At 73.2% G+C, this 56058-nt stretch carries 52 protein-coding genes (2 of these 52 running past the window's edge); 23 read left to right on the plus strand and 29 right to left on the minus strand.

Going from position 1 to position 56058, the window contains the following annotated elements; translation table 11 throughout:
* On the plus strand, positions 1–267 hold the final stretch of the coding sequence (locus ACWEGE_RS14265; protein WP_449660868.1) for a PP2C family protein-serine/threonine phosphatase. The gene continues 1131 nt to the left of window position 1, outside the view; only the last 267 of its 1398 coding nucleotides appear in the window; the start codon falls outside the window, past its left edge; its stop codon occupies positions 265–267.
* Between the two features lie 13 nt (positions 268–280).
* Here ACWEGE_RS14265 and ACWEGE_RS14270 read toward each other — a convergent pair whose 3' ends face one another.
* The gene (locus ACWEGE_RS14270; protein ID WP_449660869.1) at positions 281–676 is read right to left on the minus strand and encodes an STAS domain-containing protein; all 396 of its coding nucleotides are present in this window, start codon (positions 674–676) and stop codon (positions 281–283) included.
* 114 nt (positions 677–790) lie between these two features.
* Positions 791–1567: an ANTAR domain-containing protein gene (locus ACWEGE_RS14275; protein WP_449660870.1), complete on the minus strand. Its 777-nt coding sequence runs from the start codon at positions 1565–1567 to the stop codon at positions 791–793.
* 514 nt (positions 1568–2081) lie between these two features.
* Between ACWEGE_RS14275 and ACWEGE_RS14280 the strand changes: the two genes are divergently transcribed.
* Entirely contained in the window at positions 2082–3023 is a 942-nt protein-coding gene (locus ACWEGE_RS14280; RefSeq protein WP_449660871.1) for a PfkB family carbohydrate kinase, read from the plus strand.
* A 3-nt stretch (positions 3024–3026) separates the two neighbouring features.
* Here the strand turns inward: ACWEGE_RS14280 and ligD (ACWEGE_RS14285) are convergent, their stop codons facing one another.
* Genes ligD (ACWEGE_RS14285) through ACWEGE_RS14305 form a run of 5 tightly spaced genes read right to left on the minus strand, consistent with a single transcriptional unit; the run spans position 3027 to position 5749 of the window.
* Positions 3027–4604, minus strand: coding sequence for a non-homologous end-joining DNA ligase (gene ligD / locus ACWEGE_RS14285; RefSeq protein WP_449660872.1), 1578 nt, complete (start codon positions 4602–4604; stop codon positions 3027–3029).
* A gap of 17 nt (positions 4605–4621) precedes the next feature.
* Complete coding sequence (locus ACWEGE_RS14290) at positions 4622–4756, minus strand: hypothetical protein (protein ID WP_449660873.1); 135 nt, start codon at positions 4754–4756, stop codon at positions 4622–4624.
* A complete protein-coding gene (locus tag ACWEGE_RS14295; RefSeq protein ID WP_449660874.1) occupies positions 4753–5313 on the minus strand; it encodes a hemerythrin domain-containing protein in 561 nt (186 codons plus the stop codon). Before ACWEGE_RS14295 ends, ACWEGE_RS14290 begins: the two co-directional genes overlap by 4 nt.
* Positions 5314–5372: 59 nt before the next feature.
* Positions 5373–5549 (minus strand): hypothetical protein, encoded by a 177-nt coding sequence (locus tag ACWEGE_RS14300; protein ID WP_449660875.1) that lies wholly within the window; start codon positions 5547–5549, stop codon positions 5373–5375.
* The gene (locus ACWEGE_RS14305; protein ID WP_449660876.1) at positions 5549–5749 is read right to left on the minus strand and encodes a hypothetical protein; all 201 of its coding nucleotides are present in this window, start codon (positions 5747–5749) and stop codon (positions 5549–5551) included. The genes ACWEGE_RS14300 and ACWEGE_RS14305 overlap by 1 nt, the downstream gene beginning before the upstream one ends.
* A 171-nt stretch (positions 5750–5920) precedes the next feature.
* Between ACWEGE_RS14305 and ACWEGE_RS14310 the strand changes: the two genes are divergently transcribed.
* Positions 5921–6715, plus strand: a complete 795-nt coding sequence (locus ACWEGE_RS14310; RefSeq protein ID WP_449660877.1) for a class I SAM-dependent methyltransferase — start codon at positions 5921–5923, stop codon at positions 6713–6715.
* Here ACWEGE_RS14310 and ACWEGE_RS14315 read toward each other — a convergent pair.
* The 5 genes from ACWEGE_RS14315 to ACWEGE_RS14335 are packed head-to-tail and all read right to left on the minus strand — an operon-like array spanning position 6699 to position 12513.
* A complete protein-coding gene (locus tag ACWEGE_RS14315; protein ID WP_449660878.1) occupies positions 6699–7091 on the minus strand; it encodes a hypothetical protein in 393 nt (130 codons plus the stop codon). The genes ACWEGE_RS14310 and ACWEGE_RS14315 overlap by 17 nt on opposite strands.
* Positions 7092–7099: 8 nt before the next feature.
* Complete coding sequence (locus ACWEGE_RS14320) at positions 7100–10303, minus strand: WXG100 family type VII secretion target (RefSeq protein ID WP_449660879.1); 3204 nt, start codon at positions 10301–10303, stop codon at positions 7100–7102.
* Positions 10303–10620 (minus strand): hypothetical protein, encoded by a 318-nt coding sequence (locus ACWEGE_RS14325; RefSeq protein ID WP_449660880.1) that lies wholly within the window; start codon positions 10618–10620, stop codon positions 10303–10305. The genes ACWEGE_RS14320 and ACWEGE_RS14325 overlap by 1 nt, the downstream gene beginning before the upstream one ends.
* Positions 10617–10892, minus strand: coding sequence for an acyl carrier protein (locus ACWEGE_RS14330; RefSeq protein WP_449660881.1), 276 nt, complete (start codon positions 10890–10892; stop codon positions 10617–10619). Before ACWEGE_RS14330 ends, ACWEGE_RS14325 begins: the two co-directional genes overlap by 4 nt.
* Positions 10873–12513 (minus strand): fatty acyl-AMP ligase, encoded by a 1641-nt coding sequence (locus tag ACWEGE_RS14335; protein ID WP_449660882.1) that lies wholly within the window; start codon positions 12511–12513, stop codon positions 10873–10875. Before ACWEGE_RS14335 ends, ACWEGE_RS14330 begins: the two co-directional genes overlap by 20 nt.
* A gap of 69 nt (positions 12514–12582) precedes the next feature.
* On the opposite strand from ACWEGE_RS14335, the gene ACWEGE_RS14340 reads away from it, so the two are divergent.
* Entirely contained in the window at positions 12583–13062 is a 480-nt protein-coding gene (locus ACWEGE_RS14340) for a DUF2087 domain-containing protein (RefSeq protein WP_449660883.1), read from the plus strand.
* Here ACWEGE_RS14340 and ACWEGE_RS14345 read toward each other — a convergent pair.
* Both ACWEGE_RS14345 and ACWEGE_RS14350 read right to left on the minus strand, forming a co-directional pair.
* Positions 13026–13994 carry a sigma-70 family RNA polymerase sigma factor gene (locus tag ACWEGE_RS14345; protein ID WP_449660884.1) on the minus strand — a complete coding sequence of 323 codons (969 nt, stop codon included), beginning with the start codon at positions 13992–13994 and terminating at the stop codon, positions 13026–13028. The genes ACWEGE_RS14340 and ACWEGE_RS14345 overlap by 37 nt on opposite strands.
* Before the next feature lie 76 nt (positions 13995–14070).
* Positions 14071–14586, minus strand: a complete 516-nt coding sequence (locus ACWEGE_RS14350) for a bifunctional nuclease family protein (RefSeq protein WP_449660885.1) — start codon at positions 14584–14586, stop codon at positions 14071–14073.
* Positions 14587–14750: 164 nt separating this feature from the next.
* Between ACWEGE_RS14350 and ACWEGE_RS14355 the strand changes: the two genes are divergently transcribed.
* Complete coding sequence (locus tag ACWEGE_RS14355; RefSeq protein WP_449660886.1) at positions 14751–15224, plus strand: SRPBCC family protein; 474 nt, start codon at positions 14751–14753, stop codon at positions 15222–15224.
* 58 nt (positions 15225–15282) lie between these two features.
* Positions 15283–16716 (plus strand): MFS transporter, encoded by a 1434-nt coding sequence (locus ACWEGE_RS14360; RefSeq protein ID WP_449660887.1) that lies wholly within the window; start codon positions 15283–15285, stop codon positions 16714–16716.
* Here ACWEGE_RS14360 and pdxR read toward each other — a convergent pair.
* Positions 16644–18056 (minus strand): MocR-like pyridoxine biosynthesis transcription factor PdxR, encoded by a 1413-nt coding sequence (gene pdxR / locus ACWEGE_RS14365; RefSeq protein WP_449660888.1) that lies wholly within the window; start codon positions 18054–18056, stop codon positions 16644–16646. The two genes, ACWEGE_RS14360 and pdxR, sit on opposite strands and share 73 nt — an antisense overlap.
* A gap of 81 nt (positions 18057–18137) precedes the next feature.
* Here pdxR and ACWEGE_RS14370 point away from each other — a divergent pair, with 81 nt between their 5' ends.
* Positions 18138–19355: an MFS transporter gene (locus ACWEGE_RS14370; RefSeq protein ID WP_449660889.1), complete on the plus strand. Its 1218-nt coding sequence runs from the start codon at positions 18138–18140 to the stop codon at positions 19353–19355.
* A gap of 15 nt (positions 19356–19370) precedes the next feature.
* Here ACWEGE_RS14370 and ACWEGE_RS14375 read toward each other — a convergent pair whose 3' ends face one another.
* From ACWEGE_RS14375 to ACWEGE_RS14385, 3 genes are all read right to left on the minus strand, one after another.
* Positions 19371–20186, minus strand: a complete 816-nt coding sequence (locus tag ACWEGE_RS14375) for a hypothetical protein (RefSeq protein ID WP_449660890.1) — start codon at positions 20184–20186, stop codon at positions 19371–19373.
* Positions 20187–20253: 67 nt separating this feature from the next.
* Complete coding sequence (locus ACWEGE_RS14380) at positions 20254–21759, minus strand: CehA/McbA family metallohydrolase (RefSeq protein ID WP_449660891.1); 1506 nt, start codon at positions 21757–21759, stop codon at positions 20254–20256.
* Between the two features lie 67 nt (positions 21760–21826).
* Positions 21827–22141: a hypothetical protein gene (locus ACWEGE_RS14385; RefSeq protein ID WP_449660892.1), complete on the minus strand. Its 315-nt coding sequence runs from the start codon at positions 22139–22141 to the stop codon at positions 21827–21829.
* Positions 22142–22355: 214 nt separating this feature from the next.
* Between ACWEGE_RS14385 and ACWEGE_RS14390 the strand changes: the two genes are divergently transcribed.
* From ACWEGE_RS14390 to ACWEGE_RS14410, 5 genes are all read left to right on the plus strand, one after another.
* Positions 22356–23726 carry a hypothetical protein gene (locus ACWEGE_RS14390; protein ID WP_449660893.1) on the plus strand — a complete coding sequence of 457 codons (1371 nt, stop codon included), beginning with the start codon at positions 22356–22358 and terminating at the stop codon, positions 23724–23726.
* 89 nt (positions 23727–23815) lie between these two features.
* Positions 23816–25447: a DUF6345 domain-containing protein gene (locus ACWEGE_RS14395; RefSeq protein ID WP_449660894.1), complete on the plus strand. Its 1632-nt coding sequence runs from the start codon at positions 23816–23818 to the stop codon at positions 25445–25447.
* A 147-nt stretch (positions 25448–25594) separates the two neighbouring features.
* On the plus strand, positions 25595–25834 hold the full coding sequence (locus tag ACWEGE_RS14400; RefSeq protein WP_354816737.1) for a hypothetical protein: 240 nt from the start codon (positions 25595–25597) through the stop codon (positions 25832–25834).
* 247 nt (positions 25835–26081) lie between these two features.
* Positions 26082–31550 carry an ATP-binding protein gene (locus ACWEGE_RS14405; protein WP_449660895.1) on the plus strand — a complete coding sequence of 1823 codons (5469 nt, stop codon included), beginning with the start codon at positions 26082–26084 and terminating at the stop codon, positions 31548–31550.
* Between the two features lie 189 nt (positions 31551–31739).
* Complete coding sequence (locus ACWEGE_RS14410) at positions 31740–33059, plus strand: M14 family zinc carboxypeptidase (RefSeq protein ID WP_449660896.1); 1320 nt, start codon at positions 31740–31742, stop codon at positions 33057–33059.
* A 1-nt stretch (position 33060) separates the two neighbouring features.
* Here the strand turns inward: ACWEGE_RS14410 and ACWEGE_RS14415 are convergent, their stop codons facing one another.
* The 3 genes from ACWEGE_RS14415 to ACWEGE_RS14425 form a co-directional block, all read right to left on the minus strand.
* Entirely contained in the window at positions 33061–34092 is a 1032-nt protein-coding gene (locus ACWEGE_RS14415; protein WP_449660897.1) for a class I SAM-dependent methyltransferase, read from the minus strand.
* A 106-nt stretch (positions 34093–34198) separates the two neighbouring features.
* Positions 34199–35209 (minus strand): PadR family transcriptional regulator, encoded by a 1011-nt coding sequence (locus ACWEGE_RS14420; RefSeq protein WP_449660898.1) that lies wholly within the window; start codon positions 35207–35209, stop codon positions 34199–34201.
* Positions 35210–35384: 175 nt separating this feature from the next.
* Positions 35385–36284 carry a LysR family transcriptional regulator gene (locus ACWEGE_RS14425; RefSeq protein WP_449660899.1) on the minus strand — a complete coding sequence of 300 codons (900 nt, stop codon included), beginning with the start codon at positions 36282–36284 and terminating at the stop codon, positions 35385–35387.
* Between the two features lie 70 nt (positions 36285–36354).
* On the opposite strand from ACWEGE_RS14425, the gene ACWEGE_RS14430 reads away from it, so the two are divergent.
* Together ACWEGE_RS14430 and ACWEGE_RS14435 are read left to right on the plus strand one after the other, a co-directional pair.
* Positions 36355–37323, plus strand: coding sequence for a YeiH family protein (locus ACWEGE_RS14430; protein ID WP_449660900.1), 969 nt, complete (start codon positions 36355–36357; stop codon positions 37321–37323).
* Between the two features lie 114 nt (positions 37324–37437).
* Complete coding sequence (locus tag ACWEGE_RS14435; RefSeq protein ID WP_449660901.1) at positions 37438–38931, plus strand: sialidase family protein; 1494 nt, start codon at positions 37438–37440, stop codon at positions 38929–38931.
* Between the two features lie 65 nt (positions 38932–38996).
* Here ACWEGE_RS14435 and ACWEGE_RS14440 read toward each other — a convergent pair whose 3' ends face one another.
* Positions 38997–39605: an MmpS family transport accessory protein gene (locus tag ACWEGE_RS14440; RefSeq protein WP_449660902.1), complete on the minus strand. Its 609-nt coding sequence runs from the start codon at positions 39603–39605 to the stop codon at positions 38997–38999.
* Between the two features lie 168 nt (positions 39606–39773).
* Between ACWEGE_RS14440 and ACWEGE_RS14445 the strand changes: the two genes are divergently transcribed.
* The 3 genes from ACWEGE_RS14445 to ACWEGE_RS14455 are packed head-to-tail and all read left to right on the plus strand — an operon-like array spanning position 39774 to position 43645.
* On the plus strand, positions 39774–40973 hold the full coding sequence (locus ACWEGE_RS14445) for a sensor histidine kinase (protein WP_449660903.1): 1200 nt from the start codon (positions 39774–39776) through the stop codon (positions 40971–40973).
* Between the two features lie 9 nt (positions 40974–40982).
* Complete coding sequence (locus tag ACWEGE_RS14450) at positions 40983–41642, plus strand: response regulator transcription factor (protein ID WP_449660904.1); 660 nt, start codon at positions 40983–40985, stop codon at positions 41640–41642.
* 23 nt (positions 41643–41665) lie between these two features.
* On the plus strand, positions 41666–43645 hold the full coding sequence (locus tag ACWEGE_RS14455) for a hypothetical protein (protein ID WP_449660905.1): 1980 nt from the start codon (positions 41666–41668) through the stop codon (positions 43643–43645).
* 9 nt (positions 43646–43654) lie between these two features.
* Here the strand turns inward: ACWEGE_RS14455 and ACWEGE_RS14460 are convergent, their stop codons facing one another.
* The 3 genes from ACWEGE_RS14460 to ACWEGE_RS14470 form a co-directional block, all read right to left on the minus strand.
* Positions 43655–44926 carry an MFS transporter gene (locus ACWEGE_RS14460; RefSeq protein WP_449660906.1) on the minus strand — a complete coding sequence of 424 codons (1272 nt, stop codon included), beginning with the start codon at positions 44924–44926 and terminating at the stop codon, positions 43655–43657.
* A gap of 79 nt (positions 44927–45005) precedes the next feature.
* Complete coding sequence (locus tag ACWEGE_RS14465; RefSeq protein ID WP_449660907.1) at positions 45006–45512, minus strand: flavodoxin domain-containing protein; 507 nt, start codon at positions 45510–45512, stop codon at positions 45006–45008.
* Positions 45513–45602: 90 nt separating this feature from the next.
* Positions 45603–46736, minus strand: coding sequence for a nitric oxide synthase oxygenase (locus ACWEGE_RS14470; RefSeq protein ID WP_449660956.1), 1134 nt, complete (start codon positions 46734–46736; stop codon positions 45603–45605).
* A 454-nt stretch (positions 46737–47190) separates the two neighbouring features.
* Between ACWEGE_RS14470 and ACWEGE_RS14475 the strand changes: the two genes are divergently transcribed.
* Positions 47191–48216 carry a CobW family GTP-binding protein gene (locus tag ACWEGE_RS14475; RefSeq protein ID WP_449660908.1) on the plus strand — a complete coding sequence of 342 codons (1026 nt, stop codon included), beginning with the start codon at positions 47191–47193 and terminating at the stop codon, positions 48214–48216.
* Between the two features lie 68 nt (positions 48217–48284).
* Positions 48285–48539 (plus strand): hypothetical protein, encoded by a 255-nt coding sequence (locus ACWEGE_RS14480; RefSeq protein ID WP_449660909.1) that lies wholly within the window; start codon positions 48285–48287, stop codon positions 48537–48539.
* Here ACWEGE_RS14480 and ACWEGE_RS14485 read toward each other — a convergent pair.
* Positions 48536–49096, minus strand: coding sequence for a TetR/AcrR family transcriptional regulator (locus ACWEGE_RS14485; protein ID WP_449660910.1), 561 nt, complete (start codon positions 49094–49096; stop codon positions 48536–48538). The two genes, ACWEGE_RS14480 and ACWEGE_RS14485, sit on opposite strands and share 4 nt — an antisense overlap.
* A 92-nt stretch (positions 49097–49188) precedes the next feature.
* On the opposite strand from ACWEGE_RS14485, the gene ACWEGE_RS14490 reads away from it, so the two are divergent.
* The gene (locus tag ACWEGE_RS14490) at positions 49189–50319 is read left to right on the plus strand and encodes an MFS transporter (RefSeq protein ID WP_449660911.1); all 1131 of its coding nucleotides are present in this window, start codon (positions 49189–49191) and stop codon (positions 50317–50319) included.
* On the opposite strand, the gene ligD (ACWEGE_RS14495) is transcribed toward ACWEGE_RS14490, so the two are convergent.
* Both ligD (ACWEGE_RS14495) and ACWEGE_RS14500 read right to left on the minus strand, forming a co-directional pair.
* Positions 50320–51324: a non-homologous end-joining DNA ligase gene (ligD, locus tag ACWEGE_RS14495; RefSeq protein ID WP_449660912.1), complete on the minus strand. Its 1005-nt coding sequence runs from the start codon at positions 51322–51324 to the stop codon at positions 50320–50322.
* Positions 51321–52439 (minus strand): ATP-dependent DNA ligase, encoded by a 1119-nt coding sequence (locus ACWEGE_RS14500; RefSeq protein ID WP_449660913.1) that lies wholly within the window; start codon positions 52437–52439, stop codon positions 51321–51323. Before ACWEGE_RS14500 ends, ligD (ACWEGE_RS14495) begins: the two co-directional genes overlap by 4 nt.
* A 55-nt stretch (positions 52440–52494) precedes the next feature.
* Here ACWEGE_RS14500 and ACWEGE_RS14505 point away from each other — a divergent pair, with 55 nt between their 5' ends.
* Together ACWEGE_RS14505 and ACWEGE_RS14510 are read left to right on the plus strand one after the other, a co-directional pair.
* Positions 52495–53001 carry a DinB family protein gene (locus tag ACWEGE_RS14505; RefSeq protein ID WP_449660914.1) on the plus strand — a complete coding sequence of 169 codons (507 nt, stop codon included), beginning with the start codon at positions 52495–52497 and terminating at the stop codon, positions 52999–53001.
* Positions 53001–53924 (plus strand): squalene cyclase, encoded by a 924-nt coding sequence (locus ACWEGE_RS14510; RefSeq protein ID WP_449660915.1) that lies wholly within the window; start codon positions 53001–53003, stop codon positions 53922–53924. Before ACWEGE_RS14505 ends, ACWEGE_RS14510 begins: the two co-directional genes overlap by 1 nt.
* On the opposite strand, the gene ACWEGE_RS14515 is transcribed toward ACWEGE_RS14510, so the two are convergent.
* Positions 53921–55081 carry a DUF1015 family protein gene (locus ACWEGE_RS14515; RefSeq protein ID WP_449660916.1) on the minus strand — a complete coding sequence of 387 codons (1161 nt, stop codon included), beginning with the start codon at positions 55079–55081 and terminating at the stop codon, positions 53921–53923. The genes ACWEGE_RS14510 and ACWEGE_RS14515 overlap by 4 nt on opposite strands.
* 121 nt (positions 55082–55202) lie before the next feature.
* Here ACWEGE_RS14515 and ACWEGE_RS14520 point away from each other — a divergent pair, with 121 nt between their 5' ends.
* Positions 55203–56058 carry the 5' portion of an MDR family MFS transporter gene (locus ACWEGE_RS14520; RefSeq protein WP_449660957.1) on the plus strand. The gene runs 653 nt beyond the window's last position, so the window shows 856 of its 1509 coding nt (coding positions 1–856); it begins with the start codon at positions 55203–55205; its stop codon lies off the right edge, out of view.

Here is a 56058-nt window from a genome sequence, read left to right on the forward strand (position 1 = left end):
TTCGCCTCGGCCGGCCCGCCGCCGGTGACGGAGTTCCGGCTCGCCTCCGGCGACCTGCTCGCGCTGTGCTCGCAAGGGGTCGCCGGAACCGCGGACGGCACCGGGGAGCCGTTCGGCCGGGACCGGCTGGCCGGGCACCTCGGCCGGGACGCGGGCGAGCTGCCGTCGGAGATCGCTCGCCGGCTCACCCGCGCGGTCTTCGCCCACGGCGGCGGCGAGTTCCGGCAGGACGCGGGGGTGCTGATCGCCCGGTGGACCTCCGGCTGAAGCCACCGGCCCGTCAGCAGGCGGTGTGGTGCACCTCGGCCGCCAGCAGCTCCCGCAGCGCGTCGGACAAGGACGCGAACATGGGCACGACCGCGGCCAACCCGGTGATCCGGAACAGGCGCGCCAGCGTCCGGCTGTTTGCCACCACCCCGAACCGCCGTCCCGCGGCACCGGCCCGCTCGGCGGCCGCGGCCAGGGCACGGGCGCCGGCCAGGCCGACGAACGCCACCTGCGTGAGGTCCACCACGGTTGTCCCCGGTGGCGCCGCACCCAGCTCGCGCTCGAGGATCGGCAGGGTCAGCGCGTCGATTTCGCCGGCGAGGGTGAGCACGAGGAAACCGGGGCGGTACTCCGTCCGGCGCGCGACCAGCGGCGCGGACCGGGTGGGGACCGGAAAGGCAGGGGACACGGGTTCGGTTGGCCTTCCGCGCCGGCGCGGGGCCGGCGACGCAGTGACGTGATCAACGGCGTGATCAAGGACGGGGTCTTGATACCCAAACGCCCGATCCGGAAACGCTCTCCTTCAGGGCGAGACGTTCGTGAAGGCCGACCAGAGCCGTTCCGCGGCACGGTGGGCCGGGGCGCCCGGCCGGATCTCGCGCATGCCCTCCGCCGGGGTCGCCACCTGGCCGCCAAGGTGCTCGACGAGGGCCACGGCCAGCTCGCGGACCTTGACGTTGAACTCCTGGCTGGCGCGGCGCAGCGTCTGCCAGGCCTCCTCCGGCGGACACCGCCGGACCGCCATGATGGCGCCCTTCGCCTGCTCGATGGCGGCGCGGGAGGCCAGCAGGTCCAGCATCTGGTCGGGGTCGCCCGCGGTGGCGGTCTCGGCGACCACCAGGGTCATCTCGGTGAGTTTCGCGTACCGCCGCAGCACGGCGAGGGTCTCCTCGTCCGGGGCGCGGTCGAGCGTGACCGACAGCACGAAAGCGCCGTCCTCGTCCCAGAACCCGGGCAGCGCGGCGGCGCCGCGGATCGCCTCGACCGCCGGGCCGCCGTCGAACACCGTCTCGCGGAGCAGGTCCGGCCAGCGCTCGTCGCCGAAGAGGCGATCCGTGACGACCGGCTCGCCGGTGGTGTCCGCGACGAGGACCGGGCCGCCGTGCGCCAGCTGGGCGGGGACCAGCTGCCGGCCGACGCCCGCGGCGGCCAGCACCCGCAGCGGCCGGTCGCCGCGGCTGACGGTCAGCGCCGCGCCGAGCCAGCCCGGCAGTTCGCCGGAGATGCGCTCGAGCAGCGCCTGCAGCAGTTCGGCCAGCGGTCTCCAGCGATCCGCCGCGTTCACGAGTGTCTCGGTCACCGTTCCTCCACCGGTCTTGGTCCCCTTGATTTACCGCACGCCGCGGTGCTTCGCCTCCGACGACGCACCGGTTTGTGGGACCGGCCACGCGGAAGGGCCAACCGGGTGGGCCGTCCGGGCGAACCCGATCACCCGGCCGCGCTCGGCAGCGGTCGAGGAGCTCCTGCTCCCGCACCACCGGCGGGGAGAGGGTCCGGTAGCAGACGTCGTCGAAGAGGACGGTGAGCTTGTCCTCCTCGACGGTCATCACGACCCCGCGCGCGGCGGGTCCTCGGCCGCCCGGCCCGCCGCTTCGAGCGCCCGGCCGACGACGGCGGTGTCCGTCCCCGCGGCGGTGAGGGCGAACCGGCCGTCCGGCCCGGCGCAGCTCGGCCACCGTCCCGTCGCTCATGGCGGCAGGGCCACCCAGTCCGCGCCCGGCAAGCACCGACCCGAACGAGCGGTTTACCCCGCGGCGCGTCGGGGGTAGCCGAACGGTGAGCCGAGGAGGCGCCATGACCCACTGGTGGTCCCGATGATGTTCAGCGAAGTCGTCGTCGCCGGGCAGATCGCCCGCGACCTGGTGATCGAGGTCCCGGACGCGCCCGGCGCGGACTCGTCGGCGCCCGTGCGGCACCGGCAGGAGCTGCTCGGCGGGAAGGGCGCGAACCAGGCCGTGGCGCTGGCCCAGCTCGGGCTGCCGGTTTCGCTGATCGGCGTCGTCGGCGCGGACCGCACCGGGGACTCGCTGCTCGCGCAGGCCCGGGCCGACCGGATCGGCACCACGCACGTGGTCCGCCGGGCGGGCACCGAGACCGCGCTGCTGGTCGACGTCGTCGACGACCACGGGCGCCGCCGCTACCTCGAGCACGTCCCGGAGGGGACGCTGCTCACCGAAAACGACGTCTTCGCCGCGTCCGCGCCGATCTCGGCCGCCGCGTCCCTCATCGTGCAGCTGCAGCAGCCCGCGCCGGTGGCCCTGCTCGCGGCCCGGCTGGCCCACACGGCGGGCACCCGGGTCGTGCTCGACGGGGCGCCGGAATCCGACACCCTGACCGACGACCTGCTCGCCCTCGCCGACGTCGTGCGCGCCGACGGCCCCGAAGCCGAGCTCCTCACCGGACGGGCGGTGGACGACGTCGGCTCGGCCGCCCGCGCGGCGACCGAGCTCCGGCGGCGCGGCCCCGCGCTGGTCGTGCTGGAGGTTTCCGGGCAGGGCAACCTGTTCGCCGGGCCGGAGGGCACCTGGTTCGTGCCGGACGTCGAGACCGACGTCGTCGACCCCACCGGCGCCGGTGACGCGCTCGTCGCCACCCTGACCGCGGCGCTGACCCGCCGCCGCCCGCTGGCGGCGGCGGCGAGCCTGGCCGTCGCGGCCGCCGCGGCGACGACCGGGCACGCGGGCGGGCGCCCACGGCTGTCCCGCGCGGAACTCGACCGGCTCCAGCCGCGCGAGCTGGAAACCGTCCAGGCCTGAGGGCTACAGGCCGGGCAGCCGCTGCCGGAGCCCCAGGAGCGCCGAGAACGGGTCACCGCGCTCGGCCAGGCGGTCCGGGACGTCCCGGACCGTCCACCGGTCCGGCGCGAGCCGCGGGTCGTCCAGCTCGTCCCACTCCAGCGGCACCGAGACCGGCGCTCCGGGCCGCGGACGGACGCTGTAGGGCGCGACGAGCGTCTTGTTCAGCACGTTCTGCGTGTAGTCGAGCCGGGCGCGGCCGCGGCGCTTGTCCTTCGTCCAGGCCCAGCTGACCAGGTCGGGCAGCACCCGCCCGATCGTCTTCGACACCGTCTCGGCCCACGCGCGGGTCTCCTCGAAGGTGCAGTGCGGCGCGATCGGCACCCACACCTGGACGCCGCGCTGCCCGGTCACCTTGGGCCGCCCGGTGAGGCCGAGGTGCTCGAGCGCGGTGCGGTGCAGCCGCGCCAGGTCCAGGACCTCCTCGAACGTCGTCTCCGGGCCAGGGTCGATGTCGAACAGCACCCACGTCGGGTGGTCGACGTCGGCGGCGCGGGAGGTCCAGGCGTGCAGCTCCAGCGCGCCGTAGTTGGCCAGCCAGGCCAGCGTCGCGACGCTGTCGGCCACGGCGTACCGCCGGCTCTCCCCCGGCCCGGCGCGTTCGTTGTCCCAGGTGGTCAGCCAGTCCGGCGCGTGCCGCGGGAGTTCCTTCTGCCAGAAGCCGGGCTCGGTGACCCCCTGCGGGAACCGGTGGGTGTTCAGCGGGCGGCCGGCCAGGTACGGCAGCATCGCCGGGCCGACGGTGACGTAGTACCGGATGAGGTCGCGCTTGGTGACCGGCTCCCCGCCCCGGGCCGCGGGGAAGAGCACCTTGTCCAGGTTGGTCAGGGCCAGCTCGCGGCCCGCGACCGACCACCGGCCCTTGGCGCCCAGTGCGTCGAGCGCGGCCAGCTCGTCCTCGGTGGGGGCTTGCCAGCCGCCGACGGGCTCCTCCGCCTCCGCGGCCGGGCGGTCCCCGTGCCAGAGGGCGTCGGGCGCGGAGGCCACCTCCTCGTTGGTGCGGCCGCTCTTCACCGAGCGCGGGTGGTCTTCGGCGTCCCAGCCGGGCTGTGCGTGCTCGTCCTGCTTGTGCAGGAGGAACCACTGGTCCTTCTCGCCGCGGCCGGTGCGGACGAGGACGAACCGCCCGGCCAGCTTCTCGCCTTCGAGGTCGAAGTGCAGCGTCCCGGCCTCGATCGCGCGCGCCGGATCGGGCTCGACCGGCCGCCAGACGCCGCGGTCCCAGACGATGACGTCCCCGCCGCCGTACTCGCCGCGCGGGATGACACCCTCGAACCCGGCGTACTCGATCGGGTGATCTTCGACGTGCACGGCCAGCCGGCGGGCCTTCGGGTCCAGCGTGGGTCCCTTCGGCACCGCCCAGCTGACCAGCACGCCGTCGAGCTCGAGGCGGAAGTCGTAGTGCAGCCGGCGCGCGCGGTGCCGCTGCACCACGAACCGGTGACCGTCCGGGCCGGCGGCCCCGCCGGCCGGTTCCGCGGTGCGGTCGAAGTCGCGCATCTGCTGGTAGCGCCGCAGTTTGCGGCCCGGGTCCGCGGCCATGGTCCGGGTGTACTCCCTCAGTCCGGTGCCGACCAGGGCGGGTTCTTCTTCGCGAGCTCCTCGTACTCGGCGACCTCCTGCGGGGTCGGGTCGAGGCCCGCCTCCTCGGCGAATTCCTCCGGATCGGTGACGTCGTCCGCGGGCTCGGTCACGCTCGGCCTCCCAGCGCGCCGCGGATGAGGTCGCGCGCCCGGTCCACGATCGCCGCGGGCGGCCCCAGCAGCAGGTTCGCCTTCGCGCTCTCGACGCCGGGGTGCGGCCGGGTCGGCGCGGCCGCTTCGGCCACCTTGGCGGTGGCGGCCATCGCCCGCAGCCGCTCCGGCGGGCGGTGCGCCCGCAGCAGCGGGAACTCCTCGCGCTCTTCGTGCTCGGCGTGCGCGAGAACGTCTTCGCGCAGCTGGACGAGCAGGGTGTCGAAGCCGTCGGCCTCCGGGCCCATCTTCTGCAGCGTGGTCAGCAGTTCCTTGGCCCGGTGCTCCTCGCCCAGCCGGGCGTCGACGATCGGCCCCGCCGCCGCCTCCAGGTCGCGGATCTCCGGGTGCACGACCAGTTCCTCCGCCGTCTCGTGCACGGCCAGCAGCCGCACGAGGTCGTGGAACAGGTCCCGCCGCCGGTCGCCGTCCGCGGTTTCCAGCGCGGCGAACAGCTCGCGGATTTCGCGGTGCTGGCGCTGCAGCAGTTCGATGACGTCCTCTTCGTGCGCCGCCATGGACGGCTCCCTCCTGGCTCGGTGCTCGGTGGGAAGCGGCATTCCCCGTCCCGGACGGGTTACTCCTCGCGGCGAGCGACAGTGAGCCACAGCCCACCGAGGGCGGCGACGGCGAGACCGGTCACGGCCCACCACGACCCCCAGCCGAAGAAGGCGACGACGAGCCCGACGGCAAGCAGGACACCCCCGCCGACCGAGGCGGTGTCGTCACGGCCGGACCCGGCGGCGAAGGCCATCAGCCCACCCGCCCGTCGACGGCGGCCACCACGAGCGCGGCGCACCGGGCCACGGTCACGCCTCTTTCCTTGGCCATGGCGACCAGGGCGGCCTGCGCGGCCGGCCGGCTGAGTCCTTGCGCGGCAAGGACGTCCAGCGCCAGACCGACGACATCGCTGACGGGCGGGGTGACGGGTGGGGTGGCGGTGCGCACGGGCATCGGAAGACCTCCGGCTCATTCGGCGGCGAAACGAACGCGACCGGGTACCCCGCCGCGCCGGGTTTCACACCCTTCACCGAACCCGTCCGGGTGGTGCCCGTTCAACTCCCGGCGAGCCCTTTGCGAGCGCGCCGCCGGCCGGCCACGTCTCCGAGTCCCTACGCTCGGGACGTGACCGACGCGTGGGAATGGGACCCGTCCCTCTATTCGGGCAGCGCGCGCTACTACGCGCAGGGCCGCGTGGCGTATCCCGCCGAGCTCGCCACGGCCTTCGCCGCCGAACTCGGGCTGGACGGATCGGGACGGCTGCTCGACGTCGGCTGCGGCCCCGGATCGTTGACGCTGCCGCTGGCCGGCTCGTTCGCGGAGGCAGTCGGGCTGGACGCCGACGCCGACATGCTCGCCGAGGCGAGCCGGTACGCGGCCGAGGCGGGGATCGGGAACTGCCGGTGGGTGCACCGGCGCGCCGAGGAACTGCCCGCCGGGCTGGGCCGGTTCCGGCTGGTCACCTTCGCCCAGTCGTTCCACTGGTTCGACCGGCCCCGCGTCGCCGCCGCGGTGCGCGGCATGCTGACGCCGAACGGGGTCTGCGCCCACGTGCACGCGTCGACGCACGAGATCGTCCACCCCGCGATCCCGGAGCTGGTCCGCGCGTACCTCGGCCCGGTGCGGCGCGCGGGACGCGGTTCGCTGCCGGACGGCACCGCCGGCGGCGAGGCGGAGATCTACCGCGCGGCGGGCTTCCGGGGCCCCCGGCGGTTCGAGGTGCCGGGGCGGGTCGTGACCCGCACCGTCGACGAGGTCGTCGCCGGGGTGTTTTCGCTGTCGAGCTCGGCACCGCACCTGTTCGGCGCGCGGCGCGCCGAATTCGCAGCCGAGCTGCGGCGGCGGCTGGCCCCGGCGGAAACGTTCACCGTGCGGCTGCCCGAGCTCGCCGTCGACCTGTGGTTCACCACGGGTTGTTGAAGTCCTCGTCGTCCTCGACGGCGGCGCGGGGACGCCGGGCGGCGCGCGGCTCGTCCCGCCCGGGCCGCGACAGCGTAGCTCCCCCTGCCGGCCCCGGCGCCGGTTCGAACCCGCCCGGGCCGGGATACGCCTCCGCGTCGAAGGCGGAGGCCGGTTCCGCGTGCGACCGGTCGGTGCTCCAGCCGGACTTGGTCTTGCGCTGGGCCATCTCGCGGACGTGCTGGACGTACCGCTCGGCCGCCTGGACCTGCTTGGTCATGTACTCCTGCGACCGGGCCTTGATCTCCTCGCCCTGCTGCTCCCGCAGGGCACGGCGATCGGCCTGTTCGCGCACGAGGCCGTCGAGCTCGGCCTTCATCCCGGCGATGTCGGTCATGCGTCCTCCTACCACTTCCGGGCGGACGGCGGCTCTTCGTCGTCGAGGGAGCCGATGATCCGCCGCCCGGGCTCACCGAGGTTGTCGAAGACGGCGCCTTCGATGCGGTAGGCGGGGGAACGGCGTTCGGTGTCGCCGCCACCACCGCCGTGGGCGCCGCCCATGGCGCCCATGCCGGGCATGCCCCCCATCGACGAGCCTGCCGTGCCGGTGGCCCCGGGCGCCCCGGCCGCCGACGCGAACGCAGGCTGCGGCTGAGCGGGGCCGACGCCGGCGCCGGTGTGGGCACCGCCGGAGACGGGCGTGTCGCCGAGCCCGGCGGCGGCCGGGTCGAAGCCCGCGCCGGAGAAGCCGGGTCCGCCGTGCGAGCCGCCGCCGATGCCGGCGGGGTGGGCGCCACCGCCACCGCCGCCGTGCGAACCGCCGCCCTCGGGCGAGCCCGGGGCGCCGTGCGAGCCGCCGCTGTGGTCCGAGCCGCCGTGGTCGGAGCCGCCGCCGTGATCCGAGCCGCCGTGGTCGGAGCCGCCGCCGTGGTGGGAGCCGTCCGGCGAGGTCGGGTCGCCGAAGTCACCGGCGTGGCGCGAGCCGTCCCCGCCGGGCGACGCGAGGTCCTCGAGGGTTCCCCGGTGGGTGGGCAGGTCGTCGAGCCGTTTCTCGGGCGTGTCGCCGAGCGCCCGGTCCGGCTTGTCCTCCTCGCCCAGGGTGTAGGTCGTCGGGGTGCCCTTGCCGTCGTCGACGGTCACCGTCGTCGGGCCGTCCGGGCCGTCGGGGCGCTCCGCGGTGATCTCGAGGTCGCCGTCGCGGATGTGGATCTTGCCGTCCGGGCCGGGGCGGTAGGTGTCCGTGTCCGTCCCTTGTGGACCGTCGGTGGGCTTGCCGTCGGACCAGTCGAGCTTGAAGTCCTTCGGGTCGCCCGGTCCGTCGCCGACCTTGATGTCCATCTTGCCGTCGTGGTCCGGCTCGGTCATCTCGAAGGTCTTGTCGCCCTGCTTGACCTTCAGGGTGTCCCGGTCGTCGTCGACGGGCTTGCCGTCCTCGCCGAGCAGGCCGTCGGGCTTGCCGCCGGGATCGGTCTCGATGCCCGGGCCGCCGAACTCCTTCAGCGCGTCCGCGGCCTCCTTCTTCGCTTCCTCGGCGGCCTGTTCGGCCTCGGCCTTGCCGTCTTCCCCGGAACCCGGACCCGAGCCCGACCCCGAGCCGGAACCCCCGCCCAGGCCGCCCGCGCCGTCACCGGAATCGGTCTGGATGCCCGGACCGCTGAACTCCTTCAAGGCGTCGGCGGCCTTCTTCTTGGCCGCCTCGGCCGCCGCGGCGGCGGCGTCCTGGCCGCTGTCGGACGGCGGCGGCACCGAAGAGGGTGCCGTGCTGTCGGATCCCGGACCCGAGCCACCGCCGGCGCCCGAGCCGGAACCCCCGCCCAGGCCGCCCGCGCCGTCACCGGAGTCGGTCTGGATGCCCGGACCGCTGAACTCCTTCAGCGCTTCGGCGGCCTTCTGCTTCGCCGCCTCGGCCTCCTGGGCCGCCCGCTGCTTGGCTTCTTCCGCCGCGGCCGCGCCGTCGTCCTGGCCGCCCGGCGAGCCGGAGCCGCCACCGGAACCCCCGCCCACGGAGCCACCGCCGGAGCCCCCGGACCCGTCCGGGATCGGCGGCACCGAGCCGCCACCGCCGGCACCCGAGCCGCCGCCCGAACCCGAACCGTCACCGGACCCCGCGCCGCTGGGCAGATCGATCCCGGAACCGCCACCGGTCCCCGAGCCGCCGCCCGGCGCACCGGACCCCGAACCGGTCTCCGGGATCGGCGGCACCGAGCCGCCACCGCCGCCGGCGCCCGAGCCCGAGCCCGAACCGCCACCGGACCCGCCCGAGCCTGCCCCGGCACCCGAGCCACCGCCGGACCCGCCCGAGCCGGCTCCGGCACCGGAACCACCCGGCCCGCCGCCGGCCCCGCCGGTCGTCCCCGGGCCGCCGCCACCGGGGCCACCGCCCGTGCCACCGGTCGTGGCGCCGGGCCCGCCCGGGCCGCCGGCCCCGGCCGTCGAAGCGCCCTCGAACTCGTTGCGGATCCCGCCCATCACCTTGTCGAGCGCGTCGTACGCCTGGTCGACGAGGTCCTTCGTGTCCTTGCAGGTCTTCGCGAACCCCTGGTACAGCCGGTCCCACATGTCGGGGTTGAACTGGTTCTGCACCCACTGCTTGGCCAGGTCCTGGCCGTGCTTCTTGATCTCGTCGCCGTCACAGCAGCCCTGGTCGTTGAGCGTCTTGACCAGGTTCGTGCCGAAGTTGAGGTCCATCCAGCCCGCGATCTGGGCCAGGTCCTTCTCGTTGCCGTGCTCGCCGTTGGCGACGGCGACGACCTTCTGCGCCATCGTGTAGTCGGCCTTGCCGACCAGGTCGGTGTACATCCCGATGACGGCGTCGGCCTTGCCCTTGCACAGCTGGAACACCGTGGTGGCGGTGTTCAGCGTCGCTTCGCTCGCGTTGCCGAGCGTCTGCGACAGCTTGGCGGCCTTCGGCTGGATCTTGTCGTTGTAGTTGTCCGACGCGGCGTCGGCACCCGCGCCGCTCCAGCTCTGGTACAGGGTGCTCAGCTGCGAGCCGGTGTCCTGCAGCGTCCGGTCGACCGTCTCCGAACCGCGCTTGAAGTGCCCGGCGTCGGCGACGAAGTCCGCGAAGCTGATCCCGCGCTGCTCGTCGAACGGCGCGCGGATGTCCTTGTCGAGGTCGAGCGCGCGGGTGTTGCCGCGGCAGTCGGCCGGGATCTTCGCCAGCAGGGACCCGAAGGTCTCGAACAGCTTGAGCGCGGGCGCGGCGGCGTCGAAGATCTCGTCGGAGGTCTTGGTCCCGCTGCCGCTGCCGCCGCTGCTGTCGGCGGCGGGCGGCTTGGTTTCGTCGAGCTTCTTCTTGCCGTCGTCGACGGCCTTCTTCTCCTGGTCCTCGTTGTAGCTGTTCTGGTCGCCGCTCTTCTTCGCCTTGTCGTAGGCATCGTCGACCGACTGGCCGGCGAACAGCGGGTTCGCGTTGTACGCGTTCGCGTACTTCTCGGCCTCCTGCCGCTTCTGCTTGATCTCGTCGGGCTCCTGGTCGGCCAGGAACGGCGGCGGTGGCGGGTTTTCGCGCAGCCAGCTGCTGATCAGCGCGCTCTTCTGCTCCGGCGGGACGCTCGGGTCGTCCAGGACCGCCTTGACGTCGGACCACTTCTTCTTCTCGGCCATCAGAGCGAGCCTCCGGCGTTCGTGATCGCGCCGGCCTGGTCGCCCTCGTTGGTGCCGTACTTCGAGCCCGCGGTGCCGAGGTTCGAGCCGAATGAGCCGAGGGTGGTGCTGTAGCCGGAGACCGCGGCCCACAGCGCCTGCGCGCCGGCGGTGTACTTGGTCGCGTGCGTGCCGTGCGCCCGGCCGAACTTCTCCGCCGTCACCTGCGGTGTCTGCAGGTCCGGGTTGTCGTCCAGCAGGTTTTCCGCCAGGTCACCGATGGTCTTGGCCGCCGTCGACAACGCTTCGGTCGTCGCGGTGTACCCCCCGCCGCTCATTTCCGCGCCTCTCCTGAAGTTCGTCGAGTTCCCAGTGCTTCCGCCAGCACGTCGGCCACGGACCCCACGTCGGTGAACCGGTCGAGCCGGTCCAGGTCGATCGTCACCCCGTAATAGATCTCCAGCGCCGCCAGCAGCTTGATCCGGCCCTTCGAGTCGATGCCCAGCTCCTCCAGGGGCGCGTCGGGCTCGACGAGAGCCGGGTCGAGCCGGAAGGTGTCGCAGACGACCTTCGTGACCTCGGCGCGGTGATCACCCACGGAAGTCACCATAACGTGCCTTGGCGGCCGAACGGGCGACCTTGCCGCTCGATGTGCGCGGAAGTCCACCGGAAGGGACCAGACGTACCGCCCGCAGCGTGAGGCCGTGTTCGCGGGAGACCGCGCGCAGCACCGCCCGGGTCACCTCCCGGTCGTCGGCTTCGGCGCCCCGCACCCGCTCGGCCACCACCACCGCGCCCTCGCCGTCGGAGCCGGCGACGCCGAACGCGGCGACCCGGTCGCGGCGGATCGCCGGGTGGGCCTCGCCGGCGGCCGCTTCGATGTCCTGCGGGTGGAAGTTGCGGCCGTCGATGACGATGAGGTCCTTGAGCCTGCCGGTGACGTACAGGTCGCCGCGGTGCACGACGCCCAGGTCGCCGGTGCGCAGCCAGCCGCCGAGCCCGTCGAGCGTGGCGCCGAACGCGCCTGCGTCGCCGCGGCCCCAGTAGCCGTCGGCGACGTTCTCCCCGTGCACCCAGATCTCGCCGACCAGGCCTTCCGGCTGCTCCCGGCCGTCCTGGACGATCCGGACGAGCTGCCCGACCGGACGGCCGACCGACACGAGCTCCTGCCCGCCGTCGGTTTCGACGGCCCGGCCCTGCGCCAGGGCTTCGCGGTCGAACACCGCCCCGCGCGGGCCGTCGTCGCCCGCGCTGGCGACGTAGACCGTGGCTTCGGCGAGCCCGTACGACGGCCGGTGCGCTTCCGGCCGGAAGCCGCGCGGCCCGAACACCTCGTGGAAGCGCTCGATCGTGCGCGGCCGGACGGGTTCGCTGCCGTTGAGCGCGACCCGGACTCCCCCCAGGTCGAGGTCTTCGCCGGTGTCGGCGTCGGCGGCGAGGTCGTAGGCGAAGTTCGGGGCGGCGGTGAACACCGCCGGGTACGCCGCCAGCTGCCGCAGCCACCGCATCGGCCGGTGCACGAACTCGGCCGGGGCCATGAACACCGCCCGCCCGCCGGCGAAGACGGGCAGGCACAGCAGCTGGATCAGGCCCATGTCGTGGAAGAACGGGATCCAGCCGGCACAGGTGGTGCCCTCGTCGACGGCGTAGGCGAGGCTGCCCTGCCAGCAGGCGGCGACGATCGCGCGGTGCGGGATCACCGCGCCCGCCGGCTCGCGCGTCGAGCCGGAGGTGTACTGCAGGTAGGCCGGGCTGTCCGGGGTCACCGGCACCGGGTCGGCGCCCGGGCCGGTGAGCTCGTCGACCACCACGACGGGCTCGTGCGCCGGCAGCCGCGCCGCCTCGGCCGACGACGTCAGCCACACCCGCGCGTCCGCGTCGGCCAGGACGCCGGCGAGCCGGTCCGCCTGCGCGGGGTTCGCGGGAACCATCAGCGGGACGGCGACCAGCCCGGCGGCCAGCGCGCCGAAGAACGCGAGCGGGTAGGCGAGTTCCTGGCCCGCGAGGATCGCGACGCGCTCTCCCGGCGCCGCCACCCGGCGCAGCTCGCCCGCCACCACGCGGACCCGGGCGGCGAACTCCGCCCACGTCAGCGTGTGTTCGACGCCGCGGGTGTGGTCCTGGTGGGTGAACAGCGGACGGTCTTCGCCGGCGCGGGCGAACAGGTGCTCGACGATCGAGGTGCGCAGCACCGCCTCGGGCACGGTCACCGGCGCGGTCGGACGGGGCACGCCGGGCAACCTACCGGCTTCCGGAAACCGGGTTCACCCCCGGGGCGAGCGCGGGTACGGTCGCAGGCCATGGCCGTACCGGAAGCGCTGGTCGCCGCTCTCGCGGACGAGGACCGGCTGCAGCTCTTCGCGCGCATCTGCACCGCCCCGGACGGGCTCGAGGCGTCCGGCGCTCCGGCCAAGCTCGTGAAGCGGCTGGTCGACGCGGGGCTCGTCACCGAGGCCGGTGGCCGCTACCGGGCCGTGCCGCCGGTGTTCCGCGACGCGCTCGGCAAGGCCCCGGTGGATCCGCTCGACGCACTCTTCCGCCGCGGACGGCTCGGGTCGATCCCGCACTCGGGCAAGCGCCGGCAGCTGCTGCTGGCCCACCTCGCCGAGCGCTTCGAGCCCGGCCGGCTCTACACCGAGCAGGACGTCCGCGAGAAGCTCTCGATGGTCCACGACGACCACGCGACGCTGCGCCGCTACCTCGTCGACGACGGCCTGCTGCAGCGCAGCAACGACGGCAGCAGCTACGGGCGTCCGTCGGAAGCCCGCGCCGCCGGCTGAGCCGCCGGGAGGTCGAACAGCGCCAGGACACCCGCGTCGGCGAACACGACGTTGTGCGCGACCCGCCCGGCCCGCACGGTGAACACCTGCAGGGTGTGCAGCCGGAACCCGCCGGTGTCGTCGCGGCAGTAGGCCGCGAGCGCCGGCCGCCCGTTGGCGGCCGTGCGCGTCATGCGCCACTGGTGGCCGCGCATGCCGAACAGCCGGTCCAGGAAGCGGCCGTAGTCGTCGCGCCCGCGGAACCACAGCGGCACCGGCGGCATCTCCATCACGACGTCGTCGGTGAGCAGTTCGACCAGGCCGGCGACGTCGGCGCGCTCGAACGCCCGCAGGTAGCGGTCCAGCACCGCTTCGACCGCGGTGTCGTCCGGCTCGGGCACCTCGTCGGCCGACAGGCCGCCGAGGCCCGCGCGGGCGCGCTGCAGGGCGCTGTTGACCGCAGCCGGGGTCGTGTCGAGGAAGCCGGCCACCTCCGCCGCGCTGAACTCCAGGACGTCCCGCAGGATCAGCACCGCCCGCTGCTTCGGCGGCAGGGTCTGCATCGCCGCCAGCAGCGCCAGCCGGAGCGTGCCGCGGCGGGCCAGCGCCCGGCCGGGGTCGTCGAGGCGGGCGTCGGGGAACGGCTGCAGCCAGGGGATTTCGAACGACGGCGTCAGCGGCGCGGCCGGATCGTCGCTGGGCCCGCCGAGCCCGGACGGCAGCGGCCGCCGGGCCCGTCCTTCCAGCGCGGTCAGGCAGGCGTTGGTGGCGATGCGGTAGAGCCAGGTGCGCACCGAGGCGCGGGCCGGGTCGTAGCCCGCCCACGCCTTCCAGGCGCGCACCAGCGTCTCCTGCACCAGGTCCTCGGCCTCGTGGACCGAGCCGAGCATGCGGTAGCAGTGCGCCAGCAGCTCAGGCCGGTGCGGTTCGGTGCGCGTCGCGAAGTCCTGCATCATTCTCCCGTCGGACGGCTTCGGCAGGTATACCGGCGGCGCGGCCGGAATTCATCGCCTTCGGGAGAACCCTCTGCTACAGGTCGTCGAAGTCCTCGGGCCGCAGGCTGTCGAGCTCGGCGCGGAACCGCTCGACCTCCGCCTCGGCGTCGAGCACGTCGGCGGCCGGTCCTTCGGCCTCCTGCTCGACCTCGAGCTGCACGGACGCGACGTCCAGCACCTCTTCGGCGACGCGGATGGGCGCGCCCTGGCGCAGGCCGAGCGCGACGGCGTCGCTCGGGCGGGCCGAGACGCGGGTGCCGGAGGCGAGCACGAGGTCGGCGTAGAAGATGCCGTCCCGCACTTCGGTGAGCTCGACCGCGGCGAGGCCCTGGCCGAACGCCGCGAGCACGTCGCCGAGCAGCTCGATCGTGCCCGGGCGCGGCTGCGCGATCTGCTCCCGCGCCCGCACGAGGGCCTCGGCCTCGCCGTACCCGATCATGATAGCCAGCCAGCGGCGCGCTCCCGCCGGCTCGCGCAGCAGCATCAGGGGTGCCTCACCGGGGACCGGAACGGCCATTCCCACCACTTCGATCGGGATCACGCCGACCACCGCACCCTCCGTGTCGTGGGGAGTCGTCCTTCGCGCGCGTAGTACCCATTACCGGAGGTTCGCAACCCGATCCGGCGACCGGGTTTCCGCGGCGGGCTCTTCTCGGCTGCGGACTGCGCCCCGGCGCCTTGCCGGGCCCCGGCGGCCGCTGTCACCGTCGAGGGGTGGAACCGACGATTTCGCGCAGTGTGACCGTCCCCGCCGACCCGGGCACGGTGTGGTCGTGGGTCACCGACCTGCCGCGGATGGGCGAGCTGAGCCCGGAGAACGTCGGCGGCCGCTGGCTCGACGGCACCGGGCCCGACCTCGGCGCACGGTTCCGCGGCCGCAACCGCAACGGCGAGTTGCAGTGGTGGACGCGGGTGCGGGTGGTCGCGTTCGAGCCGGGCCGCCGGTTCGCCTTCGACGTGCGCACGCCGTTCGGTTCGCGGGTTTCGCGCTGGGAGTACGTGCTGGCGCCGGCCGGCGGCGGCTGCGTCGTCACCGAGAACTGGTACCGCATCGGCAGCTGGGTGGTGCGGAAGTTCATGGGGCCGCGGGTCACCGGCCGCGCCGACCGGCCCGGGTACAACGTCCGGTCGATCGAGCACACCCTCGCGGCGCTGAAGGCCAGGGCCGAGGAGCGCGCCGCCGCCTGAGTCCCTTGTCGAAACCCACTCTGTCCAGCTAGGTTGCTTTATCGAACCTAGGAGGACCATGACCGACACCCCGCCGAAGCCCGGCCTCGTGCTGCTCGTCGCCTCGACGGCGGCGTTCCTGGCGAGCCTGGACACGTTCATCGTCACGATCGCCTTCCCCGGCATCCGCGCCGCGTTCCCCGGCGACGACCTGGCGAGCCTGTCCTGGGTGCTCAACGGCTACACGGTGCTCTTCGCGGCCTGCCTCGCCCCGGCGGGACGGCTCGCCGACCGGTACGGCCGCAAGCGGCTGTTCCTGCTCGGCGTCGCGGTGTTCACGCTCGCCTCGGCCGCCTGCGCGGCCGCGCCGTCGATCGGCGTGCTGGTCGCCTTCCGCGCGGTCCAGGCGATCGGCGCGGCGCTGGTCATGCCGACGTCGCTGGCGCTGCTGCTGACGGCGTTCCCGCCGCACCGCCGTCCGGTCGCGGTCGGGGTCTGGGCGTCGGTCGGCGCGGCGGCCGCGGCGCTCGGGCCGCCGCTCGGCGGCCTGCTCGTCGAGGCGTCCTGGCGCTGGGTGTTCCTGGTCAACCTGCCGATCTGCGCGGTGACGCTGCTGGCCGGGCCGCGCGTGCTGCGCGAGTCGCGGGACACCACCACCGGCGTCCCGGACGTCCTGGGTGCGGCGGGGCTGCTGGTGGGTGTCGGGGCGTTGGCGTACGCGCTGGTCGAAGCGCCCGATCGCGGCTGGGGCGCGCAGCCGGTGCTGCCGGCGTTCGCGGTGGCCGCCGTCGCGCTGGCCTGGGTCCCGCTGCGCTCGGCCCGTCACCCGGTGCCGGTGCTGGACCTGCCGGCTCTTCGCGTTCCGACGCTGTGGCTGGCCTGCCTGACGACCGGCGTGTTCGCGGCCGGGTTCGCGGCGATGCTGTTCGGCAACGTGCTGTTCCTGACCTCGGTCTGGCACGACTCGATCCTGGTGGCCGGGCTGTCACTGGCACCCGGCCCGCTGGTGGTGGTGCCGGTGTCGGTCCTCGGCGGCCGGTTCGTGCACCGCTTCGGGCCGGGCCCGGTGGTCGCCCTCGGCGGCGTCGCGTTCGGGGCGGGCGTGCTGATCTGGTTGCTGCGCATGGGATCGGCGCCCGACTACACCGCGGCGATGCTGCCGGGCCAGCTGCTGACCGGCCTCGGCGTCGGGCTGATCCTGCCGAGCCTGTCGGGCGTGGTGGGCACGGTCCTGCCGCCGTCCCGCTGGGGCGCGGGCTCGTCGATGGTCAACACGGCCCGGCAGATCGGCACGGTCCTGGGCACCGCGGTGCTGATCGCGGTCTTCGCCGGGCCGCCGGACCTGGCGGACTTCCGCCGGGGCTGGCTGGTGATCCTGGCGACCGCGGCGGCGACCAGCGCCGGCGGCGTGCTGATCGCCGCACGGCGGCGGACGGACCACTACGCCGGGCCCCAGGCCTCGTCCAGCACCGCGAGCCCGGCGCCGATGCTCGCCGAGGGGATCGAGCCGTAGCCGAGGACCACGCCCTGGCGCGGGAAACCGCCGCAGAGGTCCGACAGCGTCTGGATCGCCGCCCCGGCCGCCGCCGCGCGGGCCGCGATCGGCTCCAGGTCCGTCTCGTCTTCGGCCAGCGCGCACAGGTGCAGCCCCGCCGCCGAGGGGACCACGCGCAAGCGGCCGGCGAAGATCCGGTCCAACGCCGTCGTGATGCGCTCGTGGCGGTCCGCGTACACCTTCGTCGCGCGGCGCAGGTGGCGGGCGAACAGGCCGTCGTCGACGAACCCGGCCAGCGCGGCCTGCGCGGGCAGGTCGCCGTGCCAGCCCGACAGCTGCCGGGCGTGGTGCAGGGCGTCGCGCAACGAGGCCGGGGCGATCAGGAAACCCAGGCGCAGCATGGGGAGCAGCGTCTTCGAGAACGAGCCGACGTAGGCCACCCGGCCGTCGCGGTCCAGGCTCTGCAGGGGTTCCAGCGGCCGGTCGGAGAACCGGAATTCGCTGTCGTAGTCGTCCTCGACGACGACCGCGCCGGTGCGGCCCGCCCACGCCAGCAACGCCGTGCGCCGGGCGAGGGACATCGCGGTGCCGAGCGGGAACTGGTGCGAAGGCGTGACGTACACCAGTTTCGTGCCCGGCGGCAGCGCGGCGACGTCGAGCCCTTCGCCGTCCACCGGCACGCCGACGACTTCGGCGCCGTGCGAGGCGAAGAGCAGCTTCGCCATCCGGTAGCCCGGCTCCTCGACCGCGACGCGGTCGCCGGGTTCGAGCAGCACGCGGCACAGGAGGTCCAGTGCCTGCTGGGCACCTTGGGTGACGAGCACGTCGTCGGCGCCGGCGCGGACCGAGCGGGAGACGCCGACGTGCCGGGCGATCGCCGCCCGCAGCCCGGGGTGGCCGCCGGGCTCGGCGTAGTGCGCGAACCCGGCGGCGTCCCGGAGCTCCCGCGCGAGCAGGCGCCGCCAGGTGTCCAGCGGGAACAGCGTGGCGTCGGGGATGCCGACGCGGAAGTCGAACACCGGCTCGGGCGTCGCGGCGGCCGGGGACGGGAGCGATCGCCACACCGCCTTCGGCCGCGGCCCCCGCTCCGACGGCGCCCGGCGCGGCTTCGGCGCCGGGAGTTCCGCGCTGACGTAGGTGCCGGCGCCGACGCGGCCGGTGAGGAAACCGTCGGCGGTGAGGCGGTCGTAGGCGACCGCGACGGTGTTGCGCGAAACGGCCAGGCGCCGGGCCAGCTCCCGCGTCGGCGGCAGCCGCTCCCCCGCGCGCAGCCTGCCGTCCAGGACGGCGTCGCGCAGCTGGCGGTAGATGCGGACGCTGAGGTCGCCACGGCCGGCCAGGCTGACGTGGAAGTCCATCCGGGGAGCCTACATTGGCCCAATTTTATACTCCGGAATTGGATCTGGGATCGGGCCAAATCTCGCCCTAGCGTTCTTCCCATGAAAGCGCTTCTCGACCAGCCTCTCGAGCGTCCGCAGGCCCGGCGGACCGGCCGCCTGCTCGCCACCGCCCAGCTGGTCGCCTCGCTCGGCGACGGGGCGTTCCTGACCTGCTCGGTGCTGTTCTTCACCCGGATCGCCGGGCTGACCCCGGCGCAGGTCGGGCTCGGGCTCACGCTCGGCTGGGCCGTGGGCTCGGTCGCGGGCGTGCCGCTCGGGCACCTCGCCGACCGCCACGGCGCCCGCGGCTCGACGGTGCTGCTGGCGCTGGCGACGGGCACGGCGATCCTCGCGTTCCTCGTCGTCCGCTCGCCGGTCGCGTTCGTCCTGGCGGCGTGCCTCTACGGCAGCTGCCAGACCGGGCTGGCCGCGGTCCGCCAGGCGCTCCTGGCCGCCCTCGCCGACCCGCAGCGGCGGACGCGCGTCCGGGCGCACCTGCAGTCGGCGGGCAACGCCGGGCTCGCCGTGGGGGCCGGGCTGGGCGGCCTCGCGCTGTCGGCCGACACGGCGTCGGCGTACCTGACGGTCTTCGTCCTCGACGCGGCGGCCTTCGCGGTGACGGCGGCGCTGCTGCACGCGCTCCCACCGGTCCCTCCGGCCTCCGCGCGCCCGGGAGCCCCGAAGCCCGCGGTGCTGCGCGACCGGCCCTACGCGCTGGTGACGCTGCTCAACGCGGTCCTGCTGCTGCGGATGCCGCTGCTGAGCGTCGCGATCCCGCTGTGGATCGTCGAGCGCACCGCGGCGCCGGGCTGGACGGTGTCGGCGCTGTTCGTGCTCAACACGGTCGTGGTGGTGCTGCTGCAGGTCCGCGTCGCGGGCCGGCCGGCCTCGATCGGCTCGGCGGCGCGGATGGTGCGCCGGTCGGGCGTGGTGCTCCTGGTGTCGTGCGTCGTGTTCGCGGCATCGGCGCTGGGGGCGTCGCCGTCGGTGGCGTTCGCGGTGCTCGTCGCCGGGGCACTGGTGCAGGTGCTCGGCGAGATGCTCCAGTCGGCGGGCTCGTGGGAGATCGGCTTCGCGCTGGCTCCGGCCGACCGGCAGGGCGAGTACCAGGGGTTCTTCGGCAGCGGGATCTCGGTGGCGCGGGCGATCGGGCCGGCGCTGCTCGGCACGGTCGTGATCGGCTGGGGTTTCGCGGGCTGGCTCGCGCTGGGCGCGCTGTTCCTGGCGGCGGGCTGGGCGATGGGCCCGGCGGTCCGCTGGGCCGCCGCCACCCGCTGACCCCAAGCCGGGCGGCTACTCGCTGACCTGGGCCGCGGCGGTCTGGTGCAGCGAAAGGTCCTGGCCCGCCGCGGAATCGTCGGCCCAGGCGCCCGACTCCGCCGTCCAGGTGCGGCCGGCGAAGCTGACCTTGTCCACGCCCAGCGCCTCCGCCCGGCCGACCAGCCAGGTCGCGTACGTCCAGCCCTGAGCCGCCGGGTGGGCGCCGCTCAGGCCGGCCGTGCCCAGCTCCGCCGTCGCCGCGCCGGCGACGTCCGCGGGGGCCGCGAGGGTCAGGTTCCGGCAGGTCAGCGTGGCCGGGAACTGCCCGTTGAACGCCGCCGCCATGGCGCGGGACTGCGGCTCCCACTGCGCGTACGCGTCCGGGACGCCGGAGCGCTGGACCGCCTGGGCGGCCTCGGTGATCGGCAGCGTTTCCCAGTTCGGCAGCTTCTCGAGCTTCTCGTAGAACTCCGTCGCCGCGTACACCGGGTCGCGCAGCTGGGCGATCGTGCCCCAGCCCTGGCTGGGCCGCTGCTGGAACAGCCCGACCGAGTCGCGGTCACCACCCTCGAGGTTGCGCAGCTTCGACTCCTGCAGCGCGGTGGCCAGCGCGACCGTCGCCGCGTGGGCGGGCAGCCCCAGCTTGGTGCCGACCGCCGAAATCGTGGCGGCGTTGTTCATCTGCTCCGGGGTGAACGTGTAGGCGGTCGCGTCGCCCCCCGGCAGCGCCACCGTGCACCCCGGCGTCTTGACCGAGCCGCGCGTCAGCGCCACCACCACGACGATCCCCGCGACCAGCACGATGACCGCGCCCAGGACCATGGCCACCTTCAGGCCACAACCGCGCACCCTGCCTCCCCATCACCCCGTTCGCACCAGTCTGCCAAACGGAGGACGCGGGGGCCGGGGTGCGGGTTCAGTGCGCGGCGCCGAAGAAGATCGGGTTGGACAGCGCCACCATGGCGTTCGGCACCGTGGTGTTCGGGCCACCGGACGGGCGACGGACCTCGACGCGCACCCACCGGCTGTAGCGGGGGTAGGTGGTCCAGGTGACCGTGGCCGCGCCCGCGTCGCCGATCGGCTCGGTGTGCTCGGGGCCGAGCTGGTCGAGGAACGTCACCGTCGTCCCCGGCACGCCGGCGACCACCGCCTTGACCGTCACCGGGGTCCCGGTGCCCGCGGCGAGCCGCTCGCCGATGCCCGCGCTCGCGCCGCCGCCGGAGACGGTGAAGTCCAGCTGGACCGCCGCCGACTCCGCCAGCCACGAGCGGCCCGCCTTCAGCCCGGCCAGCAGTTCCCGGCGGCGCAGCCGGTCGGCGAGCACCACGGTGTGCGGCAGGGCCACGCGCTGGTCGGGGTGGTGTGCGTCGGAGTCGCCGATCGCCGGGATGAAGCGGCCGCCGCGCAGCAGCCCGTCCCAGTGGACGACGCTCGCCTCGTCGTCCTGGGTCCAGGGGCCGTTCCAGACTTCGACGAGGTCGGCGATTTCGTAGGCGAATTCGTAGGTGCAGCCGAAGCAGTTCGCGAACGGGTGCGCCGCGGTGACCAGGCCGCCGGCGCGGTGCACCTGGTCGGTGAAGCGCCGGAAGTCCCGCGGGTCGGCCGCGCGGTAGCGCCAGTCGATCCAGGTGCCGGCGGGCAGGCCGATCGCGGGCCAGTGCCCGGACCGGGTCGTCACCTCTTCGCCGTTGAGGATCAGCAGGTCGTCGGTGGCGTGGTTGCCCCAGACCAGCTGGGAGCTGGAGGTGTTGTGGTCGGTGGAGACGATGAAGTCGAGCCCGGCGGCGCGGGCGTCGGCGACGAGCTGCTCCGGCGTGCGGCGCCCGTCCGAGTGCACGGTGTGCAGGTGGCTGTCGCCGCGGTACCAGGCGCGGCCCCTGTCCCGCGCCGGAGCGGTTTCCGGGGCGGGGTTCGGCGTGACCGGCGGGCCGTCGGGGCCGAAGGTGAGCGTGATGTCGACGCGGTAGTTCAGCCCCTGCGGCGCGACGGTGTACGGGCCGAGGACGACGTGCCACCGGCCGGGCCCGACCGGGCCGGCGAGGTAGCCGGGCGTGGCTTCGGACGCGCTGATCGAGAACCGGTCGCGGAAGCCGCCGGACCAGCCGCGGAAGCCGCGCGCGTTGCCGAGGTCGTGGCCTTCGGGCCCGAAGATGCCGATGTCGCAGGCGTTCCCGCGGGTGCCGGCCGGCACCGGGGGCCTGTCGTAGGAGTAGACGACGTCGATCTGGCGCACGCCGCGCGGGACGTCGACGGGCAGGTAGTACCAGTCCGGCACGTCCGGTGCCAGCGTGCCGGTGACGGTCTGCGTCCGGCTGGTCCCACCGGGCTGATCGGCGAACGCGACGCCCGGCAGCAGCCCGGCGGCGACCGGGACGCTGCCGGCCCGCAGCAGCGTCCGCCTGCTGAAGTCGTTCATGCGCACCTCCGCACCCGACGCTAGGCGCGCCAGGCGAACGCGGACACGAAATGGCCGTGAACTTTCGGCAGCGTCAGCGGCGCTTCGCCAGGATCTTGCCGAGCGCGACCACGGTGACGGCGGCGGCCAAGCCGAGCCGCGTGACGTCGACGGCGGGAACCCAGGTGGCGGTGCCGTCCCGGACGACGAAGGCGCCGACGGGCCGGGCGAACACCCCGAAGCCGACGCCCTCGCGGACGGGGAGGGCATCCCCGCCGCCCCCGCCACCACCCCCGAAGACGGCCGCGGCCGGGATCACGGTGGCGCCACCGCGTTCGACGGGCTCGCCGTAGACGAGTTTCGCCGAGAACAGGTCCCGTGCCGCCGCGGCCAGCCGCCCCAGTTTCATCCGGCCAGCATCGATCGGCTGCGGGTCCGGGCGCGCCTCATGGGTGGCGGAGAACCCGGTTTTTGTCGGTGGTCTCCGGTAGCGTGGAAACCGGGGGCGCCCCCGCGGGCCCCGGCTGCTTTTCGCCGCTCCCGCCGCCAAAACCGGTTGCCGCGCCGCCGGATCTCCGCGATTCTGCCCTGTTCCGCACCGGGCGGGACGTTCGGAGAAGAAGATGACGCCGTCGCGCCGCGGCCTGGCCGCCAACCCCGCCCTGCCCGCTCCCCTGCTGGACACCTTGGTCGCGACGGCCGACGACGAGCTCGGGCCGATCCTCGCCGCCCGCGCGGACCTCACCCGCGACCACGCCCGGACACTCGCCGCCCGCTGCGGCCCGTCCGTGCTGTACCCGCTGCTCGAACACGGCCTGCTCACCCCGGCCGACGTCCCCTTCGACGACCCTTGGCGAGGGCTGGCCGTGCTGGTGCACCCGGACGCGGACCCGGCCTGGTTCGACCGGCTGGCCCGCGACCCCGACCCGGTGATCCGCACCGAGCTGGCCACCCGGTGCCCGCTCCCCGAACCGGTCGTCGACGTGCTGGCCGCGGACCCGGACCTGGACGTGGTCACCTCGGCGGCCCGCTGCCAGCGGCCGACCGCACGGCTGGCCGAGGACACCCGCCGGGCCGTCCGCCACGCCCTGGCCGCGAACGAGCAGTCGTCCCCGGACCTCCTGCGCCGCATCGCGGGCGAGGCCGAAACCCGTCGGTGGTCACCGGTGGCCTCGGAACCGGGGTCGTCGCCCGTCGACCTGCTCGCCACCCTGGCCGGAAACCCCGCCACCCCACCGGATTGCCTCCCCGTCGCCGCGCATCCGCTCGTCCGCTGGGCGCTGGCCTCCCGCACCGACCTCGCCGCCGACGTCTACGCGCACCTCGCCGAGGACGACCTGCCGGGTGTCCGGTGGGACCTCGCGCGCAACCCGGCCGCCGTCGCGCTGCTCCCGCGGCTGCTCGCCCGCGACCACAGCCGTGAGATCCGGCAGGCGGCCGCGCACAACCCGCGCGTCCCGCTCGGGCTGCTGGCGCAACTCGCGCTCGAAACCAAGGTCGGCCGCACGCTCGTGCCGCGCGTCGCCACCGCGACCGAACCCGAACTGCGGCTCCTCGCCGAGGCCGCGGCGCAGGTCAGACGGCTGGCCGCCGCTCGCCCGGACCTCCCTCCCGACCTCCTCGCCCGGTTCGCCGAGGACCCGGACGCCGGTGTCGCCCGGGCCGTCGCGCCGAACCCGGACCTGAGCCCGGCGCAGCTGCGGACCCTCGCCCGGCACGGGACGACCGTGTCCGCTGGGATCGCCGCGAACCCGCGCTGCCCGGCCGACCTGGCCCGGTCGCTGCTCGACGGCGCACCGGTCCGCGCCCTGCGGGTCCTCGCCGGCCACCCGGGACTGACCGCGGAGTCCATTGTGGCCCTGCTGGCCCACCCGGACGAGCGGGTCGTCACCGCGGCGGCGGCCAACCCCGCGCTGCTGTCCACTTCGACCGGAAGCACCACCGGACCGGGAAACTCCCACGGAATCGGTGCAGCGCTGAAAAAATTGCGCTGAAGGTGTGGCAAAAAGACGTATCCGAAAGTTTTCACCGTGTCGGCGGCTACCGTCCGAAAGCTGCGTTCTGCCACCCACGGGGAGGAATCATGGCACTGCTCAAGAACGGCGTGGTCACCGCACCACCGGGCGCACCCGCCGGCGCACGGGCGCTGAACTCGGCGGATCCGTTCGCCGCCGGCCCCGGCGCCGCCGCCGAGCGGGGTGCGAACCGGTACGGGGTCTGCTCCATCGAGGACTTTCCTCCCGGCATCAACGACCTTTCCAGCACCCACGAGGACGCGGGCGGTTTCTACAATTACGTCAAGCAGTTCACCGCGCCGAACTTCTGGTACACCGACGGTGGCGTGCTGTCGTGGATCTACGGCGAACAGTACGACGACTGGCAGGGCACCTACGGCTTCGACGCCTGCGTCGCCGAGTACCACTCGGGACACGGGACCATGGACTCCGGCGGTGTCTTCTGGATGCCGATGGGCGGCACCTGGGGTGGGTCTTCCTGGGCCAGCTCGGCCGACATGCGGCTGGGCAACGAGGTCGCGCGCTACCTGTTCTTCTCCACCTGCCTCTCGCTGCGCATCGGCGACGGCAACAGCCCGATCCGCACCTGGGACGCGGCGAACCTCGGCCTGCGGATGATCTTCGGCTTCGAGACGACCAGCGTCGACAGCCCGAACTACGGCGCCTACTTCTTCAGCAAGTGGAACGGCAACGGCCACAAGTTCGGCAAGGCGTGGCTGGACGCGTCGTGGGACATCGACCACCACCAGGCACCCTCGGTCGTCGCCTGCGGGGCGACGCAGGCCGAGGCTCAGGACCGGCTGTGGAACGAGGGGTCCTTCCAGACCGCCGCCGCGTCGAAGAACTGGTGGTGGTGGACCTGGTACGACGCCGCCAAGAGCATCCGGACGCCACGGCTGGAGCTGCCGGGCACGGCGCAGACCGCCCGGTTCGCGCCGCCGCGGCTTTCGGGGGCGCGGCTGGCCGAGCTGGCCGGCCACTACGGCGTCCGGCTCGGCGGCGGGGTGGCCGACGACGCGATGGGCCCGCACGGCGTCGTGCTGGGCGCCGAGCAGGGCGGGCCACGGCTGAGCGTCGACCACCGGGGCGTCCGCGAGATCACCTTCGCCGACGCCGACGGCACCGGCCGGGACGCCCCGAGCGCGGACGAGGCCGTCCGGATCGCCCAGGACGCCGTCGAGACGTTCGGGCTGGCCGAGCGCGTCGACCTGGTCGCCGACAAGGTGCGCCACCAGTACCACGCCGGCGGCACGGCAGGCGACGTCGCCGACCCGCGGGTGCGCGAGACCCACGTGGTGTTCACGCAGCTGGTCGACGGCCGCCCGGTCGTCACGCCCGGCCTCGGCGAGGTGCGCGTCGGCATCGACGGCGGCGGCACGGTGACCACGATCGTCGACGCCACCCGCGAGGTCGAGCGGCTGAGCGACGGCGCACCCACCGCACCGCCCTCGGCGGCCGCGGAAGCCACCGGCGAACCGTCCACTGTGGACGAGGCGCTCGACGCCCCGCTGCAGCGGCTGCTGCGGCGGCTGACCGCGGGCGGACGCGTGCCCGCCGAGGTCCGCACGATCCCGGACTCGACGGCGGTCGGCTACGCGCTGCGCGGCGACGACGGCGCTCCGGTCGTCCGGCGGACCGTCGAGGTCGACTGCGGCGCGGGGCTCGCGAAGCGGTACGTCCTGGAGGCACCCCTGCGCTGAGCAGGGAAAAGAGCGGCCGGGCCGGCACCGCGTCGGGGGGTGCCGGCCCGCGTTTCGCTCGAACGGGTGTAAACCCGAGGTATCCGGGGCATCACCAAAGCACACCTGTGCTCCGGGGGAGTGCGCCGTACCGAGGGGAGAACCGCGATGACCTTCGATTTCGTCAGCCGCTGGCTGGGCAGGCATCGCGACCGCCCGGGCGTCACCGTCGACCTGGCGTGCGGTGGCCGCGTGACGCTGCGCGAGATCGACGGGCGGCCCGTGCTGGCGGTCACCACCGCGCCCGGACCCGACGGCCGGTGCGAGGTCGCCGCCGTCCCGCTGTCGGAGGCCGAGCGCCGCGAGCTGGGGCAGGTGCTGGACTCCGACGTCCTGCTCGCCTCCTGATCACCACCCCGCCACCCCCTGTTTCCCGGATGTAGGGGGCTTTGTGGCTGATCGCGGGTGAAAACCGGTCCGGGCGGTGTGGCGCGGGTCGCTTTTTGTGGGGTTCCCACAACTCAGCCGCTCCGGCATGCGCCATCGCGGACATTGGTCCGACCCGGCGTCATCCACCAGGGTGTAGACAGGTGCAGGCGACGTCCCAGGACAGGTACGTCGCCTGCTGCGCGTGGGTACTTGGGAGGCTCAGCCGGTGTTCAGTCGTGTCGCCATCGTCAACCGCGGAGAGGCCGCGATGCGGCTCATCCACGCCGTCCGGGACCTGTCCGCGGAAACCGGGACGCGGATCGAGACGGTCGCCCTCTACACCGACGCCGATCGCACCGCCACGTTCGTCCGCGAAGCGGATCTGGCCTACGACCTGGGCCCCGCCTCGGCCCGGCCCTACCTCGACCTGGCCAAGCTGGAGAAGGCGCTGGTCGAGACGAAGGCCGACGCCGCCTGGGTCGGCTGGGGCTTCGTGGCCGAGGACCCGGCGTTCGCCGAGCTGTGCGAGAAGGTCGGCGTCACCTTCGTCGGGCCGAGCGCGGACGCGATGCGCAAGCTCGGCGACAAGATCGGCGCGAAGCTGATCGCCGAAGAGGTCGGCGTGCCGGTCGCGCCGTGGAGCCGCGGCGAGGTCGCCACGCTCGAGGACGCGCTGGCGGCCGGTGAGCGGATCGGCTACCCGCTCATGCTGAAGGCCACCGCGGGCGGCGGCGGGCGCGGTATCCGCATGGTCGCCTCCGGCGAGGACCTCGCCGACGCCTACGAGCGCACCAGCCAGGAGGCGCTGCGGGCGTTCGGCTCCGGTGTCGTGTTCCTGGAGCGCCTGGTCACCGGCGCCCGGCACGTCGAGGTCCAGGTGATCTCCGACGGCGCGACGGCGTGGGCGCTCGGCGTCCGCGACTGCTCGGTGCAGCGGCGCAACCAGAAGATCATCGAGGAGTCGGCGTCGCCTGTCCTCGCGCCGCCCCAGACGGCCGAGCTGAAGGCGTCGGCGGAGCGGCTCGCGGTGGCCGTGGGCTACCGCGGCGCGTGCACCGTCGAGTTCCTCTACCACCCGGGCGAGAAGCTGTTCGCCTTCCTCGAGGTCAACACCCGCCTGCAGGTCGAGCACCCGATCACCGAGATCACCACCGGCACCGACCTGGTCAAGCTGCAGCTGCACGTCGCCGGCGGCGGCAAGCTCGAAGGCGAGCAGCCCGCCGAGCTCGGCCACGCCGTCGAGGCGCGCCTCAACGCCGAAGACCCGGACCGCGACTTCGCCCCCTCCCCCGGCCGCATCGCACGGCTGGCGCTGCCGGCCGGCCCGGGCATCCGCGTCGACACCGGCGTCAGCGAGGGCGACACCATCCCGGCCGACTTCGACTCGATGATCGCCAAGATCATCGCCTACGGCCGCGACCGCGACGAGGCACTCGGCCGCCTGCGCCGGGCGATGGCCGAGACCACCGTCATCATCGAGGGCGGCGCGACCAACAAGAGCTTCGTGCTCGAGCTGCTCGACCAGCCCGAGGTGATCGACGCGAGCGCGGACACCGGCTGGATCGACCGCGTCCGCGCCGAAGGCCGCCTGGTCACCCACCGGCACTCCGCGATCGCGCTCGCCGCGGCCGCCATCGAGGCCTACCAGGACGAGGAAGAGGTCTCCGTCCAGCGGCTGCTGTCCACCGCGCACGGCGGGCGCCCGCAGGTCCAGCACGAGAGCGGCCGCCCGCTCGACCTCAAGCTCCGCGGCGTCGGCTACCGCGTCTCCGTCGCCCGCGCCGGCCGCAGCCGCTTCCGCGTCGGCATCTCCGCCGGCGCGTCCGACGTCCACCACGCCGACATCGAGATCGACCGGTTCGACGCCCACAGCGGCCAGATCCTGGTCAACGGCCGCCGCTTCCGGCTGGTCGCGGCCACGCACGGCCCGATCCACCTCGTGGAGGTCGACGGCGTCACCCACCGCATCAGCCGCGACGAGGGCGGCGTCGTCCGCTCCCCCGCCCCCGCGCTGGTCGTCGCCACCCCCCTGGCCGTCGGCGACGAGGTCGAGGCGAACGCGCCGATCCTCGTGCTGGAGAGCATGAAGATGGAGACGGTGCTGCGCGCGCCGTTCCGCGCCCGCGTCCGCGAGTGCCCGGTCTCCGTCGGCAGCCAGGTCGAGACGGGCGCGCCGCTGATGCGCCTGGAACCGCTGGCCGACGACGCCGCCGAGGAAGCCGCCGACACCGGCGAGACCGTCGAGATCGAGCTGCCCTCGGTGCCGGACGGCGTGTCCGCCGCCGAGCGCGTCGAGCGCGGCCTGCAGGACCTCCGCAGCCTGCTGCTCGGCTTCGACGTCGACCCGGCCGAGCGCAAGCGGCTCGTCGCCGCCTACCTGGAGGCCCGCTCCGAGCTGGGCAACCGGCCGGTCGAGGGCGAGCTGGAGCTGCTCACCGTCTTCGCCGACCTGACCGAGCTCAGCCGCAACACCCCGGGCGGCGAGGACACCGTTCCGAACGGTGCCGTGCACAGCCCGCGCGAGTTCTTCCACACCTACCTGCAGAGCCTCGACGTCGAACGCGCCGGCGTCACCGAAGGCTTCCAGGCGAAGCTCAAGCGCGTCCTCGCGCACTACGGCGTAGGCGACCTGGAGCGCACGCCGGAGCTGGAGGCCGCGGTCTTCCGGATCTTCCTGGCCCAGCAGCGGATGACGGCCGACGTCGCGGTCGTCTCGGAGCTGCTGCGGCAGTGGCTGACCGGGGCCCCGCCGGCCGAGGCGCTGAGCGAACGCGCCGGGCTCACCCTGGAACACCTGGTCGAGGCCACGCAGGTGCGCTTCCCCGCGGTGTCCGACCTCGCCCGCGGCGTGGTGTTCCGCTGGTTCGCCCAGCCGCTGCTGCGCCGCAACCGCGCCCGCGTCTACGCCGCCGTCCGCACCGAGCTGACCTACCTCGACCAGCACCCGGACGCGCCGGACCGCGCCGAGCGGATCCAGGCCATGATCACCGGCTCCCAGCCCCTGGTCCGGCTGATCGGGCAGCGGATCGGGCGGCCGGGCCGCGACCACGCGCCGCTGCTGGAGGTGCTGACCCGCCGCTACTACGGCAACCGGCGGCTCTCCGGGGTCGCCGTGCGCGAAGCCGGCGGGCAGCGCTGGCTGACCGCCGAGCTGAACGCCCCCGAAGGCGTGCTCCCCCTGGTCACCACCGCCGTCGACATCGCCGCCCTGCCCGACGCCCTCCGCGCGCTCGGCGAGGTGGCCACCGACGGCGTGGTCGCCGACCTCTACCTGCGGTGGGAGGACCAGCCGGACGTCGACGCGGCCGCGGAGCGGCTCGGCACGCTGCTGGCCGAAAACCCGCTGCCCGCGGGCGTGCGCCGGATCGTCGTCACCGTGGCCGGCACCGGCGGCGCGGTGATGCACCACCACTTCACCTTCGAGCGCGAGGGTGACGGCTTCACCGAGGACAGGCTGATCCGCGGCCTGCACCCGCAGATCGCCCAGCGCCTGCAGCTGCAGCGGCTGCGCGAGTTCGACCTCACCCGGCTGCCCTCGGCCGACGAGGAGATCTACCTGTTCAAGGCCACGGCGAAGACCAACCCGGCCGACGAGCGGCTGATCGCGATGGGCCAGGTCCGGGACCTGACGCCGCTGCGCGAAGCCGACGGACGCCTGGTCGCGCTGCCCGCGCTCGAGGACGCGGTCACCGCCTGCCTCGACGCCATCCGCAACATCCAGGCGCAGCGGCCGCAGCACAAGCGGTTCGACACGAACCGGATCATGATGTACGTCTGGCCGCCGACCGACCTGACCACCGAAGAGCTGAACACCCTCGTCCAGCGCATCCTGCCGACGTCGGTGGGCGCCGGGCTGGAGGAAGTCCAGTTCCTGGCGCGGCGGCGCACGGACGCGGGCAAGCTGACCGAGCTCGCCGTCCGGATCGCCTTCGACCCCGGGCACGGCGCGCGGCTGCACGTCGAGGCCCCGTCGACCGAGCCGGTCAAGCCCCACGACGACTACCGCCTGAAGGTGCTGCGCGCGGCGCGGCGCGGGACGGTGTACCCGTACGAGCTGACCGATCTCCTCGCCGGGCCGCAGGGCACGTTCGCCGAGCACGACCTGGACGACTCGGGTGTCCTGGTCCCGGTCGACCGGCCCAAGGGCAAGAACAGCGCGGCGATCGTGGCGGGCGTCGTCACCACGCCGACCGAGCGGCACCCCGAAGGCGTCACCCGGGTCGTGCTGCTCGGCGACCCGACGAAGTCGCTGGGTGCGTTGTCGGAGCCGGAGTGCTCGCGCGTCATCGCGGCGCTCGACCTCGCCGAGCGGATGCAGGTGCCGCTGGAGTGGTTCGCGCTGTCCTCGGGCGCGCGGATCTCGATGTCCTCGGGCACCGAGAACATGGACTGGGTCGCCGCGGCGCTCAAGCGGATCGTCACGTTCACCCAGGACGGCGGCGAGATCAACATCGTGGTCAACGGCATCAACGTCGGCGCCCAGCCGTACTGGAACGCCGAAGCCACGATGCTCATGCACACCAAGGGCATCCTGGTGATGACGCCGGACTCGGCGATGGTGCTCACCGGCAAGCAGGCGCTCGACTTCTCCGGTGGCGTGTCGGCCGAGGACAACTTCGGCATCGGCGGCTACGACCGCGTGATGGGCCCGAACGGGCAGGCGCAGTACTGGGCGCCGAACCTGCCGGCCGCGCGGGCGGTGCTGATGGCGCACTACGACCACACGTACGTGGTGCCGGGCGAGGCCGGGCCGCGCAAGGTGGGCACGAACGACCCGGTCGACCGGGACGTCTCGCCGTTCCCGCACGCGATCGTCGGCAGCGACTTCACGACGGTCGGGGAGATCTTCTCGGCCGAGCACAACCCGGACCGCAAGAAGCCGTTCGACATCCGCACGGTGATGCGCGCGCTGTCCGACCAGGACCACCCGGTGCTGGAGCGCTGGGCGGGCATGGCCGACGCGGACACCGCGGCGGTGCAGGACGTGCACATCGGCGGCCGCCCGGTCTGCCTGGTCGGCATCGAGTCGCGGTCGGTCCCCCGCCGCGGCTTCCCGCCCACCGACGGCCCGGACACCTACACCGCGGGCACGCTGTTCCCGCGGTCGTCGAAGAAGACGGCGCGGGCGATCAACGCGGCGTCGGGCAACCGGCCGCTGGTGGTGCTGGCGAACCTGTCGGGCTTCGACGGCTCGCCGGAGTCGCTGCGCAAGCTGCAGCTGGAGTACGGCGCGGAGATCGGCCGGGCGATCGTCAACTTCGAGGGCCCGATCGTGTTCACCGTGATCTCGCGCTACCACGGCGGCGCGTTCGTGGTGTTCTCCAAGGCGCTCAACCCGAACATGACGGTGCTGGCCCTGGAGGGTTCGTTCGCTTCGGTGCTGGGCGGCGCCCCGGCGGCGGCGGTCGTGTTCTCCGGCGAGGTCAACAACCGCACGGCGAACGACCCGCGCGTGACGGAGCTGCAGGCCCAGGTGGCGGCGGCCGGCGGCGCTGCCCGGGCGGCGCTGAGCGCCCAGCTGGCGGAGGTCCAGTCGGCGGTCCGGGCGGAGAAGGTGAGCGAGGTGGCGGCGGAGTTCGACCGGGTCCACAGCATCCAGCGCGCGGTGGAGGTCGGCTCGGTGGACGCGATCATCTCGGCGGCCGAGCTGCGGCCGCGGATCATCGAAGCGATCGAACACGGCCTGAAGAAGTAGCCTGCCGCAGCTGGTCGTGAGTGGTAAGGCGGGTTAGAACCCGCCTTACCACTCACGACCGGGCCGCGGCAGAGTCGCGACTTTCGGGGGTATGACCCCTTTGCACCGGGCCGACACACTGTGCGTGCCGGTACGGTGACCACGGGTTCCGACCGGACCTCCATCCGTGCGGCGTGAGGAGATCCCCCGATGGTGTCAAGGTCCCTGTCCCGGCTCGCCCTCGCGGCGTCCGGGGTCCTGCTCACCTCCCTGCTCGGCGGCACCGCCACCGCGCAGGCGGCCGACACGCCGGTGTTCTGGCGCGTCCCGGCCACGGCCGCCCAGGCGCAGGCGCTGACTGCGGCCGGGTTCGACGTCGAAGAAGGTGACGCCGGCAGCGTCAACGTCGTCGGCGGGCGGGCCGTTGCCGCGCAGCTGCGGGCCCTGGGTTACCGGCCGTCGTTCTTCGACACCGTCTACAAGGAACTTCCCGCCGAGACGAGCAGGCTGGCCGCGGACACCTACTACGGCGGGTACCGGACGGTCACCGCGCACGAGAACCACCTCGCCGCCGTTGCCTCGGCGCACCCCGACCTGGCCACGAAGTACACGATCGGCCAGTCGTGGAAGAAGGCGAAGGGCCAGGGCGGGCACGACATCCAGGCGATCTGCCTGACCAAGAAGCAGAGCGGCGACTGCACGCTGTCGACGACGTCGAAGAAGCCGAAGTTCTTCCTGATGGCCCAGATCCACGCGCGCGAGCTGTCGACCGGCGAGCTCGCCTGGCGCTGGATCGACTACCTCGCCGACGGCTACGCCACCGACGCCACCGCGAAGTCCATTCTGGACACCACCGAGGTGTGGGTGGTGCCGATCGCCAACCCCGACGGCGTCGACATCGTCGCCTCCGGCGGGAATTCGCCGAAGCTGCAGCGCAAGAACGCCGACAACTCCCGGGGCAGCTGCACCGGCACGAACATCGGCGTCGACCTCAACCGCAACTCGACGTTCAAGTGGGGCGGCGACTCCAACTCCGCCTGCTCCGAGACCTACCAGGGCGTGAGCGCGGGTTCGGAGCCGGAGGTGCAGGCGCTGGAGAAGCTGGCTCGCGCGATCTACCCGGACCAGCGCGGCACGGGCAACAACGACCCGGCGCCGTCGACCGCCACGGGCACGATGATCACGCTGCACAGCTACGGCAACGACATCATCATCCCGTGGGGCTTCACCCAGGCGACCTCGCCGAACGACGCCCAGTACCGCAGGCTCGGCGCGAAGTACGCGGCGTCCAACGGCTACCTCGTCGGCACGAACGAGGAGACCGTCGGCTACGACACGACCGGCACCACCGACGACTTCACCTACGGCGAGCTCGGTGTCGCCAGCGTGACGTTCGAGGTCGGCGGCTCGAGCGGCACGTGCGGTGGTTTCCTGCCGCGCTACACCTGCGTGGACAGCACGTTCTGGCCGAAGAACAAGGGCGCGCTGATCGCCGCCGCGAAGGCCGCCGCGGCGCCGTACCAGCAGTGAGTCACGGGCGGCAGGCGTAGATGCAGTTCTGCGGGCGCGGGGAGCCGAGCACTTCGACGTGCCGGAACCCCGCGTCCGCCAGCATTTCCACCGCCTTTTCGGTGCCCCACACCGCGCCCAGCGCGGCGCCGCCCTCGGCGAGTGACGTGGTCGTGCAGTACATCAGGCTGATCGAGTAGGTCAGGGCCGCCAGCGGGTTGCCGACGTTCTGCTCCAGGTGACTGGAGAAGTTGGTGTCCACCATGAAGAACAGCCCGTCCGGAGCGAGCGCTTCGCGGACCCGGCGCAGCACGACGTCCGGCCGGTCCTGGTCGTGGACGGCGTCGAAGGCGGTGATGACGTCGAAGGGCGGATCGGCGCTCAGCTCGGCGGCGTCCCCGACGACGAATTCGGCGTTGACCGGCTTGGTTCGGCCGGCCTGTTCGACGACGCTCGCGTTGATGTCCAGACCGGTGAAGTGCGAGGCGGGGAAGGCCCGCGCGGCCACGGCGATGGCGTTTCCGGTGCCGCAGCCGAGGTCGAGCACCCGAGCGCCGTCGGTGAGCCGTTCCTTCAGCCCGGGGACGGCACCGAAGAAGCCGTCGACGAGGTGTTCGCGGTAGACGTGCTTCCAGCTGTCGCCGGTTTTCGCGCCGAGGGTTTCCAGGTGGGGCCCGTAGGCCGACCTCGGGACGCCGCCGCCTTCGGCGAACGCGCGTTCCAGTTCCGGGAGGATGCCGGTGAACGCGGACAGCGTCAGCAACGACGGCATGAGGTTCGCCGCGGTTTCGCCGAGCAAGAACTTGGCGTGCTGCGGCGGGAAGGTGTATTCGCGGCCGTCGTAGGTGAAGATGCCGCCGGTGACCATGGCGCCGAGCCACTCACGGACGTAGCGTTCTTGGAGGTTCGCCCGCGCGGCGAGCCCGGCACTGGTGGCGGGGCCCAGCGCGGCGGCGGCGAGGAGGCCGGTGCGATGCCCGACGCCGAGGAGCATGGTGAGGGCGCTGCCGGTCATGGCCGCGGTCAAGTGCGCGGCGAAGTCCTTCTCCTCCATGGGGCAAGCGTACCCGCCGGGCGAAGAGTCCGATGTGGACGCTGCGACCGGGTGCAGGCGGTGCGGAATCGCTTCCGCACCGCCTGCCCGGCAAGTGCGGCGGCACTCAGGCGTCCTCGTCCTCCAAGCCCGCGTCGGCGAGCACCGCGTACACCCGGCGGCGGGCGTCGGCCAGGATCTTCTTCACTTCGGCCACCTGGGCGTCGTTGCCGCTGTATCCGACCTGGGCCGCCGCGCCGGACAGCTCGCCCAGTGCGTGCCACAGCGCCGCGAACCGGTCGGCGCCCGGCTCCTCCTCCGGTTCCGCCCACAGCGCCGCGAGCTCTTCCTCGCGGCCCGCCACGTGCTCGCGCCCGGCGTCGGTCAGCTCCGCGACCCGGCGGCCGGCCGTCTCGACCGTGTGGACCAGGCCTTCGTCCTCCAGCTGCTGGAGAATCGGGTACACCGAGCCCGGGCTGGGCCGCCAGCGGTCGTGCGTCCGGCGGCGGATCTCCTGCATCAGCTGGTACCCGTGCATCGGTTCCTCGGCCAGCAGCGCCAGCACCGCCGGCCGCACCGGGCGGGCGTGCGGGCGGCCGCCGCGGAACTCGCGGACCCGCTGGAACGCCCCGCCCCCGCCGAACCAGCCACCCGGGCCGCCGAACGAGCCCGGGCCACCCGGGAACCCGGGGAAGCCCGGCCCGCCCGGCGGCTGGGGCGGGTGCGGTGGGTGCGGCGGTGGCGGCGGGAATCCGCGCGCCAGCTCGGGGCCACCCGCCCAGTCTTCCTGCCCCGGCACGTCCTGCTCCGGGCCGAGGTGCCCATGCCCTGCCCCGGGGTGCCCGTGCTCCGGCATCCCGTGCTCCGGCCACAGGTCCCCGTGCCCCGGCATGCCATGTTCGGGCCCTGGATGCCCATGCCCCGGCACCCCGTGCCCCGCCCCGAGGTGGCCGTGCCCCGGCACACCAGGCTCCGGGTGCCCGTGGCCCAGCGCGCCGAGCCCCGCCCCGAGGTGCCCGAGCACATGCCCGGCCCCCAGGTGCCCGAACCCACCGTGCCCCGGCAAGCCGTGCCCGTGGTGCCCCAGGTGCCCCCCGAACCCGCCGAACATCCGGTCCGCTCCCGCGCTCATCCCCATGATGCCCTCCTGTCGTATCGGCGACACTCACACGATATATCGCCGCTCGATCGAGGGCAAGGCAACCTCCTCGGCCGAGGTAGCGCCCGGCCGCTACACCACCCCGCAGGCCGCTCCCCCACCCCGCCGGCTGCCCCTCGCCACCCGCGCCGGACCGGAGGCGGCATCCGGCGGGCTAGGAACCGGACTTCACCGCCAGCGTCAGCAGGTCCGCCGCCGGGCCGGTCAGCCGGCGCCCCGCCGGCCACACCGCGCGCAGCACCCGGCCCAGTTCGACGCCGTCCACCGGCACCGGCACCAGGCGGCGGCCGGCCACCTCGCGGACCACGTCGAGGTCGCTGATCACCGCCGGTCCGGCGCCCGCGATCACCGCGTTGCGCACCGCCGAAGCCGAACCCAGTTCCAGCAACGGCGTCACCGGGCCCGCGCCGGCCCGCCGCAGCGCCGCCTCGACCGTGTCCCGCGTTCCCGAACCCGGCTCCCGCACCACCAGCGGCGTCGCGGCCAGTTCGGCGGCCCGCAACGGACGGCGGCGCCGGGCCCACGCGTGCCCGGCCGGCACCACCACGACGAGCCGGTCCGCGGCGACGCGGCGGGTGGCCAGGCCCGGCCACGGCCCCGGCGACTCGACGAACCCCAGGTCCACCCGGCCGCGCGCGACCAGGTCGGCGACCTGCTCGGAGTTCACCACCTCGAGCCCGACGTAGGTGTCCGGCCCGGTCCGCTTGACCTCGCCGATCCAGGCGGGCACGAAGTGCTCGGCCAGCGTCATGCTCGCCGCGACCCGCAGCTGGGCGCCGCGCTGGGTGCGCAGGGCCTCCGCGCCGGTGCGCAGTCCGTCCACTTCGGTCAGCACGCGGTGCGCCCAGCCCGCGATCACCCGGCCGTCCGGGGTCAGCGCCGAACCGCGCCGGGTCCGGTCCACCAGGGACAGTCCCAGCTGGCGCTCCAAAGTGGACAGCCGCTTGCTCGCCGACGGCTGGGCGATGCCGAGCGCCCCGGCCGCCTGGCCGATGCTGCCGAGGTCGTCGACGAGCACCAGCAGGCGCAGCGAGTCCAGATCGGGTCCGGTCATAGCTTCAGTCTATGACCTCAGCACGCACCGACGGCTACCGCGCACGCCCGGCAGCGGCGACGCTGGAAGCATGGCACTGACGACGGCGAAGACTTCCGGCTTGGCGATCACCGGGCTCGGTGTCGCCGCGGCGTACGCGCTCAGCTCCGCGTGGCCGGTGGTCGGCGCCCTCACCGTCGCGGTCGTGCTGGGCGTGGCCGTCGGCAGCACGCCGGTGCTGGCGGAGGAACACCGCCTTGCCGTCGCCCGGCTCACGAAACGCCTGCTGCGCGCGGGTGTCGTCCTGCTCGGGCTGCAGCTCGCCGTCCCGACGGTGCTCGCGCTCGGCCCCGGCACGCTCGCCGCGGTCGTGCTGACCGTCGCGGTCACCTTCCTCGGCACGCTCGGCCTCGCCCGGCTGGTCCGGGTGCCGCGCGGGCTCGCGCTGCTGGTGGCCACCGGCTTCTCGATCTGCGGAGCCTCGGCCATCGCCGCCGTGGAAGGCGTGGTCGAGCGCGACGACGAAGACGTCGCCACCGCCGTCGCGCTCGTCACCTGCTTCGGCAGCCTGACACTGGCCGCGCTCCCCCTGCTCGCCCACGCGCTCGGCCTCGACGCCGTCCGGACGGGCAGCTGGGCCGGGATCTCGGTGCACGAAGTCGCCCAGGTCGTCGCGGCGGCCGGCCCCGCGGGCGCCGCCGCGGTCGGGATCGCCGTGGTGGTGAAGCTCAGCCGCGTCGTCCTGCTCGCCCCGGTGGTCGCGCTCGTCGGTGCCGCCGAACGCGGCCGCCGCGACACGCACGCCCCGCTCGTGCCCCTGTTCGTCCTCGGGTTCCTCGCGATGGTCGCGGTCCGGAGCACCGGCCTGGTCCCCGCGTTCGTGCTCGACGTCGCGAAAACCGCGTCGACGCTTCTGCTCGCCGGCGCGCTGTTCGGCCTCGGCTGCGCCGTCCGGCTCGGCGCGTTGCTGCGCAGCGGTGGCCGTGCCCTGCTCCTGGGGCTCCTGTCCACGCTTCTCGTGCTGGCGACCGGGTTCGGGACCCTGGTCGCGTTCACCTGAAATTCGCCTCCCGGACACGTATAGTTCGTTATACGCATTGTTGTACAGCTCTTGTACGGACCGCGTCGACGCTCCCGGGGAGACGAAGACACGAATCCGTAGGGAGCTCGAACCGTGAAGATCACCCGACTCGCCCAAGGGCTGCTCGCCGGGCTGCTGGGGTGCGCTGCCCTCGCCGTCCCGGCGGCCGTCGGCGCCGCGTCCGCCCAGGCCGATGTGGCCAGCACGCCGGTGTTCACCAAGGACACCGAAGGTCATGACTGTTACCGCATCCCCACCGTCGTCAAGGCGAACAACGGCGATCTGCTCGCCTTCGCCGAGGGCCGCAACAGCGGCGCCCACGCCTGCGCCGACCTGGGCAAGATCGATCTCGTGATGAAGCGTTCCACCGATGGCGGCAAGACGTGGGGTGCGCTGAACACCGTCATCACCGCGTTCGGGGACACGAAGGGCAACCCCGCGCCGATCGTCATCCCGGGCAGCAACCGGATCGTGCTGCTGTCGACCATGCAGTGCTACACCAACCCCGACTGCGGCCGGGTCCCGCGCGTGTCCATCAGCGAGGACAACGGGAAGACGTGGGGGGCGCCGAAGACGCTGACCACGGAGCTCGGTTTCTCGACCGCGCCGGGCTGGCTGGCCACCGGGCCGTCCCACGGGATCGTGCTGACGCGGGGCGCGCACAAGGGCCGGCTCGTCGCCGGGATGAGCTACTCGAACATCGGCGCGCTGGTCTACAGCGACGACCAGGGCAGCACCTGGCACCTCGGCGCCACCGACAAGCCGGCGACGAGTGCGCTCAACCCGCAGGAGATCAGCGTCACCGAGCTCCGGGACGGCCGGATCTACGCCGCCGCGCGCAACCAGGCCAACGACGGCAACAAGTGCCTCGAAGACGGCACCCGCAACCGCGCGTTCGCGATCAGCTCGGACGGCGGCGAGACGTTCAGCTCGAAGTTCGGCTTCGCCACCGACCTCGTCGCACCGACGGTCGAGGGCTCGACGGCCCGGATGAGCGCCACCGACACCGGTGGCAAGTACAACCGGATCCTGTTCGCCGCACCGTCCGTGTGCGGCGAGCGTGCGGAGCTGCGTGTGCATTCGTCGTTCGACGAAGGCGCCAACTGGACCGGCAACGCGGGCAGCCTGCTCGTGTGGGGGTCGGGCGCGGCGTACTCGGACATGGTGCAGCTGTCGCAGTCGTCGGTCGGGGTGCTGTTCGAAGTCGGCCCCACCGAGCACCCCTACGACGCGATCCGCTTCGCCACGGTCACCGAAACCGCGCTCGGCGCCCCGGCCTGCGGTGGCGGCTACAGCGTCATCGACTCGGCGCCGCTGGGCACCGGTGGCGCGGCCGGCACGGTGTACCTGTCGTACAACGCGGCCAACGGCCAGAACTGCGTCAGCACCATGAAGAGCGCCTCCGCCGGGACGGCCACCGCGACCTCGGCCTACCTGGAGGTCAAGGGCTCGGCCCGGCAGACCGACTCGGGCTCGTTCTCCTGGTTCGCCGGTCCGGTGAAGGCAGCGGCGGCGGACAAGTGCGTGAAGTGGGGCGGCGCGGCCGGCGGCCAGGCCTACGACAGCGAATTCGAGCACTGCAGCTGAAACCCCTGGGTGGGACCCGCCTCTTGGCCGGGTCCCACCCTCGTCTTCCGTGCCGCCCAGGCGGTTCAGAAGCCGGTGCAGCTGGCGACGGCCCCGGCTCCGGCCGCGGTCGCCGTCTTGGCTTCCTTGCCGTCGACGATCACCTTGCAGCCGACCGTGCCGCCCTCCGGCCCGGCGGTCGCGGTGAACTGGGCACCGGCGAGGAATCCGGTGGCCTCGACGGTCTTGGTCCACGGCACCGCGGCGCCGGTCTCGGTGTTGATCAGGATCGTGTCGCGGTCGAAGGTGCTGTAGTCGATGTCGACGGCCTTCGCGTCGCCGCTCACCTGGTAGACGATGGTGTGGTGCTGGGTGGCCTGCTCGTTGACGTCGTTGATCGCCTTGCCGATCACCACCAGCCACAGGATGCAGACGACGAGAGCGAGCACCGACACGACGACGCCGGCGATCGAGAGTCCCTTGTTGGTCGCCTTCCCGGACCGCACTCTGGCCACGCCGACCGCCGACAGGATGAGGCCGAGCACGGCCAAGGGCCAGGCGACCACGCCGACCAGCGGGATCGGGGCGAACACGAGCCCGATCAGGCCGAGGACGAACCCGGCGGTGCCCAGGCCGTTGCGCGGCGGCGCGGCCGGCGGGGCGGCGTGCTGCTGGATCGGGGTGTAGTCGGTCATCGGGGTTCCTTTCGCTTCTTCTCGACGGCGAGAAGAAAACCAGCGGCGCGGCGCCGCCCGCGTCGTCCGCACGCATCGACCCGGTACGACGAAAGTCGTCACCGGCCGGGTGGTGAACGAGCGGAACGGCTGAGGAAGACGCGGTGGCCACCTCGTAGGCTGGCCCGCATGGGACGGTCCGTGCTGGGCGTGGTGTGCACCGTGCTGGCGGTCGCCGCGAGCGTGCTGACCGGCATCGTGAACGTGGTGCTGGAGGTCAGCCTGCCCGGGACCGACGAAGTGCACGCGTCGGTGGCCGCGGTGCTCGGCTGGCTGCTCGGCCTCGGCGCGGCAGTCATGCTGGTCTGGCGGTGGCGCTGGCCCCTGGTGGTGACCGGGATCGCGGTGGTGCCGCCGTTGCTGCTGGTGTCCGACTCGCTGGCCGCGTTGATCGCGCTCGCCGCGCTCGCGACCCGCTTCGCCGGCTGGTGGCGCTGGGGCGCGGCGACGCTCACGTTCGCCGCGACCGCGCTGGCGGTGTGGCGCGACGCGAGCCGGTCCCCGGACCTGTCGCTGGCCGAGGCTTGGATCTCGACCGAGACGACCGGCGCCAAGCTGATCGGGGTCGTCGTCACCGCGGCGATCTACACGGCGGTCCCGCTCACCCTCGGGATCGTCCGGTACAGCCTCACCGAGAAGCGCCGGCTGGCCGCCGAAGAGGCGGCCCTGCGCGACCAGGTCGCGCGCCGCGAGGAGCAGGCGCGGATCGCCCGCGAGATGCACGACGTGCTCGGGCACCGGCTGTCCCTGCTTTCGCTGCAGGCGGGCGCGCTGGAGGTCACCGCGGCCACGACACCGGACGCGGTGGCGGCGGCCAAGACGGTGCGGACCACCGCCCGGCAGTCGCTCGACGACCTGCGTCAGGTGATCGGCGTGCTGCGCGGCGCGGGCTTCGCCGACCGGGCACCCGGCGGGCCCGCGGAACCGCCCCAGCCGACGCTGGCCGACATCCCCGACCTGATCACCGGTGCCCGGCAGGCCGGCTTGGCCGTCAACGTGACGATCCTGCTCGACCAGGCGTCGGCGGCGCCGGCTCCGCTCGGCACGGCGGCGTACCGGATCCTCCAGGAGGCGCTGACCAACGTGCTGCGGCACGCACCGGGAGCGGCGGCGGAGGTGCTGGTCCGCGGCGGTCCGGGCGCGGGGCTGTCGGTGGAGGTCGCCAACCCGCTGCCGGCGCACCCGGTGCCGTCGCCGGGGTCGGGCACCGGGCTCACCGGCGTCAACGAGCGCGTTTCGCTCCTCGGCGGTTCGCTGTCGGCGGGCCCGGTCGACGGGCGGGCGTTCGCGCTGCGGGCCTGGCTGCCGTGGGTGGCGCCGGCGCCCTAGCATGGGCGGGTGAGCGTGCGCGTACTGCTCGTCGACGACGACCCGCTGGTCCGCACCGGACTGGCCATGATCCTGGGCAGCACGCCCGATCTGCAGGTGGTGGCCGAGGCGGGCGACGGCGACGAAGCGGTCCAGCAGGTCGCCCGGCACGCGCCGGACGTGGTGATCATGGACATCCGCATGCGCCGCATGAACGGCCTGGTGGCCACGGCGGCGGTGCTGGCCCAGCCCAGGCCGCCGAAGGTCCTGATCCTGACGACGTTCGACCTGGACGAGTACGTGTTCGAGGCGCTGGCGGCGGGCGCGAGCGGCTTCCTGCTGAAGGAAGGTTCGCCCCAGGAGATCATCGAAGGCGTCCGGGTGGTGGCGAACGGCGACGCGATGTTGTCGCCACGGCTGACGAAGCAGCTGATCGGCGAGTTCGTGGCGGCACGGGCGAACCCCCGGCGGTCGCGGGCCCAGGCGAAGCTGGACCTGCTGAGTGAGCGGGAACGCGAGATCGTGACGGCGGTGGCGCAGGGGAAGCCGAACGCCCAGATCGCGACGGAGCTGTTCCTCAGCGAGGCGACGGTGAAGACGCACATCACGCGGTCGTTCGCGAAGCTGGATGTGTCGAACCGGGTGCAGTTGACGATCTTCGCTTACGAAGCGGCGCTTGTGACGCCGTGAAGTCCCGTTGGGTTCGCCTCGGCTTGGCCGTCCTCGTGCCGGTCTTGCTTCTGGTGGCGCTGTGGTCGGGGTGGCTGGGCTGGCTCGTGGCGGACGGTGGGCCCGTCCGGAAGACGCTCGAGGCGCTGAGCTGGCTCGCCGCTGTTGCGGCGGTCGTTTTCTCCTTGGTGGAGCTGAGACGCCGAAAGCCTGCGGTTTCGCAAAGCGTGTACGTGGGCCGCGCGCTGCACCTCGACGGCGACCGGCTGCCGAAGGTCGCCGACGTGTCGTTGCTGGCGCTGCGGGTCAAGCGGGCGGTCGACACGTTCGACGCCGAGGGCCGGGACCTCCCCCGGTACGTGGCCCGCGACCGCGACGAGGACCTGGAGTGGGCAATCGCCACTGGCGGCCTGGTGCTGCTGCACGGCCGTGCCGCCGCGGGCAAGAGCAGGGCCGCTGCCGAGGCGGTGCGCCGGCTGCGTCCCGGCCATGATCTGCTGGTCCCCGTCGACGCTCCGGCACTGCGGAAGATCGCCGAATCCGGCCTCACGGACACCGTGGTCTGGCTCGACGACCTGGAACGCTTCCTGGTCCCCGGTGGGCTCGATGTGGGCCTGTTCCAGCGGCTGGCCCCCTCGGTGTGCATGGTGGCCACCATCCGCGACCACGAGCTCGCGGTGCACCGCACGGTCGAAGGGGCGATCAACAAGGCGGCGGCGGACTTGATCGCGAGCATCCCGCCGAGTCACCTGATCGCCATCGAGCAGCGCTTGACGGAAGCCGAGCAGGAACGGGCGAGGACCGCGCAGGCAGGTGATCCGCGGATCGGCCGGGCTCTCGAGGCTTCGGAAGGGTTCGCGGAGTACCTGGCGGCGGGCATGCCGATGCTGGAACGGTGGTCCGTCGGCGACAGCCCGCTGTTCTACGTCGGTCAGGCACTGATCAGCGCCGCGGTCGACTGCCGGCGAGCCGGCTACGCCGAACCTGTCCCGAGTGCCACGCTCGCCGAGCTGTACCGCCACTACCTGCCCACGCCCTGGTGCGAGCGTCCGGATCTCCCGCCGGTCGCCGAAGGCCTGGAGTGGGCGGCCCGGCCGGTGCTGGGCGCCAGTTCGTGCCTGCAGCCCCGGACCGACGGGAGCTACCTGGCTTCGGACTACCTGGTCGACCGGGCACAGGAGGGCACCAGCCCGCTGCGTGACTCGCCGGTCCCCGATCGCACGTGGGAGGTGCTGCTTTCCCTCAGCTCCGGCCCGGATGCCGTTGCGGTCGGCTTCGGCGCCTACGACGCCGACCGGTTCGAAGTGGCCGAGGGGTTCTTCCGGCACGCTTTCGAGACCGGAGACGAAATGGCCCTCGGACCGGCGGCCATGGCCATCGGAAAGCTGGGCCGCTTTGCCGAAGTGGGAGAAATTTTTCGAAACGCGGAGCAGGCCGGCAACGAAGAAGTGATGGCCTATGCCGTCCTGGCGCTTTCCGAGGGCGACCGGTTCGAGGACATCTCCGATCTTGCTCGCACTGCGATCTCCGACTCCAACCTGAGCTCGATATACCTTGTGACAACGGCACTGTCCGACCTAGGTCGTTCAGCGGACCTCCACGACCTCGCCGTGACCGCCATCGATCAGGGCCAGCAGAAGATGATCAATGCCATCACAACATCTTCACGCGAGCACCTGAGCCTCGACCAGCTGAGCAGCCTTCTTCGGCACGCAATGGAAAGCGGCGACGACCGCGTCGTCTACGCAACGTTGTTCGGCCTCAGACGTCCTCACCAGAGGGACAAGGAAGCAACCTTCGAACCCGCCTTCAGCTGGCTGGCCGAACAGGAGAACCTCGTCTTCTTCGTTGCTTTTGTCATACAGGCCATCGAGGCGGAAGATTTCGACGGGCTCCGCCGTCTGGCGTCGCAACTCGTCGCCCGAAACAAGCACGACACCATCACAATGCTGCTTCGCCACGCCATCGAAACCGGGTACATCGGATCGGCCGACGTGCTGAGGACCTTCGAACGCCCCGCCTGATTCGCCCGTTCACTTCGAACCCGTCGGCGCGGTCGCCACCGCGGACTCGCCGAACTTGATCCCCTTCGCCTCCTTCCCGATCGCCGTCAAAACCGCCACCGCGATCAACCCCGGCACCACCGTCCACACCAGAGCCGAGGTGTATCCGTGGGACTCCGCGATCGCCTGCTGGATCGGCAGGTTCAGCGCCGCCAGCAGGTTCCCCAGCTGGTACGTCACCCCCGGGTAGAAGCCGCGGATCGCGTCCGGGGACATCTCCGTCAGGTGGGCCGGGATCACGCCCCACGCCCCCTGCACCATGATCTGCATCAGGAACGAGCCCAGCGCCAGCATCCCCGCCCCGTGATCCACCGCGAAGATCGGGATCACCGGGAGTCCCAGCACCGCCGCCGTCACGATCGTGCGGCGGCGGCCCAGTTTCTCCGACAGCGTCCCGAAGGTCAGGCCGCCGATGATGGCTCCGATGTTGTACAGCACCGCTATCCACGTGCTCGTCGCCGCGCTCAAGCCCGCGCCGCCGTTGTCGTGGGCCTTCAAGAAGCTCGGGTAGACGTCCTGGGTTCCGTGGCTCATCCAGTTGAACGCCGTCATCAGCAGAATGAGGTACCCGAAGCGGCGGATCACCTTCGGGTTCACCAGGATGTCCTTCACCGACGTCCGCGTCACCTTCAGCTTTTCGCGCGCGGTCTCCCACACCTCCGACTCGCGGACGCGGGCGCGGATCAGCAGGCTGATCAGCGCCGGGAAGATGCTCAGCACGAAGATCCAGCGCCACGGCAGGCCGAGCGCGGAATGGAACAGCAGGTACGCCAGCGCCGCCAGCAGGTAGCCGATCGAATAGCCGACCTGCAGCAGGCCCGAGAAGAACCCGCGGCGCTCGACCGGGATCTTCTCCATCGCCAGCGCCGCGCCCAGGCCCCACTCGCCGCCCATGCCGATGCCGTAGACGAACCGCAGCACCAGCAGCACCGTGAAGTTCGGGGCGAACGCGCACAGCAGGCCGGCCACGGAGTACAGCACGACGTCGGCCATCAGCGGGATGCGGCGGCCCACGCGGTCGGCCCACAGGCCGAACAGGAGCGCGCCGACCGGGCGCATCACCAGCGTCGCCGTCGTGATGAACGCCAGCTGGGTGGCCGTCGCGCCGAACGAGGCGTCCTTCGCGATGTCCGCCAGCACGAAGACGACGAGGAAGTAGTCGAACGAGTCCATGCTCCAGCCGAGCAGCGCCGCGAGGAAACTGTTGCGCTGGTCCGAGGTAAGCGCTTTCCGATCCGTCACGTTCGCCCCGTTCCGTCGGTTTCCCACCGGAAGACCTCGGGCCCGGTCTATCACCCACCACCCCCGGCGGGCAAGAGGATCAGAGCGCGACGCGGGTGCGGACCCGGCGGCCGACGTCCCGGGCCCACGCCTTGATCCGGTCCCAGTCGCGGAAGTCGCCGGCGCGCCGGCCCGAGGCCAGCAGCTTCGGGATCAGGCCGCGCACGGTCGCCGGGTCCAGCCGGCCACCGAAGGTGGCCGTGCGCTCCGCGTCGATGCGCGCGGCCAGCAGCGCCACGTTCGCCGGCAGGCTGACCTGGTGCGTGGCCGCGCCGGGGCCGCACGGCCCACTGTGGAACAACCACACCGGACGCTCGGCCAGCGCCCGCGCGTTGCGCTCCAGCAGCCGGACGGCCTCCGGCCGCCAGCGGCGGTAGTACAGGGCGCTGCCGACGACGACCGCGGCGTAGTGCTCGACGCCCGCGACGTCGGCGGCGTCGCGCACGTCGACGGTCAGGCCCGCTTCACCGAGTTCGGCGGCGATGACCTCGGCGATCTCCCGGGTTCCGCCGTGACGCCCGGCGTAGGCGACGAGGACTGCGGTCATGCGTTCCATTGTCGGCCCTCCGGGACCGGACTGCCCCGCGGGTTGCGCACGATCCGCCGAACGGGCGCTTCCACGCTACTCTCCGCATCCTCACGGCGGCGGCAGGAAAGCCGGCCGCTCCGTCGGGTCCGGTTCGTCGTAATAGCGGTGGAAGACCGCGGTCTGCCCACCGGAAATCGGCGGCACGATCCAGCTCCACTCCGCGGGGCACCGGCGCCCGGCCCGCTCCTCGCGTTCCAGGTGGGACAGGAACCGGTGGGACTCGGTGTGGTGGTCGGCCATGGTGACGCCGGCCGCGTCGAAGGAGTGCTGCACCGCCAGCGTCAGCTCCACCAGCGCCCGGTCGCGCCACAGCGTGCGCTCGGACGCGGTGTCCAGGCCCATCAGCTCGGCGATGACCGGCAACAGGTCGTAGCGCTGCTCGTCGGCCAGGTTCCGGGCGCCGACCTCGGTGCCGAGGTACCAGCCGTTGAACGGCGCGGCCGGGTAGGTGACGCCGCCGATCTCCAGCGGCATGTTGCTGATCGCGGGCACGGCGTGCCAGCGCAGCCCCAGCCCGGCGAACCAGCGGTGGTCGGGGTGGGTCAGCGGCACCTCCAGGACGGCGTCCGGGGGCAGCGTGAACAGCCGCGGCTCGCCGGGCGTGGCCTCGATCAGCAGGGGCAGGACGTCGAAGGAGCCCCTTCGTTCCGGCGGCCGCCAGCCGAGTTCCCGCACCTGCTCGGTGAACTCGGTGTAGCGCGGGTCGCCGAGGACCGAGCCGTCTTCGAAGCGGTATCCGGCGTAGCGGATGAGCTGCTCGTTGTGGATGCGCGGGCCGGGCGCGTCCGGGGTGTCCGGCGCGAACACCGTGACCGTCGGCCGGATCCGCCCGCCCCGGGTGGCCTGGCGCAGGTGGGCGACGCACTCGCCGGCGATCGCGGCGGGGTCGGTGACCCGGCGGCGGTCCCGGATCCGCAGGCTGCGCCAGTACAGCCGGCCGATGCAGCGCGCCGAGTTGCGCCACGCGATGCGCGCGCCGTACGCCAGCTCGGCAGGGGTGTGCCGGTAGGTACCGGTTTCCATGATTTCCGCACGCACCTGCGCCAGCCGGTCCTCGAACCGCGCGCCCTCTTCCGCCGCGCCTTCGGCGAACATCCGGTCCAGGAATTCCTCCGCTTCGGCGGAATTGACGCTTTGCTCTTCCGACACGCGCTGGGGGTAGAGCGGCAGCGAGGCCGTCACCCGCTCGGGTGTAACGGTCACCGCGGTTCCCCACTCTCCGAAATCGCGATCTGCAGCCCGACGAAAAGATTCACCGTTCCTCCGAGGGTCGCCGACGACACTGCCCGCCGAAGTCCCCACTGCCCTGGGAACTCCGGCCAGGCGGGGGAGGATACCCCACGTTCCGCGAAGCAGGGCTCCGCCAGTCGGGAACGACTTCCCGACCATCCCGGAATACCGGCGAACACCGCGTCCCCGCTGAAAAAATAACTGCTACCAAGCGTTATTCGGACATGGCGCAGCGCGTTTTCCGTCAATCGATCACTGCGGGCGGGCAAAGCGCCGTGATCCTTTTCCGCCTGCCGCCGTTCGTCTTTTCGTGGGCATTCGTCGAGCGGCCTTCACCGGGGGCGGCCACCGGTGTACGCGCGCCCGCGTTAGAGTCGCGGTGATCGGCAGAGGAGGAACGGTTTTCGTGAAGGCCAGGCGCATCCCCGTGGTCCTCGTCGCCGGGTTCCTCGGCGCGGGCAAGACGACGTTGCTCAACCACCTGCTCGCCAACCGCGAGGGCGCCCGGGTCGGTGTGGTGGTCAACGACTTCGGGCAGGTGAACGTCGACGCGCTCGCCGTCGCGGGCCAGGTCGACACGATGGTCTCCCTCGGCAACGGCTGCCTGTGCTGCGCGGTCGACGCGCGCGGGCTGGACGCGATGCTCGCCAAGCTGTCGAGCGCCGAGGCGGGCATCGACGTCATCGTCGTCGAAGCCAGCGGCATCGCCGAGCCCCGGGACCTGATCCGGCTGATGATCGCCAGCGAGAACCCGGACATCCGCTACGGCGGGCTGGCCGAGGTCGTCGACGCCGCCGAGTTCGAAGCCGCCCGCGAACGGCACCCCGAGCTGGCCGACCACCTGCGGCTGGCCGACCTCGTGGTGCTGAACAAGGCCGACCGGGTGCCCGCCGAAGCGCTCGCGAAGCTCACCGCGACCGTCGAAGAGCTCTCCCCTGGCCGCCCGCTGCTGGTCACCGAGCACGGCCGGGTCGACCCGCGGCTGTTCTTCGACCCGGAACCCCGCGGCGAGCGGGCCGGGCAGCTGTCGTTCGACGACCTGCGCGAGGACGACCACGACCACGCACACCACCTGCACGCCGAGTACCAGACGGTCACCTTCACCGCCGAGACGCCGCTCGCGCCGCGCGCCTTCGTCGACTTCCTCGAGCGGCGGCCGGCCGGGCTCTACCGGATGAAGGGCCGGGCCGACTTCGGCCCGATCGGCCCGAAAGCGCGCTTCCACCTGCACACCGTCGGCGGGTTCGTGCAGCTGGAACGCTCGGCCTGGCCGCCGGGCGAGCCGCGGCGCACCGAGCTGGTGCTGATCGGCGCCGGCCTGGACACCGACGCCGTGCTGGCCGACCTGGGCCGCTGCCTGGCCGAAGACCCCGGCACCGTGGACGAACGCGGCCTGCTGCACATCCTGCGCTACTTGCCCGACGAGGCCTGACCGCGCCGCCACGCCGAAGATCGGCAAATGCGCTCCCGTCGGGGCCCTCGCGACGGACACTGACCGCCATGACGACCACCGCGGTGAGCGCACCACGCTGGTACCTGGTCGGCGTGCTGCCCGAAGACGTCCCCCTGGCCCACCTGATGACCCGCTCCGGCGACCTCCGGTACCGGCGGTCGGCCTGCGGGGCGCGGGAGTCCCGCAGCTGGAAGCCCGTGGACCTGACGACGTCCGAGCTCGCGCCGTGCCCGGCGTGCGTCGCGACCCTGTCCGGCATCGGCGAGGACCGGGGCCAGCTCGCGCTCGACCTGGAGGTCTAGGCGGTCAACGCGCGCGCGAGCCGCTTCGCCGTGTCGAACGGCTGCGAGTTCCCGGCGACCACCGACGTGACCGCCGCCCCCTCCAGCAGCAGCATCAGCTCGTCGGCCAGGGTGCCGGCCCGCGCGGGTTCGTGGCGCTGGAGCTGCGCCCGCAGGTAGCCGTGCAGCGCGGTCTTGTGGTGCCGGACCACTTCGCGAACCGGATCGGCGCGGTCGGGGAACTCCGAGGTCGCGTTCAAGAAGGCACAGCCCCGGTGACCGTCGCGGGCAAGCCAGGCTTCGTAGGCGTCGAAGACCGCCAGCACCCGTGCCCGCGGATCGGGGTGCGCGGCGGTGATCCGGTCGATTTCCTCCTGCCACCGCCGGTCACGCTCCCGCAGGTACGCGACGACGAGCCCGCTCTTCGACCCGAAGTTGCCGTAGAGGGCCGCCTTCGTCACCCCGGCCTCGGCCGCCACCGTGTCGACGCCGACGGCGTGGATGCCGTCGCGGTAGAACAGCGTCGAGGCGGCCTTGAGCACCTTCGCGCCCGCATCGCCGGGACGGGTCCGGCCCACAGCACTCCTCCGAACAGGTCGGTATGCGTGTTTACCTGCGGTGATCCTACCATCGCTTGACAGCAGACAGACCTGTCTGTTCGGTGGGGTTGATGGCGACGGGAACGAAGACGGACAGCTGGTGGTCCACGGCCGCGGTCGGCGCGGCCGTGATCGCCCTCTGCTACGGGTTCGCGCGCTACGCGTACGGGCCGTTCGTGCCGCGGTTCACCGAGACGTTCGGGCTGACGACGGTCGGCGCCGGCGTGCTCGGCGGCCTCTCCACCGCGGGGTACGGCCTCGGCTTGCTGCTGGCGCCGAGAACGTCCGCGCGGTCGGCGCGCGGCACCGTGCTGCTGGCCGCGATGGCGGCAACCGCCGGGCTCGCGCTCATGGCGCTCGCCCCGCACGTCGCGGTGTTCGGCGCCGGGATCGCCGTCGCGGGTGCCGGCGCAGGGCTCGTCTCGCCGGGTGTCGCGCAGCTGATCGGCGAGACGGCCGGGGCGCGCACCCGCGACCGGGCGCAGACCTGGGCCAACACCGGGACCGGCCTGGGGCTGGCCGCGTCGGCGTTCACTCCCCTGCTGGCCTTCGGCTGGCCGGTGATCTGGGCCGCGTTCGCCGCCCTCGGCGGGGCGGTGACGTTCCTCGCGTGGCGGACGTTGCCCCGGGGACCCGCCGGGGCGCCGGCGGACACCGGTCCGGTCCGCGGGACGGTTCCGCTGGTGGTCAACTCCGTCCTGATCGGCGTGACGAGCGCGCCGTACTGGACGTTCTCCACCTCCCGGCTCGCCGAAACCGGGCTGAGCCCGGTGGCCGCGACCTGCTGCTGGGCCACGATCGGCGTGGCCGGGCTGCTCGGCGGCCTGGCGGGCCGGGCGGCCGGGCGCGCGGGCCTGCGGACGGTCAGCCTCGTGACCTGGACCCTGGCGGCCGCGGGGATCGCGCTCCTCGCGCTGCCGCACCCCGGCGTGCCCGTCGCCCTGCTGTCCAGTGCACTCTTCGGCGGCACCTACATGGCGCTGACCGGGCTGTGCATCCTGTGGGCGGCCCGCCTGGCCCCGGAACGGCCCGCGCGGGGCATCACGTGGTCCTTCGCCGGGCTCGGCGCCGGCCAGACGGTGGCCTCCCCGCTGGCCGGCGCGGCGGCTGCGGGCCTCGGATCCGCGACGGTGTTCGGGCTGACCGCCCTGGTGGCGCTCCTCGCGTGGACCCAGCTCCACCCACGCCTCGCGCCGCCCTGATCACGCCTTCTTCGCGCGGCTGGGCGCCACCCGCGGCGGCTCGTTGGGCATCTTCGGGTACACCGGCGGCCACGGCGCGTCCATCAGCCCCGCCGCCAGGTCGCGTTCGGACATTTCCAGCAACGGCTCGATCGACTGCGGCCGCTCCCCCGCGCCGGCCCACGGATCGCCGCGCTCGGCCACCCGCGCGGGCACCGTGCTGAGGGTCAGCTTGTCCGGCTCCACGGTGGCCAGCTCGTCCCAGCCGATCGGCGTCGACACCTGGCCGCCGACGCGCGGGCGCACGCACCAGGTGCCGAACACCGTCTTGTGCGGGGCGTTCTGGTTGAAGTCGACGAACACGCGCGTGCCGCGTTCTTCCTTCCACCACTGCGCGGTGATCTTCTCCGGGTGACGGCGTTCGAGCGCCCGCGCCAGCGCGACCGCCGCGGCCCGCACCTGGAAGCTGTCCCAGCGCGGCTCCACCATCACGTACAGGTGCAGCCCGCGCGATCCCGACGTCTTCAGGTGGCCTTCGATGCCGTGCTCGGCCAGGAACTCCCGGGTCAGCACCGCGGCCTCGCGCAGTTCGTCGAAGCCGATGCCGGGCGACGGGTCGAGGTCGACGCGCAGTTCGTCGGTGACCTCGGGCGTGTCGGCGAGGTACGGCCAGACGTGGAAGCCCAGGCAGCCGAGGTTCACCGCCCACAGGATGTGGGCCAGGTCCTTCGCCACCAGCGCGTCGCTCGTCGTGCCGTTCGGCGTCGAGACGACGGTGGTGGTCAGCCACGGCGGCGCGCCCTTCGGGACGCGTTTCTGGAACCAGTTCTTGCCGCCGGCGCCGTCCGGGTAGCGCTCCAGCAGCAGCGGACGGCCGCCGAGCCGGGCCAGCAGCGGCCCGGAGATCGCCCGGTAGTACTCGACGAGGTCCAGCTTCGTCTCGCCGCGCTCCGGGAAGTACACCTTGTCCGGGCTGCTGATCTTGACCTCGACGCCGTCGATGTCGAGCAGGACCGCCCCGCTCATCGCGCCTCCCCGAACAGCTTCGCGAGCTCGGCGGGCGGTGCCTCGTCGAGCTGGGCATACGTGCACGACTCCGGCGTGCGGTCGGGGCGGAAGCGGACCAGCCGCCCGCCGTGCCGGAACCGGCCGCCCTGCAGGTGCTCGTAGCGGACTTCCGCCACCCTCTCCGGGCGCAACGGCTCCCAGGACAGATCCTTCTGCGGGGCCCACCGGCTGTTCGCGCCCGGTTGCCGCCCCGGCTCGGGCTCGTACCCCGCCGACGTGCTCTTCTCCGCGGAGGCGGCATGAGACTCGGCCCAGGACCGCCACGGGTGGTTTTCGAGCGCGTTCTCGCGCAGCGGCGCCAGCTCTTCGACCAGCTCGGCCCGCCGGGCCTTGGTGAAGCTGCTGGCCACCCCGACGTGGTGCAGGACGCCCTCGTCGTCGAACAGGCCCAGCAGCAGCGAGCCGACGCCGACGCCGTCCTTGTGCCAGCGGAAGCCGGTGACGACGCAGTCGGCCGTGCGCTCGTGCTTGACCTTCAGCATCACTCGCTTGTCCTGCTCGTACGGCAGGTCGCCGGGCTTGGCCATGACGCCGTCGAAGCCCGCGCCCTCGAACCGGGTGAACCAGTCCTCCGCCTGCGCCGGGTCTTCGCTCAGCGGGGTCAGGTGGACGCGCTGCAGGCCTTCGGCGCTCGTGGAAAGCACGCTTTCGAGCTGCTTGCGCCGCTCGCGGAAGGGCTGCTCGGTGAGGTCCGTGTCGCCCAGGGCGAGCAGGTCGAAGGCGATGAAGCTGGCCGGCGTCTCCTCGGCGAGCTTGCGCACGCGCGAAGCCGCCGGGTGCAGCCGCAGCTGGAGCACCTCGAAGTCGAGCCCCTGCGGCGTGACCAGCACGATCTCGCCGTCGACGACGCAGCGGGGCGGCAGCGCGGCGGCCAGCAGCTCCACCAGCTCCGGGAAGTAGCGGGTGAGCGGGCGGTCGTTACGGGAGCCGAGCTCGATCTCGTCGCCGTCGCGGAACACCACGCAGCGGAAACCGTCCCACTTGGGCTCGTACAGCAGCCCCGGGGCACGAGGTACCTCGTGCACCGCTTTCGCGAGCATCGGCCGCACCGGCGGCATGACGGGCAAGTCCACGAGCGCGAGCTTAAAACACGGGTACGACATTTCCCGGCGTGATAGACACTCCCGCGTGACCACTGAACGTCCCGAACCGCCCCTGACCGGGGGCGAGCGCGAAATGCTGCGCACCTTCCTCGACTTCCACCGCGCCACCCTCGCGATGAAGTGCGACGGACTGTCCGACGAGGACCTCCGCCGGGCTTCGAGCCCGCCGTCGACCCTGTCGCTGCTCGGCCTGGTCCGGCACATGGCCGAGGTCGAGCGCACCTGGTTCCGGCGGGTGATCAACGCCGAGGACGTCCCGCTGGTGTGGTCGGGCGAAGGCGACTACCAGGCCGCCTACGACGCGAGTTCCTCGACGCGCTCCGAAGCCTTCGACGCGTGGCAGGCCGAGGTCGAACAATCGCGCAAGATCGAAGAAGCGGCCGAGTCGCTGGACGTCACCGGCCACCAGCCGCGCTGGGGCGAGGACGTCTCGCTGCGGCTGGTGATGCTGCACATGATCCACGAGTACGCCCGCCACAACGGCCACGCGGACTTCCTGCGCGAGGCGATCGACGGCGTCACGGGGGCCTGATGGACCTGCTCGCCTGGTTGCGCGATTCCGACCCGGCCCTGCGCTGGCAGGTGGAGCGCGACCTGGCGGGCGAGCCCCCGGAGGTCTGGGAAGCGACGCGGGCGCGGGTCGCCTCAGAGGGGTTCGGTGCCCGGCTGCTGGCCGTGCAGGACCCCGACGGCCGGTGGGCGGGCGGCGCGTACTTCCCGGCGGGCTTCCGCGGGGACGAACCCCAGCCGTGGACGGCGACGACGTGGTCGCTGAACGCCCTGCGCGAATGGGGTCTCGACGCCGCGGCCCTGCGCGGCACGGCCGAGCGGCTCGCCCGGAACTGCCGCTGGGAGTACGACGACCTGCCGTACTGGGACGGCGAAGTCGACTGCTGCATCAACGCCTGGACCCTGGCCAACGGGGTGTGGCTGGGCGCGGACGTCGGCGGCATCGCCGGGTGGTTCGCCGAGCACCGGCTCCCCGACGGCGGCTGGAACTGCGAGTGGGTCGAGGGCTCGAAGCGCTCGTCGGTCCACTCGACGCTCAACGTGCTCAAGGGCCTGCTCGCCCACGAAGCCGCGACCGGCGGCACCCCGGAGTCCCGGGCGGTGCGCCTCGCGGGCGAGGAATACCTGCTGGAGCGCGGCCTGTTCCGCCGCCTGTCCACGGGCGAGCCGATCGGCGCGTGGGTGGCGGAGTTCGGCTACCCGTTCCGCTGGCGCTACGACGTGCTCAACGCGGCTTCCTACTTCCGCGACGCGGGCCGTCCGGACGACCGGCTGGCGGGCGCGATCGCGCTGGTCCGCGCGGCCCGGCAGCCCGACGGGACGTGGCTGCAGCAGCGGACGGACACCGGCCGGGTGTGGTTCGACGTGGACGTCCCGGCCGGGCAGCCGTCGAAGTGGCTGACGCTGTTCGCCACCCGGGTCCTGAACTGGTGGGACGCCCGCTAAAGCTCCGCCAGCAGGAGCCCGCTGCGCGGCTTCGGCGTGAAGTAGGTGGCCTTGCGCGGCATCCGGCGGCCGGACGCGTGCACGGCCAGCACGTCGGCGTAGCTCACCGGCGCCAGCAGCACCACCGCGTCGGCGTCCGGCGGGAGCGGGCGCCCGGCCGGGAGCGGGCGGACGCACGGCCCGTCCGGGTCGACCCCGAGCGCGCTCGCGAACAGGACCCGCTCGACGACCTCGTGGTCGATCACCGGCCACGGCCCGTCCGCGGCCGGGAGCGGCACCCGCAGCACGGCCCCGCCGGCGCGCACCACGGCCTCGCCGGCGACCGGCACGGCGTGCTCGTCGTAGCGGACGTCCAGGCCGGCCGCGCACCAGCGCGTCACCAGGTCCTCCGGGCCGAGTCCGGTGCCGGTGAGGACGCGGTGGATCGCGCCGATCTCCAGCGCCGGCCCGGCGGTGACCAGGGCGAGCAGGGCACCGTGGCCGGCCGCCGCCGCGGCGGCCACGCGGTGGTTGCCGTCGGCGACCAGCAGGTCCGTGGCCGCGACCGCGACCAGCAGGCGGCTCTGCAGCGGCCCTTCGGGCACCACCCACAGGTCGTGGCGCCGCCCGGCCGCGTCCGAAGTGGACAGATCGGGCAGGCCGAGGCCGGCGCAGGCCTGCTCGACCTGCGCGGTCAGCTCCGGGCCGCCGGCGGCCGGGACGAGCATCGCCGCGCTCGTCGCGCAGCCAAGGCCGGCGAGCACCGCGGCCCGTTCGGTGACGACGTCGGGGTAGACGTCCTCGGTGTGGCGGACGCGCGCGGCGCCGTCGTCGGTCACGGCCGCCGGGTCGACCAGGCAGAGCAGGCCGAGCGCCACGCCGTCCGGCCCTTCCACGCGGTAGGGCGCGACGACGTCGCGCACCGGCCGGTAGAACCGCTTGCGGAGCCGTTCGAGCACGGCGCGGGCGACCGGGACGGCGGCCGTCAGGTCCAGGCCGCGGGCCAGGGCGGCGGGCGTGCGGGCGGGGTGCTGCACGGCCAGCAGGCTGTCCGCGCCACCGGGCGCGGCCAGCGCGGCGATCACGCGCTCGGGCTCGGCGAACTCGTCGACGTCGGGGCCGGGGACCGCGTCGCGGACCACCCAGCCCCGCCCGATCGGCCGGATCCAGTCGCTCATCCTGACCATCTTGCGCCACCGGCGGCCGGAAATTCGCTGGGGCCGGTGCCGCCCGGATGGAATGCTTAGGACTGCAAAGCAGTTGACTCCGGTCATGACCGTTTCGAGGAGCACCCCGCCGATGACGACGTCCGCCGCCACCACGGGGGTCGGCTTCCGGTCCGAACGCGGCCCGGTGCTGATCGCGGTCATGCTCAGCACGGCGCTGGTCGCGCTGGACAGCACGATCATCGCGACCGCCGTCCCGTCGGTGGTGCGCGACCTCGGCGGCTTCGCGCAGTTCCCGTGGCTGTTCTCGATCTACCTGCTCACCCAGGCCGTGACGGTGCCGCTGTACGGCAAGTTCGCCGACGTGCTCGGCCGCCGTCCGGTGATGTTCTTCGGGATTGCGGCGTTCCTGGTCGGCTCGGTGCTGTGCGGCGCGGCGTGGAGCATGCCGGTGCTGATCGCCGCCCGCGCGGTCCAGGGCATCGGCGCCGGTGCGATCCAGCCGATGTCGATGACGGTGATCGGCGACCTGTACACGGTGGAGGAACGCGCGCGGGTGCAGGGGTACGTGGCCAGCGTGTGGGGCGCGGCTTCGGTGGTCGGCCCGACCCTCGGCGGGGTGTTCGCCGAGTACCTGGACTGGCGCTGGATCTTCTTCATCAACCTGCCGCTGGGCGCGATCGCGGCGTGGATGCTGTTCCGCGGGTTCACCGAGCGCGTGGAGCGCAAGCCGCACAAGGTCGACTACCTGGGCGCGAGCCTGCTCACGGTCGGCTGTTCCCTGCTCATCCTCGGCCTGCTCGAAGGCGGCGTCGCGTGGGCGTGGGGGTCGGTGCCGAGCGTGGCGATCTTCGTCTCGGGCGCGGTGCTCCTGGTGGCGTTCGTGCTGGTGGAGAAGCGCGCGGCGGAGCCGGTGCTGCCGCTGTGGGTGTTCACCCGCCGGGTCCTGGTGGGCGGCAACCTGGTGGCGGTGGTGGTCGGCGCGGTCT

It is taken from the genome of Amycolatopsis sp. NPDC004747, from assembly GCF_053601335.1.

Coding starts and splice junctions, on each gene's coding strand:
- ACWEGE_RS14280 (WP_449660871.1), top strand. CDS start 2,082: ATGATGTTCAGCGAAGTCGTCGTCGCCGGGCAGATCGCCCGCGACCTG.
- ligD (WP_449660872.1), bottom strand. CDS start 4,604: ATGGCCGCGGACCCGGGCCGCAAACTGCGGCGCTACCAGCAGATGCGC.
- ACWEGE_RS14295 (WP_449660874.1), bottom strand. CDS start 5,313: ATGGCGGCGCACGAAGAGGACGTCATCGAACTGCTGCAGCGCCAGCAC.
- ACWEGE_RS14300 (WP_449660875.1), bottom strand. CDS start 5,549: ATGGCCTTCGCCGCCGGGTCCGGCCGTGACGACACCGCCTCGGTCGGC.
- ACWEGE_RS14305 (WP_449660876.1), bottom strand. CDS start 5,749: ATGCCCGTGCGCACCGCCACCCCACCCGTCACCCCGCCCGTCAGCGAT.
- ACWEGE_RS14315 (WP_449660878.1), bottom strand. CDS start 7,091: ATGACCGACATCGCCGGGATGAAGGCCGAGCTCGACGGCCTCGTGCGC.
- ACWEGE_RS14320 (WP_449660879.1), bottom strand. CDS start 10,303: ATGGCCGAGAAGAAGAAGTGGTCCGACGTCAAGGCGGTCCTGGACGAC.
- ACWEGE_RS14325 (WP_449660880.1), bottom strand. CDS start 10,620: ATGAGCGGCGGGGGGTACACCGCGACGACCGAAGCGTTGTCGACGGCG.
- ACWEGE_RS14330 (WP_449660881.1), bottom strand. CDS start 10,892: ATGGTGACTTCCGTGGGTGATCACCGCGCCGAGGTCACGAAGGTCGTC.
- ACWEGE_RS14340 (WP_449660883.1), top strand. CDS start 12,583: ATGGCCGTACCGGAAGCGCTGGTCGCCGCTCTCGCGGACGAGGACCGG.
- ACWEGE_RS14345 (WP_449660884.1), bottom strand. CDS start 13,994: ATGCAGGACTTCGCGACGCGCACCGAACCGCACCGGCCTGAGCTGCTG.
- ACWEGE_RS14360 (WP_449660887.1), top strand. CDS start 15,283: ATGACCGACACCCCGCCGAAGCCCGGCCTCGTGCTGCTCGTCGCCTCG.
- pdxR (WP_449660888.1), bottom strand. CDS start 18,056: ATGGACTTCCACGTCAGCCTGGCCGGCCGTGGCGACCTCAGCGTCCGC.
- ACWEGE_RS14370 (WP_449660889.1), top strand. CDS start 18,138: ATGAAAGCGCTTCTCGACCAGCCTCTCGAGCGTCCGCAGGCCCGGCGG.
- ACWEGE_RS14385 (WP_449660892.1), bottom strand. CDS start 22,141: ATGAAACTGGGGCGGCTGGCCGCGGCGGCACGGGACCTGTTCTCGGCG.
- ACWEGE_RS14390 (WP_449660893.1), top strand. CDS start 22,356: ATGACGCCGTCGCGCCGCGGCCTGGCCGCCAACCCCGCCCTGCCCGCT.
- ACWEGE_RS14395 (WP_449660894.1), top strand. CDS start 23,816: ATGGCACTGCTCAAGAACGGCGTGGTCACCGCACCACCGGGCGCACCC.
- ACWEGE_RS14400 (WP_354816737.1), top strand. CDS start 25,595: ATGACCTTCGATTTCGTCAGCCGCTGGCTGGGCAGGCATCGCGACCGC.
- ACWEGE_RS14410 (WP_449660896.1), top strand. CDS start 31,740: ATGGTGTCAAGGTCCCTGTCCCGGCTCGCCCTCGCGGCGTCCGGGGTC.
- ACWEGE_RS14415 (WP_449660897.1), bottom strand. CDS start 34,092: ATGGAGGAGAAGGACTTCGCCGCGCACTTGACCGCGGCCATGACCGGC.
- ACWEGE_RS14420 (WP_449660898.1), bottom strand. CDS start 35,209: ATGGGGATGAGCGCGGGAGCGGACCGGATGTTCGGCGGGTTCGGGGGG.
- ACWEGE_RS14425 (WP_449660899.1), bottom strand. CDS start 36,284: ATGACCGGACCCGATCTGGACTCGCTGCGCCTGCTGGTGCTCGTCGAC.
- ACWEGE_RS14430 (WP_449660900.1), top strand. CDS start 36,355: ATGGCACTGACGACGGCGAAGACTTCCGGCTTGGCGATCACCGGGCTC.
- ACWEGE_RS14440 (WP_449660902.1), bottom strand. CDS start 39,605: ATGACCGACTACACCCCGATCCAGCAGCACGCCGCCCCGCCGGCCGCG.
- ACWEGE_RS14445 (WP_449660903.1), top strand. CDS start 39,774: ATGGGACGGTCCGTGCTGGGCGTGGTGTGCACCGTGCTGGCGGTCGCC.
- ACWEGE_RS14465 (WP_449660907.1), bottom strand. CDS start 45,512: ATGACCGCAGTCCTCGTCGCCTACGCCGGGCGTCACGGCGGAACCCGG.
- ACWEGE_RS14480 (WP_449660909.1), top strand. CDS start 48,285: ATGACGACCACCGCGGTGAGCGCACCACGCTGGTACCTGGTCGGCGTG.
- ACWEGE_RS14490 (WP_449660911.1), top strand. CDS start 49,189: ATGGCGACGGGAACGAAGACGGACAGCTGGTGGTCCACGGCCGCGGTC.
- ligD (WP_449660912.1), bottom strand. CDS start 51,324: ATGAGCGGGGCGGTCCTGCTCGACATCGACGGCGTCGAGGTCAAGATC.
- ACWEGE_RS14510 (WP_449660915.1), top strand. CDS start 53,001: ATGGACCTGCTCGCCTGGTTGCGCGATTCCGACCCGGCCCTGCGCTGG.
- ACWEGE_RS14515 (WP_449660916.1), bottom strand. CDS start 55,081: ATGAGCGACTGGATCCGGCCGATCGGGCGGGGCTGGGTGGTCCGCGAC.